Origin of the sequence: Johnsonella ignava ATCC 51276, from assembly GCF_000235445.1 — a bacterium.
In the GTDB taxonomy this organism is placed as follows: Bacteria; Bacillota; Clostridia; order Lachnospirales; family Lachnospiraceae; genus Johnsonella; species Johnsonella ignava.
In genome coordinates, this window is sequence record NZ_JH378830.1 from 4111 (window position 1) to 61781 (window position 57671).

The following is a 57671-nucleotide window of genomic DNA, read 5'->3' on the forward strand; positions in this document are numbered from 1 at the left end:
ATCGTCATATAACCATTGTTCTTGCCATCCGAACCCTGCAAAAAGCTCTGGACAGTCAGAGATTTGTCAGCACAGATATTATCCTGCATAGTGATCAGGGAAGTCAATATACATCGAAGGCTTTTACTGAATTCTGTGAGAAAAACAGCATCACACAGAGCATGAGCAAGGCAGGCTATCCATATGACAATGCACCAATGGAAAGGTATTTTAATACTCTGAAAAATGAAGAGATATATCTTCACCATTACCATGAGGAACAGGAGTTATATGATGCTGTTGAGGATTTTGCATACATAAAGTATAACCATGTACGTCCCCATGCCTATAACGGATATCGCACTCCCTTTGAGGCACGGTATGCTGTATAAAAATCAGTCGCAAGTGTTACAAAAATGCTTGACCACTACAATCACAACATAGAGATGAACTTAAAGTAATGGATGGAGGAAAGTGCATCTTGGAAATAAGAGAAGCAAGACCTTTTTATTCTGATAAATTTGATATTACAAAACATAAGAACTACAAAATGCTTTCTGATTACAATAAGAAAAATGCTGGATTTCAAGACCGAAAAGCATTATAAAGATAAGAGAAACTATTATGTAGATAAAGATAAATGTCAAATAATAGAAAATGTGCATGAGCCAATCATCAGCCGAGCCACACCCCGAACCTGCGGCATTCTAATAAAAAAATGAATGGAAAAACCTTTGTAACAGAGATATATTTTGACCCAAACAGTAAGGATACATTTCAAGATAAGCTGTTAAAGGCAGTACAATCGGAACGGAAAGAATAATAGAATATTTTGTATTCGTAATTTACGTTCTTTTCCTATCTAATTCTATGAAAAACTTGAAAGTAAGTAGGAAATCTGACGGTAGAAAGAATGTCTTAAAAATAGTATAATATTGGCAAATACTTATAGAGGCAAACTTCAAAGTTGTTAAGGAGATAAACGAAATAATGAAAACATATCAGGATATAAAAAAAATATTTACGGATGGGTTGAGGAAGGCTGGGAATGGAGGAAAGCAACTTCACATGATATTAAAACATATATTGCAGCAAAATCAGCTAAATTATAGGAATATATAATTGGAATTTGAGGAGGTGGCAATGAATAAGATTACCTGTATCTGTTTAGGTGTTAGCGATATGGAAAGGTCAATAAAGTTTTACAGAGATGGTTTAGGATATAAGACTGATTGCAAAGAAAATAATCCGCCAGTATGTTTTTTCGATACTTTAGGAACAAAGTTTGAACTATTTCCTTTAGAACAATTAGCAAAAGATATTGATGAAAATAACCCACCAAAGGGAAATGGGTTTTCTGGAATTACATTAGCATACAATGTTGAACATAAAGAAGATGTTGATAGTGTAATTGAATTAGTACGAAATGTTGGTGGAAGAATCGTAAAAGAACCACAAGATACCTTTTGGGGTGGATATCATGCATATTTTTCGGACTTAGATGGATATTACTGGGAAGTTGCCTGGGGTTCAAATTTTAAGTTTGACGAAAATGGACTATTAAAATTTTAATAATTAAGGTAGATATAAAAAATGGCTTCCGGCAAAGAATACTTAAACTTTATTTTAGAACAAGCAGTTGTAAAACTAGGGATAGCAAGCAAAATATTTAATGAAAATATAATAAAATTACAGACAAGTATTTGATAAACTTATGATGTTTGGCTATACTATAATCATAAAAGAAGAACATGTTAATTGATGAATTTGATAGTTGCATTTATTATTGACATGGTTATAAAAAATTGAAAGCAAGTAAATACTATTTTGCTTTAGTACAATATATGGAAGGCAGGGAAGCTTATGAAAAAACTTTGGCTTTATATTTTTATACCAATAGCTTTATTGGTTGCCTGCACCGGGCAACAGGTATTAAACTCTGTGGAAACTTTTAAAAATACAGATACCGATAAACAGACAAATGTTGTTTATGACAGTATTACAGAAAATCAGTTTATTGATATAGAAATGGATGAAATAAGGGATTTAATAAATTCGATGGAGGCGGAAACTCCTGAAATCAAATATACTGATATGGATCAATCTCTTTTAGAGTTTTATACAAGGCCTATAAAAAATGACTATAAGTTTTTAGGACGTTTCGCTAATAACGGATATGCCTACATTCTCGGGATATCTAAAACTGAAAGTGCTGTTTTGAGAGATTTAGATTGCAGGGTTGAGGAAATTGGATATGTTCAGTTAGGAAAATGGATTGATAGTCGGATGGATAATGAGGAGAATTTTGATAAAATATATGATTTTCCTGGGATTCTGTCTTTTTATCAAAGTAAAGACGGGAAGTTTTTATACTTGGGTATTAGACAATATTCAGATTTAGATGATATAAAATATTCAGGTATGAATATAGGTAAGGTATTTAATGAAATAGTAAATGACAACAGGTTGGAATATATTAGTCAATTACACGAAAAACAATTAAGAGCTCTTAAGCCGTTTAAGACGCCATATATATCGATGTATAAGTGGGAACACGGAGAAGATTTTTATGCATACAAACCAATCTCATATGATGAACTGACTAAAATTACAGATGACAAGAGCAAAGTTGAACCGTCAAAAATAAATAGTGAATGTGTAGGCTTATATGATTATGATGGTGAACCTATGCCTTTTATGGACTCTATTAATCAATCTCTTTATGAAAAAATTGAAGATTTTTATGAGGTTCGTTCTTTAGATGAAATTGCAGATATTTGTTTCATAAAATATATTAGAAAAAATCCGCAAGGACAACAAAGTAAAATTATAAATATAAAGGATTTAGATACTGTTGATAAAATAATAAAGATTTTAAAAAGTTCTGATGTATCTTATATGGGCGGAACATCTTATGAAGATTTATTAATTCTTATAAAGGAAGATGGAAGTGAAATAGAATTACAGATTTCACCGTATTATTTTGGAACAATGACTGGAGAAGGATTTATTTTGGGGAACTCTGTTTGTTATAGCCCCGGAACAGAAGAATGGATTAACTTAATGGAAAAATATTTCAGTGAATGATACTTAATGAAATTTACAAAATATAAGAACTTATAAAAAGATGATTTGGGAAGTAATTATATTTTTAGTTAAAAAGCAAATAAATATAAAAACATATAAAAAAATAAATTGTTAAGGAAAATATAAAAAGACTTAAATCAAATATAAATTGAGATGGATATTTACGAATTAGACAGAAGAAAAAAAGTAATACTTGATTTTATGAATGATCCGGTATACCGTCCTATGAAGTTAAAGGAAATTGCCGCATGTTTAAACATTGAAAAGCCTAAAAAGGCACAGCTTTTTGAAGTGCTTGATGAACTTGTAGCTTTAAAAAAGATTAAGCTTATGCCGAATGGAAGATATAAGCTTGCAGGAAAGACGGACACATGTGTAAATGAAAAAGAAAAAGTATATAATTCAGCAAATTATAAAGCGGGTGAAGAATACAGCGGTATATATACAGTAAGCCGGAATGGATTTGCTTTCGTTTCAGTTGATCAAAAACAGGATGTATTTATATCAGGCAAGAATCAGAATACTGCTTTAAATGGAGATAAAGTAATTGTTAGAATTATAGATTCAGGCAGAAAAAAAGGTTCGGAACAAAAAGCTGAAGGCAGTGTAATAAAGGTAACGGAACATGTTAATAAGCATATTCTGGGGCTATATAAAAAAAATAAAAAATTTGGGTTTGTAGTACCTGATGATAAGCGTATATTAAAAGATATATATGTACCCGCTGAAAAGTCAAAGGATGCCTTGGATAATACAAAAGTTCTGGTCAGGATAGATGATTATGGAAGTGGTTTAAGGCAGAATCCTGAGGGGACTGTCGAAGAAATACTGGGAGATTTAAAAGAACCGGGTGTTGATATACTTTCAATAATCAAAGTTTTCGGTTTTCCTGAGGACTTTGAAAAAAGGGTAAAAGCTGCCGCAAATAGAGTAGCTCTAAGGGATATAAGCAAAGAAATTGATAAAAGGATCGATTTAAGAGATGTCTATACAGTTACAATAGATAAAGAAGATGCAAAAGATCTTGATGATGCTGTCAGTTTGGAGTTTGATGACGGTATATGGAAACTCGGTGTACATATAGCCGATGTATCCCATTATGTAAAAGAAGGGGGACTGCTTGATAAGGAAGCATGTGAGAGAGGCACAAGCGTATACTTTCCGGACCGTGTTATTCCTATGTTTCCTGCACAGCTTTCAAATGGGTGCTGTTCATTAAATGCGAATGAGGATAAACTGACACTTTCATGCATTATGGATATAGACAGCAGTGGAAAGGTTATATCTCACAAGATATGCGAAACTGTTATAAGAGTTAAAAAAAGATTGAGCTATAACTATGTGTTTGAGCTGCTTGAAAATCAGGATAAGGATATGATTAATTCAAATACACAGGATTTGGATGTGTGTACAGAAATTATAGAAGATACGGAATTTAGAAAGCTGATTTATAATATGCATGACCTTGCACTGCTTCTTAGAAAGAAGAGGTTTGAAAGAGGTTCAATTGATTTTGATCTGCCTGAAAGCAGTATTATATTAAATACTGACGGGAGTGTAAAAAAGATACAGGCTTATAACAGAACTGTTGCCAATATAATTATAGAGGAATTTATGCTGGCAGCCAATGAGACGGTTGCACAGGAATATTTCTGGCTGGAGCTGCCTTTTATATACAGAGTACATGATACTCCCGATATGGAAAAAATGCGGGAATTATCGGCATTTATAAATAATTTCGGATTTTCAGTGATTACTTCAAAAAATGAAATGCATCCTAAGGAGATACAAAAACTTTTGAACAAGATTTACGGTACAGAGGCTGAGGCGGTTATAAGCAGGATGGTGCTTAGTAGTATGAAACAGGCAAGGTACCAGGTTCTTCCGGGTAAACATTTCGGACTTGCGGCACAATATTATACCCACTTTACTTCACCCATAAGAAGGTATCCTGATTTGCAGATACATCGCATTATAAAGGAAAATATAAAAAAGGGCATAAGTGATAAAAGACGTACTCATTATATGAATATACTTGATTATGTGGCTTCACATTCTTCAGCTATGGAACGCCGTGCCAATGATGCGGAAAGAGATGCCGTAAAATATAAAATGTGTGAATATATGCAGACTAGGATAGGATGTGTATTTGACGGTATAATAAGCGGTATGACAAAGCACGGCATGTATGTTGCACTTGAAAATACTATTGAAGGTTTTATAAGCATGGCTGATATTGGTGATGATTATTATTTTTTTGACAGTATAAATTATGAAACAGTAGGTCAAAGGAGCAATAAAATATTTAGACTGGGTGATAGTATAAAAATAGTAGTGGCAGGTGCGGATAAAATGACACGTGTAATTGATTTTATACCTTATGGAAAAAAGAAAAAAAGAAGAAAATAAATTGAGGTCAGCAAATGGAAGGCATAAAACTTATTGCCAATAATAAAAAGGCATATTTTGATTATTTTATCCTTGAAAATTATGAAGCCGGTATAGAGCTTTTCGGCACAGAAGTTAAGTCAATCCGCATAGGACATTGCTCAATAAAGGAATCATGGATACGTATTGAAAAAAATGAAATTTATATTATGGGGATGCATGTAAATCCTTATGAAAAGGGCAATATATTCAATAAAGATCCATTGCGTGTAAAGAAACTTCTTATGCATAAGAACGAAATAATTAAAATCGGTTCAAAGGTCCAGGAAAAAGGGCTTACTCTCGTGCCACTTAAAGTATATCTTAAAGGAAGCCTTGTAAAGGTTGAAATAGGTCTTGCAAAAGGTAAGAAAAATTACGATAAGAGGGAAAGTCTTGCTAAGAAGGATCATAAAAGAGAAGTTGACAGGGCTTTAAAACATGGTTTAAGAAAAGAATAGAGTATATTTAAATACAAATCCGAAATAATTTAAATGTAGTATTTCGGATTTGTATAGGTAGTGGAGATGACGGGAGTTGAACCCGTGTCCAAAAAACAATTCCTCGTTCTTCTACTGTCATAGTAAATTATTTAAATATTCCTGCTGCCGCAGGGGAATTTACACACCTGCAGTTTTAGTAGCTTCATAATACTTATATATGCTCAAAGCTTTGCATATACAGTTTCCTACATATTCGACACAGCATATCCCGAGGTATAGGTGCCAAGGGGGCTGTGGCTGCCCTTAGGCAGCGAGTGCTAATTCTTCGTCAGCGTTTAATTTAAATTTGCCATTTAACGCATCGCATACGGACAGCTTCACCGACTGCATGTTCCCTGTCGAAACCGGTACATCCCCTGATATCAGTCTTATATAATTTTGTTTATATAAATGATAAACGCTGTAATATTTATCCTCATATCTGAGGAAAGAATTGTAACATAAAATATAGCTAAAAGCAAGGCTTTAAGCACTTCTTGAAAATTGTAATTTTTTTAAAGTAATATTTAGGTTTTGGGTAACAACATTCCGATATTTTTAATATAGCTATTTAGTTTATTTATATTTGTCTGCTATATAGTTTTGTGTTTTTTATCGGAAGTATCTGTTTAAGGCATGTTATCAGGTATATCATTAGGTATGTTATCGGGTATATCATTAGATATATCATCAGGTGTATCATCAGATATATCACCGGATATATTATCCGGTATATCATGAAAAGAAGCTGTATTATTTAAATTTTTTATCTGCCTTGTTATTATAATAAATGCATATGCCGAACCCGGTATTGCTATACTACAAAAAAGTAATGCAAATAATGTATTTGATGAGGCTCCTGCAATTCCTGCAGCTACTGTTGCAATTGTTAATATAAAAAATACAATGATTGCAGCTGCTGCCAATATTCTTTTCATACATTGAAACCTTTCATATATTGATATTTTAAATTTATTCTTGAGGGCAACGGACAAATACGCCAGGCTTGCCTGCACATATTGCGACTTTTGACAGTTTTAAAGCATCTTTATATCATGTTATCTGTTGTGCAAGATTTTCCCATTCTTCATAAAGTTTCTCAAGTTCTTCCTCAGCCTTTTCTTTTTGAGTTTGAAGTTCCATAAGTTTCCCGACATCGCTTTGAATATGGGGCATTGAAAAATTGAGCTCTATCTGTTTAATTTCATTTTCATACTTTTCTATATCATTTTCACATTTTTTAAGAGCAGCCTTTTGTTTTTTTGCTTTTGCAGCTTCTTCTTTTGAGTTAAGCCAGTCCTGTTTTGAGCTTTTTTCCTCCGGGTTAAGTGATGCTGATAAAGGGGTCTGAGCTGATGGATATGCAAACGCCGCATTTCTTACATCATCACGTTTCTCAATATAATAATCATAATTTCCTATATAATTATAAATCCTGCCATCTTTAAGTTCAAGGATCCTATCGGCAGTTCTGTTTATAAAGTAACGGTCATGCGATACATATAAAACGGTACCTTTAAACTCTCTTATTGCCTCTTCAAGAATTTCCTTACTTGAACTGTCGAGATGGTTTGTAGGCTCATCAAGCAGTATAAAATTAGCTTTTCCAAGCATAAGTTTTGCAAGTGCAACTCTCCCTCTTTCCCCTCCACTTAAATCTGATATTTTTTTAAAGACTTCATCACCTGTAAACATAAATGCTGCAAGTACATTTCTGATATAGGTATTATCAAGATCTGGATAAGTATCCTGAAGCTCATCAAATAAAGTTTTTTCCTTATTCAGTATCTGATGTTCCTGATCATAATAGGCGGTTTCAACTCCTGCTCCAAGTTCTATAAAACCGTTATCAGGAGAGATAAGGTTATTTATAATTTTTAATATAGTCGTTTTGCCGCTTCCATTATCTCCTATTATTGCAACATGCTCACCTCGTTTTATTTCAAAATTTATATCTGAAAAAAGCTCTTTTTTATCAAAGACCTTTTTAAGATGCATGGCTTTCAGTACATCATTTCCGCTCTCGTGCCTAAACAAAAGAGAAAGTTTCATATTAGTATTTTCCTGCAAAGGCTTATCAAGTCTTTCTATTTTATCAAGCATCTTTTTACGGCTTTCCGCACGTTTTATTGATTTTTCACGGTTAAATGATTTGAGCTTATCAATAACGGCTTCCTGCCTTTTTATCTCATTTTGCTGATTTAAGTATGCCTTAAGCTCAGATTCTTTAAGCATTGCTTTTTTTTGAGTAAAATCAGTGTAATTTCCTGAGTATACAAAAGCTTCGGTATTATCTATATCTATAACTTTATTAACTATTTTATTTAAAAAATATCTGTCATGTGAAACTATAATAACGGTACCTTTATAATTAAGTAAATAATTTTCAAGCCATTCTATATTTGAAAGATCGAGATGGTTTGTAGGCTCGTCAAGTATTATGATATCAGGCTTTGACAATAACAGTTTCCCTAAAAAAACTCTGGTTTTCTGTCCTCCGGAAAGAGTATTTATCTCTTTTGAAAAGTCATCTTCAGAAAAACCGAGACCTTTTAGTATGCCGGTTACCCTGCTCTGTGCCGAGTAGCCGTCTGCAAGCTCATATTCATGTATAAGTCTGTTATATGAATTATAAAGAGTTTTAAGCTCAGTACCTGTAAGTTTGTCCATATCATCATGCATTTTTTTAATATTTTTTTCCATATCGATAATCGGCTTTATCACTGTCAGAAGTTCTTCTTTAATGCTTAGTTTTGAATCAGGGTTGTTGATCTGGTGAAGAAAGCCTATACTCGCATTTTTAGATATATTTACAGTACCGGAATCAGGTGTAAGCTCTCCGGCAAGCATACGCAGGAGAGTCGTTTTACCGGCACCGTTAGGTCCTATAATTGCTATTTTTTCATTTTCGTTTATTATAAATGAAGCATTATTTATAATTTCTTCATCTCCAAATGATTTACATAAGTTTGAGACATTTAAAATCAAAATCCTATTCTCCTTTTATAATACAAATTTAACTGTATGTCATTGTGTAGAGGACTGTTTGCTTTGATGCAATGCGGTTTTTGCGTACATCAGGCAGCTATATTATGTTATATAATATAGAGTTTTGTCAACATTAAACATATATGGGAGTGAAATACGTACACTCAAGGAAAATATCATTGACAGCATTAAAATTTTATGATACTCTTAAAAAAATATTAAGAATATCAGCTAAAATTTATAGATTTATAAATCATCAAAACAGTCGGATATTTATATATTTATGTACGTTTAAATAATTAGATATATTGATATAAGTCTGTATAAATTGATGAATATTTAGTTAAGCCCATAAGTCTATATATGTAGCTGATAGGTTCTGATATATTTTTATGATTTGCGTAGTTTTACAGCGATCAAATTAAAAACAATGTATCTAAGCGTAGCCCTGAACCGGCATTAAAAACAGCCGGGAAAACACATGTCATGTTATATAGAAGAGGTATTTAAATGAAAAAGATTGTAAAACCTGCATTTGCTCTTTTATTAATAATAATGGGAGTAATTGTATTAATGAAGATAAATAGAACATGGGCATTGAATCCCGAACAAAATCCGGATGAAGCATCGGAGCTGAACTCAGAACAAAATCTGAGTGAAACATCGGCACTGAATTCTAAGAAAAATCTGAATGTGGAATATTTTATCAGTGGAATTGATTCCGATACAACATATAAAGATTTGGAACGGGAAATAGGTCCAGTTACCGGTACTACAGGGTGTGGATTTGTCAGAGACTATTATGAGGTGGAAGATCTAGTTTTTTTAGATTATTGGATGCATGCACTATCAGAAAAAGGTACAGTTATTGAGCTTATGGTAGAAGATATGTCTGAAAATTATAAAGGCTTAGTTATGTACGTTGAAAAAAATTTTAAAAGCACTGAATATATAAAGAAACTTTTTGCTGAGGGAAAAATCATTTCAGATGTGCATAAAATAGAAATAAAGCCAAGACAATTTTTTGATTTAAATGATGAATATACATATGAAGATATAGTGAATTTATATGGGAAAACTCATGGTATAACTGATAATAACAGAATATACTATCATATCAATTCATACTATGTATTTTTCCCGGCTGATTTCTCTTCTAATCAAGAAAGTAAGCTGAATTATATAGATTTATATTCAGAGGATGGGAAGTTCAAATGTCGTATACAATATGCACCTCAAATTATAAACCATTCATTGAATATATTTTATGATTAAGACTTAGTGTGCCGGGATGTAAATGAATAAAATAGCAGGTCATCACTTTAATAATCACTAAATCTGAAAAGTATCATACAACTTATCGGGTAAATATACGGTTTTAATTGTAGTTAATCCTGATGATGAGTATTATTGGTATCGGCAGGATATTGATGGAAAGTTTCATAAACAGGGGTTAACAAAGGTTATTACAGGGGTAAAAATCCTAAAAAAGATGCAAAGAAAAGAGGGTATAAATATGACTTGGGATTTTATTATATCAGCAAAAAATAAATATCTGAAAAGAAAGAGTATAAAAATATTATTATTAGGTTTATTTCTCTTATTATTGTTTATGTTAATATTTTTATATAAAAGGTATGATATGTGTGAAGTTGATTCTGAAACAAGATATAAATTTGAATCATTAATAAGAAAGCCGAGTTGGGAGATATTATCAATACTAGGAGAACCGGATAAATGGGAGGGTTGCGGAAATCCCTATCCAGTGTATGTTTTATATAATGGTTTAGAAGTAGAACTTATTTTTTTGTATGGTTCTGATTTAGAACAAGGCAGTATGTTGTGGAGAATAGTATATGAAAAAGACGGAAAGATTATTCGTGATGTAAGGACAAAAATTAAATAATTTTAAAAGCATATAGACATGACTCTGTCGGTAATTTAACTATGGTTGACGGTTTTATACTGAAATTACATTACACCTATCAGAAAAATTTAATGATAAAAGATTTTTGCCCTGAAATGAATATTACTTGGATTTCTTTTGTAATGCTTTTCGTAAGAGTAGTTAAATAGATCTATGTATTTTTTATAGGACTCTCCTATAAAAGAACATCCGTCATAAACTTGTTCCTAAGAGGTACTTGCACTACCATAAAGATGTGGAAATATCTGAGAGGCAGTCTTTGATTTAGAAAATGGAGAGAAATCTTTAATATAACCAAAAGATTTTATATTTTTTGTTCCCGGTTATTTTTTATTCTTATAACAAAATGATTCATATATTTGAAGCTAAGTTCCTTTTTTCTTCTTTTCTCAAAAAATAAGCCATAATAGCCTCCAGGATAAAGTATTATGAAGTACTATTGTTATAACATACTCAAAAAATCCTTGATTTTTATAAAAAATTATGGTAGAATCCATAGGTTGTTAAAACGAGGTGCTCCTCTGTCATAAATAGTATTTTTTATAATTTATATTATATATTGAGTTAATGGCATGAACATCAAATTAAAACAGGAGGATTTATATACTATGGACGAATTAATTAGAAAGATTGAAAATGCACAGCTTAAAGAAAAGGTGCCTGAGTTTAATGTAGGTGAAACGGTAAAGGTTTATAACAAGATTAAAGAGGGCAACAGAGAAAGAATTCAGGTATTTGAAGGAGTTGTGCTTAAAAGACAAAATGGCGGTATAAGAGAGACTTTTACTGTAAGAAAGCTTTCAAACGGTACAGGTGTTGAAAAGACATGGCCTATTCATTCACCCTTTATTGATAGAATTGAGGTGGTAAGAAAAGGAAGAGTCAGAAGAGCTAAGCTTTTCTATCTCCGTGGACGCATAGGCAAGGCTGCTAAAGTAAAGGAAGCAAGATAGTTATAGTTCCGAGCGATATAAGCCGGGTACAGCATAAAATAAATACTAATACTTAAAGTGATAAATATATAGAAAAGGAATTTATCTCTGTTTTTTTATAAAAATGTATGTTATATATTTTTATCTATATAAAGTATATTTATCTCTGCAAAAAAAGGTGCTTACAAATGATTTTATTACCATTTGTAAGCACCTTTTTTTAGTCATTGCATAGAAAACAGCAATAGTATAATATACTAAATCAAGTCTGTCATGCTCTTTACGGAAATTCCTAAAGTTGATATATTATGTAAAAGGGCTGAAGAAGTTGGAGAAAGTATCCCGGAAGTTCCAAATAGTATAAGGGCTGTATTAAAACTCATTATAAATCTATAATTGCTGTTTATTCTATCTATAAGCCTGTTTGCTATTTTTTTAAGAGTTATAAGCTCATTTAAACTTTCGGCGGTTATTGTAATATCCGAGATTTCTTTTGCTATAGCGGCACCATTTCCTATGGCTATACCGCAGCTGGCTGCGGAAAGTGCCGGAGAATCATTTATACCGTCTCCCACCATTATAACCGTTTTTCCGGAATTTCTTTCTTTTTCAATAAAAGCTGCCTTGTCTTCAGGAAGTACACCTGCATAAAACTCATCAACACCGGCTTTTTTAGCGGCAGCTTCAGCTGTTTTTATATTATCACCGGTTATCATCACGGTTTTTTTAATGCCGAGTCGTTTAAGTTCTGCAATAACTTCGGCAGCTTCATCTCTAAGCGGATCTGAAATATATATTACTGCAACCAGTTTACCGGCTATTGCAAGAAACAGATGAGAATACTGTGGGTTCAGATTTTCAATTATTTCACTATCCTCAGGTGCGATTTCGGTATGTTCATCTTCAAATACAAAGTGATAACTGCCTATTATAACCTTTTCTTCTTTTATAGTGCTTGCTATGCCGTGTGCTACGACATATTCAACATGTGAATGCATTTCACGATGTGATATGTTAAGTTTTTTTGCATAGGCAACTACCGCATTTGCAACTGAATGAGGAAAATGTTCCTCAAGACAGGCTGCAATTTTAATCATTTGTCTTTCATTTTGACCTGCACAGGCTATAACTTTCTCAACAGTAGGACATGCATGTGTCAATGTTCCGGTTTTATCAAATACTATGGTATCTGCATATGCAATTGCCTCAAGATATTTGCCGCCCTTTACTGTAGCCTTATATCTGCCTGCTTCTTTCATAGCTGAAAGTACGGCAAGAGGTATTGAAAATTTAAGTGCACATGAAAAGTCAACCATGAGTACAGAAAGTGTTTTTTGTATATTCCTTGTAAGAAGGTAAGTAAATGCCGTTCCTAAAAGCGAGTATGGAACCAGTTTATCTGCAAGGTTTGAAGCTCGATCTTCAGTGTCAGATTTAAGTTTTTCCGATTCTTCAATCATTTTTACTATCCTGTCATATCTTCCGCTGCCTGCTTCGGCATCTACAGATATTATAAGTTCGCCCTCTTCTATGACAGTGCCTGCATATATATAAGCTCCCTCTCTTTTTGCTACAGGTACTGATTCTCCGGTAAGTGAGGCTTGATTTACCATCGCTTCACCTGAATACACAATTCCGTCAAACGGTATTACGTTACCCATATTTACAACTATAAGATCCTTGCTTTTTATACTTGATACAGGCACAAGCACATCAGCACCATCTGTCTTTAGCCAAACTTTGTCTATATTAAGCGACATGGTTCTTGCAAGATCATTTATTGATTTTTTATGTGTCCATTCTTCAAGCAGACTCCCTAACCCCAAAAGAAACATAATTGAGCCGGCAGTAGAAAAATCCCGTCGTATGACTGAAACTCCTATTGAGATTGCATCAAGTACTTCAACTTCAAGCTTTCCGTTAATAAGCGATTTAATTCCTTTAATTATATATCCGGTCGATTTTAAGACAGTATATAAAATTCTTAAAGGTAATGGAAGAAAAAGCTGTCTTGCCACGGCTAAGGTTATATTTCCTACAAATTTTTCTTGAAATTGTCTGGTTATAAGCCTGCCTGAATTTTGTGAAGCATTATCTGTAAGTGAGTCGGAATTAAGATCAAATTTTGATATGGCAGAAATTACGGCATCTTTTTGCCCGTTTTTAAAAAAGACTACCACATCATTTGTTCTTTCATAAACTACAGCCTGTTTTACATAAGACTTTTCTTCAAGATAGTATAAAAGTATGTCGGCCTGCTGTATCGTTATAAGAGGTTTTTCTATTTTAAATCTTATCCTTAAGGAAGATTCATGTATTATTCTGCATTTCACCCTGATTAAGCCTCTGTACTGTCGCCGACTACTGACTGCTCTTGTTTTTGTGCACGCTCTGCGTTTATATCCTTTGCTTCTGCCAGTATATCTCCGGCATTAACCTGTATATTTGAAACAGTTTCCATTACACTCTCTTTAACCCTAAGTGCTGCTGCTGTAGTGTGTGCATATACTTTTTTTGCATCCCTGCTGCTTAGAAGTTTAATTCCTGCCGAGCCGAATATCGCTCCACCCACAAAAAAAGCTAATTTTTTAAATCCAATCATATTATAATCCTCCGTTTTATTTATAGTATAATATATTTATATGTAATGCATTACTGTTTTGTAAAAGCTGCCGGTTGTAGTTTTTACAATATTTCAATGTCTAAAGACATTGAAAAGTACAATAAATATATACAAAAAATATTTATTGTGTGCTATCATAATAACATAAACTTACTGTGCTGTATATAATGTATTTTTTAAGCATATTATAGCTGTTTTGCCTCTCAAAACTTAAAAATATAAAACAAATTTATTTTTTATGTATTTATACTGCTTATATACCAATGAATTTTGATTAGACAAAACAAACTCACAGTATTAATGCATGAATATAAAACGAAGAAGAAAAGATATTTCATACAAAACGACGATTCAATCTCGAATATAGTTAGGTAGTCTAACCTATTACCAACAATAATGAGATATATTATCATATTTAATCGTCATATTTTTTATATTTTTTTATATTCTGTATTAAAAAATCAGTTGACTATTTTTATTATTATGATATGATAAAGAGGAATTTTTAAATTTCACAACCGGAGGGAGGTTAGTATTTTTAGATGTCAAACGTGATTGTGAAAGAGAACGAGAGTCTCGACAGCGCACTCAGAAGATTTAAGAGAAATTGTGCTAAAGCTGGCATCCAGCAGGAGATCCGTAAAAGAGAACATTACGAAAAGCCAAGCGTTAGACGCAAGAAAAAGTCTGAAGCTGCGAGAAAAAGAAAATTCAACTAATACTTTTATCAGTAGCCGTTACAGCTGTATATATCTACAGGGTGCGGCAGATGTTTTAAGTAATGCTAAATCCCGGCTTAACGCCGGGATTTTTTATGCCTTTATTATGAAATTAAATATACATGTAGTAAAGCTATAGAAACACATCAAGTATTTAATCGGACTGAATACTGCTTTATATTTTATAGAGCTCACATCACATTTTTCTGAACAGTCCTACAACTTTTCCGAGTATAAGAACCTCTTTAACAATTATCGGTTCCATTGAATCATTCTCGGGTTGGAGTCTTATATGATTTTCTTCTTTATAGAAAGTTTTAACAGTAGCACTTTCATCAAGCAGTGCGACAACTATATCGCCATTTTGTGCATATGACTGTTTTGCAATTATTATAAGATCACCGTCATATATTCCTACATTTATCATTGAATCCCCACGGACTGTGAGCATGAAAGTATCAGCATTTGGAAGCATCTGAGAGGGGATAGGGAAATAATCGCTTATATTTTCCTGGGCAAATATAGGCTGTCCGGCAGCTACTTCTCCTACTACGGGGACATTAACCATCTCCCTCCTTGTAAGATTAAAAGTGTCATCAACTATTTCTATTGTTCTTGGTTTACTGGGATCTTTTCTTATATACCCCTTTTTTTCAAGATTTTCAAGATGTGAGTGTACTGATGATGTTGAGCTCAGTCCCACTGCCGCCCCTATTTCTCTTACAGACGGCGGATATCCTTTTTTAAGAATACAGTTTTTTATACATTGAAGTATTTCATCCTGTTTTTTTGTTAATTTATATTCTGACATAGCAGGCTTTAAAATCCTCCTTTAAATATGTAATGTTACCAAATTACCATCATACCGGTTGTACAGGTATAGACTAATTATACATGAATTTATATATGATTAATCCGGTATGTGATATCCTGTAAAAGTGTTTATATAGTATTTTAGATATTTAATAGTAACATATGTTTGGGTAAAAGGCAAATAATTTAAAGAAAATACCGTTAAAAATGCTACAAAAATAAATTGACTTAAGTTAAGTGCTTATATCTTAAGCCTTTTATACCTTAAGAAAATTTCTTTCAAAGATATTCGGGAGTATATTTTTATGCAGTTCATAACAGAATGAATTATATAGTTGTGAGGCATAGGCTTCTTTTAGAAAAAGTCTTCGTCCTGCCTCATATCTTAAAGGCATGGATTTATTAAAATTATTAAAAAGTACTTTATCAAAATCGGCTGCCTTGCTTATAACCGGAACTTGTGATTTATTTTTAATTATTCCCAGTATATCCGATTTTGATTTTTTAAATCCTATAAGTCTGGCATAATTGATATATCCGCTGTTTTTAAAAAGTGCCATATCGCTTTTTGTTATATCTAGAATAATATGTATAATTGCTCTTGATATTCTGGAATGAGTATATTGTTTTGATTTTATTTCGGATATCATTTTTTCATATGATGTATTAAAACCTATATTACTGTATATTCTTTTTTCAAGTTCAGGTGAAATATCCGTAAATTGCGAAAGTGAAAAGCTCTCCTTAGGAGTTTTTGTTTGTTGATAAATATAATGGCTATATTTTAGTTCAAGGATTTTCTTGTAAGTGTAGCCTGTAATTATATCGGGATTAAGCGGATTATGTTTTTTAAGTATTTTATATACAGTTTCTGGAACATATTCATATATGTTTGTGCAGCCTGAATGATAAGAATCCTCAAAAAGCTGTTTTCTTATGGACGAGGCGGATGCGAAATGTCCCGGTATAAGTTCAGTGCTTTTATATCCCATACCGCAGCGTTTTATTATTACAGGCTTTAAGCCTGCTTTAAGCCTGATTATTGACTTTATATACTCAAGAGCAAGTATGTTATTGGGTTTGTTCAGTATATCTGAAATTCTTTTTATTGTATCCACGTCATAGCCTGAATCTGTCAGGCTCTTTAAAACGGCGGTATTTCTTGATGCAGGGTAGCTTTTACCTGAGGCAAGTTCAGCTTTTAATGCTGCAGAAAACATCTGTCTGCACTTATTTTTGCCAAGAAGTATATAGGATATAAGGTGTAAGTCGTTTAAAATATTTTCACCGGCATCTTCACATCCAAAGGATATGAAATCAGCTCCTAAAGCTTCAAGCAGAGCAACTCCATACATTGCAAAATCTTCAGCGGATGAAGTTGAAAAGGGAGCAGGTATATCAAAAACTGCATCAACTCCGCAATTTAGAGCCATTTCAGCTCTCGTAGAGGTATCAAATATCGCAGGTTCCCCTCTTTGTACAAAATGCCCGCTTATAACTGCGACTACATAATCTGCACCGCAGAGCTGTAAGGCTTTCTTTATCTGGTATTCATGTCCGTTGTGAAAGGGGTTGTATTCAGCTATAATTCCAAGTATTTTTTTATTTGTATAAGTATTCATAATTTTTTATTGTATTTTTTTAAACACCGTAAAGTATAAATAAACTTTAGGCTTGTATTTATCTGTAAGGATATACTATAATTATAACAAAGAACATAGGATTATACACTATTTTTTAATTGTGTAAAAGTACTATAAATGAATTTGAAAGGGGAAGATGTCAAAATGGGAATTATTGACAAAATTAAAGATAGGGCAAAAAAAGGTAAAAAGACAATTGTATTGCCGGAATCGATGGATATCAGGACCTTTAAGGCAGCTGAAACGATTTTAAAGGAAGGCATAGCAAAACTTATTATAATAGGCACTCCTGATGAAATCCGGAAAAATTCTGAAGGATGTGATATAAGCGGTGCAATGCTTATAGACCCGAATACTTATGAGAAAACAAAGGAATATGAGGACCTATTTGTTGAGATTAGAAAATCGAAGGGTCTTACTCATGAAGAAGCAAGAAAAATAATATTAAGCGATTACGCCTATTATGGCTGTCTTATGATTAAGGCAGGTGATGCGGACGGTATGGTGAGCGGTGCATGTCATTCAACAGCCGATACTTTAAGACCGAGTCTGCAGATTATAAAGACAAAGCCCGGTACTAAGCTTGTGTCGGCATTTTTTTTAATGGAAGTACCTGACTGTAAATATGGAGATGGAGGCGTGTTTGTATTTGCGGATTCGGCACTTGTGCAAAATCCTGACTCTGAGGAACTTGCAAATATAGCATTGTCTTCGGCGGAAAGTTTCAAATTCCTTGTAGGAGCCGAACCTAAGGTTGCCATGTTAAGCCATTCATCAAAGGGAAGTGCAAAGCATTCTGATGTTGATAAGGTTGTTGAGGCCACAAGGCTGGCAAAGGAAATTGCACCGCAATTTCAGATAGATGGCGAACTTCAGCTTGATGCCGCCATAGTTCCTGAGATAGCGAGCAGCAAGGCTAAGGGTTCAAATGTGGCAGGCAGTGCCAATGTACTTGTATTCCCGGATCTTGATGCGGGAAATATAGGCTATAAATTAGTGCAGCGGCTTGCAAAGGCTGAAGCCTACGGTCCTATGTGCCAGGGCATTGCAAAGCCTGTAAACGACCTTTCAAGAGGCTGTTCATGGCAGGATATAGTTGGAGTTGTAGCGATAACGGCAGTTCAGGCAATGGCGGAATAAAGGATTGTTATACAATAAGATTATATGATTTATAAAAAAGAAAAATTTGAATTTAAGGAGAAATGTTGAAAAATGAAAATACTTGTAATTAATTGCGGAAGTTCATCACTTAAGTACCAGTTTATAGATATGGATAATGAAAAAGTGCTTGCTAAGGGACTTTGTGAAAGGATAGGGATATCAGGTTCAAAACTGACCCATGAGCCTGTGGGCGGCGAAAAATTTATAGTAGAAAAAGATATGCCTGATCACAATATAGCAATAAGTCTTGTGATGGAAGCGCTTACTGACAAAGAACATGGTGTTATACGGGATATTTCGGAAATCTCTGCTGTGGGACATAGAGTTGTACATGGAGGTATGAAATATAGTGAATCAACAGTTGTTGACAAGGCGGTTAAGGAGGGAATAAGAGAATGTTTTGATCTTGGACCGCTACATAATCCTGCAAATCTTATGGGTATTGAAGCAGTTGAAAAAGCGATACCCGGAGTAAAAAATGTAGTGGTATTTGATACCGCTTTTGGTATGGCAATGCCTCAAAAGGCATGCAGATATGCAATTCCAAATGAATATTATGAAAAATATTCAATAAGAAGATATGGATTTCATGGTACAAGCCATATGTTTGTATCAGGTGAGGCTATAAAATTTGCAAACCTGAATCCTGAAAATGCAAAAGTGATAGTATGCCATCTTGGAAATGGTGCATCAGTGTCTGCTTCAATAGGCGGAAAATGTGTTGATACTTCTATGGGGCTTACTCCTCTTGAAGGTCTTATAATGGGCACAAGATCAGGAGATCTTGATCCGGCTATAATACAGTTTATAGCAAATAAAGAAAACAAAACTATTAATGAGCTGCTTGATATTTTAAATAAGAAGTCAGGTGTACTCGGTATGAGCGGAGGAATTTCCTCTGATTTCAGAGATATTGAAAAAGAAGCTCAAAAAGGCAATGAGCTTGCAAAAACGGCACTTGAGGCATTTAAATACAGAGTTGCAAAATATATAGGTGCTTATGCCGCTGCTATGAACGGAGTTGATGCCATAGCATTTACTGCCGGTATAGGTGAAAATGATATAGAAGGTCGCAGGGATATATGCAGTTATCTGGGCTATCTCGGAGTCGAGATAGATGAGAAAGCCAATGATGTGAGAGGAAAGCTTACACTTATATCAAAACCGTCATCAAAGGTTAAGGTAATGCTTATACCTACTAATGAGGAGCTTGCTATAGCAAGAGATACAAAAAGGCTTATAAACGGTTGATATTTTATCTGATATAGTATATCATGTCTCATGTCGGTATACTATAATGCTTTAATTTCCCGGTGAAATTGTGCTTAGGAATACGGTGCAGAGGGAAATCTATGTCAGTATAATTATAGTAACGATATGGAGGTTTTTGCGATGGTTACAGTAGCGGTTGATGCTATGGGCGGAGATTATGCACCTGATGAAATAATACAAGGCTGCCTTGATGCACTAAAGAAAAATAATGAGGTTTCAGTTAAACTTGTAGGGAAACAGGATATAATAAATAAGGTGCTTGGAGAAAGAGCTCCGGGAAAAGATGATTATGATAAAAACAGGCTTAGTATAGTAGATGCTTCCGAGATAATCACAAATGAGGAGCCGCCGGTGGCAGCGGTGCGTTCAAAGAAAGACTCTTCAATAGTTTTAGCTATGAACCTTTTAAAAAATAATGAAGCCGATGCCGTAATATCTGCAGGAAGTACCGGAGCACTTCTTGTAGGAGGACAGCTTATAGCAGGCAGGATAAAAGGTGTACATAGGGCTCCGCTTGCACCGCTTTTACCAACCGCCTGCGGAGTGTCGCTGCTTATAGATTGCGGTGCAAATGTTGATGCAAGACCTGAACATCTTATACAGTTTGCCCGTATAGGATCAATTTATATGGAAAAAATGCTGGGAGTAAACAGTCCTAAAGTTGCAATAGTAAATATAGGTGCTGAAGAAGAAAAAGGAAATGCACTTGTTAAAGAAACCTTTCCTCTGCTTAAATCATGCAGTGATATAAATTTTATCGGCAGCATTGAGGCTAGAGAGATTCCCCGGGGAGGTGCCGATGTTATAGTATGTGAGGCATTTACAGGCAATGTAATACTTAAGCTTTATGAAGGTGTAGGTGCGACTTTGCTTGAAAAAATTAAAGGTGCGTTTAATGAAGGATTTTTAACAAAGATAGGTGCACTGCTTGTAAAAAATTCACTTAAGAAAGCCTTAAAGGATTTTGATGCTTCAAACTACGGAGGGGCACCGCTTTTAGGGCTTAAAGGGCTTGTAGTTAAAGTGCACGGCAATTCAAAGGCAAACGAAGTCAGTAATGCTATAGCACAGTGTATAGATTTTAAAAAAAGCGGCTTAAATGAGCTTATAAAAGAAAGCATGGAAAATAACTGGAGCCGGTAGATATAAAGATGTTCTTTAAGCACAATAAAACCGTCTGTAAAAGCAGTCCGGCAATATAAAAATAAATATATCCACACATGAAGAATACATTTATTATATATAAGGGGTTAAGCAGAGATAAAATATATACGGATATTTTAAATTATATATTTTTCAGGAGATTTTAATGGAATTTGAAAAAATAAAAAAAATACATTGCAGAAGTTTTAAATATAGACGAAGATGATATAACACCTGAATCAACATTTATAGATGATCTCGGTGCAGATTCACTTGATATATTTCAGATAATTATGGGTATAGAAGAAGAATTTGACATTGAAATACCTCAGGATGAAGCTGAAAAAATCTCTACTGTTAAAGATGCGGTGGACAAGATAAAAGAAAGTGTTGGCTAGGTTTTAAAAATCTTATGAGGCTGGGAGTCCGCTATATCGCAGACTCTCAGCCTGTATATAACTATAAAATATATCACGGAGAAAAAATATTGAATTATATTAAAAAACTTGAAAGTATTATAGGATATAATTTTAATGATAAAAAGCTGCTTACACTTGCACTTACTCACAGTTCGTATGCAAATGAACTAAGGCTTGGAAAGACAGGTTCCAATGAAAGGCTTGAATTTCTGGGAGATGCCGCCCTTGAGCTTATAAGCAGTGAATTTTTCTTTAATAAATACGAGCATGAAACAGAAGGGTATCTAACAAAGACAAGAGCTGCTTTTGTATGTGAGCCTGCACTTGCCTATTGTGCGGAAACGATAAATCTCGGTTCCTTTTTAAGGCTTGGGAAGGGCGAGGCATCTACGGGCGGTAGGCTGCGTTCAAGTGTTTTATCTGATGCTCTTGAAGCACTGATAGGTGCTGTATATCTTGACGGTGGTTTTGCTAGTGCAAAAGAATTTGTACTTAGGATCGTATTAAATGATATTGAAAGTAAGAGATTCTTTTTTGATAGCAAGACTATCTTACAGGAAAATATACAAAAGGATTCGGGCATGGATCTTGAATATAAGCTTATCTCAGAAGACGGACCTGATCATATGAAGACATTTACCGTATCTGTAAATGTTTCAGGAAAAGAAATTGCAAGAGCTGAGGGCGGAAGTAAGAAAAGCGCTGAACAGCTTGCTGCTCATGAAGCGTTAAAAAAACTTGGAGTTATTAAATAATATGTATTTAAAAAAAATTGAGGTTCAGGGTTTTAAATCATTTGCAAATAAAATAGTATTTGATTTCCATCGAGGTATTACGGGAATTGTAGGTCCGAACGGTTCAGGCAAAAGCAATGTATCTGATGCCGTAAGGTGGGTGCTTGGTGAGCAGAGTGCAAAACAGCTCAGGGGGCAGAATATGCAGGATGTTATATTTTCAGGAACTGAGCTGAGAAAACCTCAAGGTTATGCCTTTGTAGCAATTACTATGGACAATTCGGATCGTACTTTGACAATTGATTTTGATGAAGTTACAATCTCAAGGCGTATATATCGTTCAGGTGAGAGCGAATACATGATTAATAATTCTACATGCAGACTTAAGGATATAAGTGAACTTTTATATGATACAGGCATAGGCAGAGAAGGCTATTCAATTATAGGCCAGGGGCAGGTTGATAAAATCCTTAGTAAAAAAAGTGAGGACAGAAGGGAACTTTTTGATGAAGCTGTCGGAATCACAAAATATAAAAGGAGAAAAGAACTTGCACAGAAAAAGCTTGAAAATGAAAGGGCAAATCTTTTAAGAATAGGAGATATAATTGATGAGCTTGAAAAACAGACAATTCCTTTAAAAAAGCAGTCAGATACTGCAAAACGGTATCTGAAGATTAGAGATGTTCTTAAAAAGGCTGAGTCGGCAGTTTTTGTAAATGAATATGATGATTTGAATTTAAAGCTTTCCAAAGTAGACAAATACGAAATCATAGCCAAGGAAGATATGAAGCAGGCGTTAGAAGTACATGATGAACTGAAAACAAGATATTCCGAACTTGAAGAAAAAGTTGTACAGCTTGAAGCGTGTATTGAAGAATACAGGAAAAAGCAGGCTCAGGAAAATATGACACTGCATGATAATGAGAGTAAAATTGAACTGTTTAAAGAACAGATAAAATCTGAAAAGGCTAATTCGGAACATATTAATTCAAGAATTATTAATATAGAGAATGATATAAGTGATAAAAAAGCTTTAATTAAACAATATGATGAAAAACTTAACCGGCTTCTTAAGACGCATGAAGAGGCGGACGGCATGTATAAGGTTTCGTGTAAGGAGCTGGAGTATGCGGATACTGAGCTTAAAGATCTTTCAAAGCTGATTGAAGCTGCAAAAGATAAGATGATTGCGGCAATACGTCAAAGAGCGGATCTTTATGCACAAAAACAAAAATATGAGCTTATACTTGAACAAGGACGACTTAAAAAAAGTGAGGCTGCAAACAAGATTCTTTTAATAAAATCGGAAGAGTCAGCCGTTGTTAAAAGGTATGAGGATGAAAAGAGAAGTCTTGACAAACTTATACTTGAAATGGATGAAACTCTTTCAAGTATACACGGTTTTGAAGAAGAAAAAAAAGATTGCGAAAAAAGAGCAGGAATAATTTCAACTTCTCTTGCCGATATGCAGAAACAGTTCCAGACGGATACTGCAAGACTTGAGTCGATGAAAAATCTGGCTGAAAGGTATGAAGGCTATGGCAATTCAATCAGGCATGTCATGGATACCAGAGACCGTATAGGCGGTATATATGGGGTTGTAGCGGATATAATAGAACTTGAAAGGAAGTATGAAACTGCAGTTGAAACAGCTCTTGGAAGCAGGATACAGAATGTAGTTACAGATTCCGAGGAGACTGCGAAAGCTTTAGTTGAATATCTTAAAAAACATAAGTATGGCAGAGCCACATTTCTTCCTTTAAGTGCTATGCAGGGGAAAAAGGTATGGAACGCCGAAAATCTGCTTACAGAAAAAGGAGTTATAGGTATTGCTTCATCACTTGTAACTACAAAGGAGTCGTTTAAGAATGTTATAAACTATCTGCTTGGCAGAGTTTTAGTGATTGATAATATTGAAAATGCTGTAAATTTTGCTAAAAAATACAACTATGAATACAGGCTTGTAACTCTTGAAGGTGAAGTTATAAACCCCGGCGGTGCTATAAGCGGAGGTGCTTTTAAAAATGAAAATAATCTTCTTGGAAGAAAGAGGGAGATAGAGGAGCTTGAAAAAAAGACCGCTGATAGTTTAAAACAATATGAACGGTTTAATGAGGAATTTGAAGCTGCAAGGCAGAAACTTGCAGGATGTAAACAGAATTTAAGAGCTTTAAATGAAAAAAGGCAGGAGCAGCTGATTAATAAATCAAAGACTGAAGTTTTGTTGAATTCACTTTACAAAAAGGTTGAAGAAATCAGAAAAAATTCAGAAGGCATACTTGAGGAAAATCTTAGATTTGATGAAGAGATAAACCATGCGAAACAGCTTGAACATGAACTAAATGAAACATTAAAGGCATGGGATGAAAAAAATCGTGATACCGAAAATACAGATGCCAGAAATAATGAGGAATTTGAACACAGAAAAAAGCTGCGTGATGAGCTTGTACTTAAGGTAAATGAGTTTGTATTAAATATTTCAAATATAAAACAAAATATTGAGTATACTAAGGAGAGTTTAAGCAGGGTTAAAAATGAAATTTCTTTGCTTGAATCTGAAAAAGAAGGGCTTGATGAAAGAATAAGGTGCAGTTTTAAGAATATTGAGGATAAAAAGAGGCTGATAGATGTTATCAATGTTAAAATTTCAGAAATAAGAAAAGAAGCTGATAAAACTGCATGTATGATGGAGAGTGTTTTTAAAGAAAAAAACAAAAAATCCGATGAGCTTAAAGGTCTGTTTGGTGAAAATGATGCCGCCTCAAAGCGTATTGCCGAGATTGACAAGGAGCTTTTAAGGCTTGCCACAGGAAGGGAGCGAACTCAGGAGAAGATATCGGAGCTGTCATCATATATGTGGAATGAATATGAAATTACTTACCAGACAGCGTGCAATCTTGATTACGAAGATAATTCCGATTTGAGTTTTACTGACGGTAAAAGTCTTTTAGAAAGTGATAAAAATACTCTTAAAAAACATGTTGAGAAGCTTAAGTCGGATATAAGGGCACTTGGAAGTGTAAATGTCAATGCCATAGAGGACTACCGTGAACTGAGTGAAAGATATGAGCTTATGAAAACCCAGCATGATGATATAGTTGAAAGTGAAAAAAGTCTTGTTAAAATAATAGATGAACTTGACTCAGGTATGAGAAAAAGATTTATGGAAAAATTCAAAGAGATTGATTCACAATTTAATAAAGTTTTTAAAGAGCTTTTTGGCGGAGGAAGCGGAAGACTTGAACTTGAGGAAGGTACTGATTTGCTTGAGGCGGATATAAGCATAATTGCACAGCCGCCGGGTAAAAAGCTTCAAAATATGCTGCAGCTTTCAGGCGGTGAAAAGGCACTGACTGCTATATCACTGCTTTTTGCAATACAGAATCTAAAACCTTCTCCTTTTGCACTGCTTGATGAGATAGAGGCGGCACTTGACGATTCCAATGTTGACAGATTTGCAAAGTATCTGCATAAATTAAGTCCAAGGACACAGTTTATAGTTATAACACACAGAAGGGGTACTATGGTGGGTTCCGACAGGCTTTACGGTATTACAATGCAGGAAAAGGGTGTTTCGACTCTTGTTTCAGTAAATCTTGTAGAAAATGATTTGAATTAGTTGAATTTTTATTATATTATTGTATCACTCTCTAAATAAATGATAATTTATCAAAGTCGGAGGGTGGTGTATGGATGTGCTGAAATCGCATAAGAACAGAACAAAGCATCTGCGATTTTAGTACAGGCAACGCTTAATCAGTATTATTATGAAATATACAGTTATATACTTATAGGAGGTTATGTAAGTGAGTATTGAGGGGAAAAAAAAGGGTTTTTTTGCAAAACTCGTTGATGGGCTTTCAAAGACAAGAGATGCACTTGTAAAAGGGATTGAAAATGTTTTTTCGGGTTATGATGCAATAGATGATGATTTTTATGAGGAGCTTGAAGAAACTCTTATAATGCTTGATGTCGGTATACATGCATCAACCGATATAATTGAAGAATTAAAAGAAAAGATTAAAAAAGAACATATAAAAACTCCGGCAGAATGCAGAACACTTCTTATTGACGGCATTAAGGAGCGTATGAAAACGGCAGATAATGACTATGACTTTGAGGATAAAAAATCAGTGGTGCTTGTGATAGGTGTAAACGGTGTAGGTAAAACTACTACTGTTGCAAAGCTTGCCTCACGCTTTAAGGAAAATAAGATGAAGGTATTAGTTGCCGCCGCCGATACATTTAGGGCAGGTGCCATAGAACAGCTTAAGGAATGGACCGACAGGGCAGGTGTTGATCTTATCTCGCAGCATGAAGGCTCCGATCCTGCTGCCGTAGTATATGATGCATGTAAGGCTGCACAGGCTAGAAATGTTGATGCCCTTATATGTGATACGGCAGGCAGACTTCATAATAAGAAAAACCTTATGGAGGAGCTTAAAAAGATTAACCGTATAATTGATAAGGAGTATCCCGGGGTTATAAGGGAAACTCTTCTTGTGCTTGATGGTACTACAGGACAGAATGCTCTTGAACAGGCACGACAGTTTAAAGAGGTTGCGGATATAAGCGGTATTGTACTTACCAAGCTTGATGGTACTGCAAGAGGAGGTATAGTGATTGCCGTGCAGTCGGAACTGGGTATTCCGGTAAAATACATAGGAGTAGGAGAGAAGCTTGACGACCTGAACAGATTTGATTCCGACGAGTTCGTAAACGCCCTTTTCGGACTTTAATATCCGGATTAAATTCAAATGTTTTCAGCTAAACACTTTCAGTAAGGTGTTTTAGCCGTGCGGCAGCCTTATCTTTTAAGTTGAAATATTTAAAAATATACAGAGAGGATTTTGCAGGGATTTTATGAAAACTTTACCGGAAGTTTCGGCAAATGACAGAGAGTCTTTTGCATCATCATTTGCTAAATCATATATATCAAATATAAAATATTTTATTAAATGGACTTTAATTGCATTATTTACAGGTATAGGCGTCGGAGCTGTGGGCAGTGCATTTGCACTATCTGTAAGTGCTGCCGGAGTTTTCTGGCATACTTGTAAATGGGCACTTTTTTTACTTCCTGTAACAGGGCTTATTATAGTTTTAATTTATAGGCTTGCAGGTGCATACAATCCTAGAGGTACAAATCTTGTTATTTCATCTATTTCTTCGGGTGAAGAGATTGATATTAAGATGGCGCCTCTTATATTTATATCAACAGTGCTTACACATATAGGAGGCGGATCTGCCGGTCGTGAGGGTGCTGCCCTGCAGCTTGGAGGAAGTCTGGGGAATTTTATCTCAAAACTTGTAAAACTTGATTCTAAAGACAGAAATGTTGCAGTGATGTGCGGTATGAGTGCGTGCTTTGCAGCAGTATTCGGGACACCGCTTACCGCAGCCATATTTTGTATGGAATTTATAAGTATAGGGATTATGTATCATGCGGCTCTTATTCCATGTATATTTGCTGCATATACAGCTGCGGCGATATCACATCATGCAGGTGTGATACATGAGGTGTTTCCTGTAAATACTGTTGCACCGTTTGATATAAGAAATGCTTTTACAGCAGTGGTTATGGGTATGCTGTGTGCAGTTGTATCGGTAGTTTTTTGTACTATGCTTCATAAAAGCGAGGAAATGTATAAAAAATATTTTAAAAACGCCTATGTACGGGTTCTTGTAGCTGCATTCATTTTTATAATATTGACTCTTATTGTAAAAACGGATGACTATCGAGGCGGAGGCTTTTTGCTTGTTGAAAAATGTATGGAGGGCGGTGTAGGAGTTGAAGCGTTTTTGTTTAAGATGATATTTACCGCACTGCTTTTAGGCGGCGGGTTTAAAGGTGGAGAGATTGTGCCTACATTTACTGTCGGTGCTGCATTTGGATGCATATGCAGCATGTTTTTGGGGATTTCACCGAATCTGGGTACTGCATGCGGCATGGCGGCATGCTTTGCAGGTGTTACAAATTGCCCTATCTCATCTATATTTATGTCGATAGAACTTTTTGGTACTGAGGGGCTTGCGTATTATGCCGTTGCCATAGCGGTATGTTTTACTTTATCAGGGTATTACGGTCTTTACAGCGCACAGCGTTTTCCTTATTCAAAGACAAAGGCGATTTATATAAATTCAAACTATGAAGAGTTTGAAAAAAAATAATTTACATATATCAGGGAGATTTAGCTTGAGTATTGTTGAAAATATAATTGATATCCCTATAGAACATGAAAAGAATGTTTGTGGGGAATTTGATAAATTTTTAAAAAAATAGAAAGAACCCTCAATGTAACAATGATAGCAAGAGACGGTTCAATAAAAATAATAGGTGCACAGGCACAGGCGGCAAAAGCAAAGGCTGTTTTCGGTGCACTTCTTGAGCTTTCAAAAAGGGGAACACAGATCAGTGAACAAAATGTTGATTATGCAATATCCCTTTCATTTTCAGAGGCACAGGATAAGATAGTTGAGATAGATAAGGATATTATAGCACGCACTATAAACGGCAGACCTATAAAACCTAAAACTATAGGACAGAAGCAATATGTAGACCTTATAAGGCAAAAAATGATAGTATTCGGTGTGGGACCTGCCGGAACCGGAAAAACCTACCTCGCCATGGCTATGGCTATACAGGCTTTTAAAGAGGGAACTGTAAATCGTATAATACTTACAAGACCTGCAATAGAGGCAGGCGAAAAACTTGGATTTTTGCCGGGAGATTTGCAAAGCAAGATAGATCCGTATTTAAGACCTCTATATGATGCCCTTCACCAGATTATGGGTGCAGACAGCTTTATGCATAATGCTGAAAAGGGACTTATAGAGGTTGCGCCTCTGGCATATATGAGGGGAAGGACTCTTGACAATGCCTTTATAATACTTGATGAGGCACAAAATACAACACCGGCTCAGATGAAGATGTTTCTCACAAGGATAGGTTTCGGTTCAAAAGTTATAATAACCGGCGACAGAACTCAAAAAGACCTGCCGGGAGATATGCCCTCAGGACTTGATACTTCACTTAAAATACTTTCAAAGGTTGATGAGATAGGTGTATGTATACTTAATAGTACTGATGTTGTAAGACATCCTCTTGTGCAAAAGATAGTATCCGCTTATGAAGAATATGAGAATAAGCGGATAAAAAGAGAAAATTCATTAAAAGAAGGTCATGACCGGAATTTAAAAGTGAAGAAGAACAGAAAAAAAAGGCGTTAATTTTATTAAATATATGTATGTTTATATAGAAAAAGAAAAAAAAATTGTGCTTGCCATACATTACAAAAAGATAATAAAGGATGTTGTAAATGCAGTGCTTAAGTATGAAAACTGCCCCTTTGAATGTGAGGTTTCAGTTATTATAACTGATGATGAGGGCATAAGAGATTATAATAACAGATATCGAGGTATAGATAAGTCTACAGATGTACTGTCGTTTCCGTTTATAGAGTATAAAATTCCTGCGGATTTTAAAGACTTTGATAAAAATCCTCTTATGTTTAATCCTGAAAATAACGCACTTATGCTTGGGGATATAATAATATCGGCAGAGCATATAGAATCTCAGGCATGTGAATATGGACATTCAAAAAAAAGAGAACTTGCTTTTTTAGTAGCACACAGTATGCTGCATCTTTTGGGATATGATCATGAAAATGATAATGAAAGGCTGATTATGGAAGAAAAGCAAAGGTCTATACTAAACGGGGAGGGATATATAAGATGAAAAAAACTGCAAAAAAAAATAATTTTTTAATGCAGGGCTCAGTACTTGCAGCGGCAGGCATTATAGTCAGGATAATAGGGCTTGCATACAGAATACCGCTTGTAAATACCATAGGCAAGGAAGGAATGGGGTATTATTCATTTGCTTATAGTGTATATGCTATAATGCTGCTTCTTTCATCATACAGCCTTCCGCTTGCGGTAAGCAAGATGATTTCGGCAAGGATGTCAAGACAGTCATATGTAAATGTCAGCAGAATATTTAAGGCTGCGATGATATATGCTACGGTTGTAGGTTTTGCAGGCTGCTTTATAACATATTTTTCAGCAGGCTTATTTGCAAATCTTTTTTTTAAAACACCATATACGGAGTTTGCTCTTAAAACGCTGGCTCCTACTATATGGATTATGGCATATTTAGGAGTGTTCCGTGGGTATTATCAAGGACATGCTACTATGATTCCGACTGCGGTATCACAGATTATAGAGCAGGTGATAAATGCAGTTGTAAGTATAGTGGCAGCACACAGGCTTTCCCAATATGCACTTGAACACCAAAAAGAAGCTTCTGAAGTATCTTCATATGGTGCGGCAGGAGGAACTATAGGTACAGGTACAGGTGCTTTATCGGCTCTTTTGTTTTTAGTGCTTTTATATATACTTTATAACATGGTTTATAAGTATAAGCCTTCTTTAGATTCTAAATTTGAAACTTATAAAGAAATTACAAAGATTTTGATAATGACTGTAATTCCTGTAATTGCTTCTACTGCCATTTATAATATAAACGGTATAATAGATGGTGCTATTTTCGGAAATGCTATGCATTTTCTGGGAAAAGGATCTGAAACTGCAGAAAATTACGGTGTTTATACAAGTGAATATATGATACTTATAAATGTGCCTGTCGCCATATCAAATGCACTTTCATCTTCTATAATACCGGTACTTTCAAAATTTAATTCAGAAAATGACAAAAATGGAGTACAAAATACAATAGGGAGTGCTATAAGATTTTCAATGATTGTAGCTATGCCTTGTGCAGTAGGATTGACAGTTCTTGCGAAACCTGTTTTGGGAATTTTATTTAAAGGTGCTGATGTAAGCGTAGAACTTATGCAGGTGGGTGCTTCGGCAGTAGTTCTGTATTCACTTTCTACTTTAAGTAATGCCATACTTCAGGGAAGCAGTTATATGGGAATACCGGTGAAAAATGCGGTGAAATCTTTAATTATACATATAATAGCACTTATTATAATGCTTCTTGTATTTAAAATGGGGATTTACGGGCTTGTGTATGCAAATATGATATTTGCATTATCAATGTGTATATTTAATGCACTATCAATCAAAAGTCTTTTAGAATATGTGCAGGAAATAGAACAGACTTTTATAAAACCGGCATTTTCCGCACTTTTTATGGGCATTGTTACTTTTTTGGTTTATATGCTTTTAATGAGGTTTACACAGAGGCTTATAGTTATATGTGTCGTATGTATACCGATCGCATTTTTAACATATTTTCCTGCACTTATATTTTCAAAAACCTTAAAGGCGGATGATATTGTACATATGCCCGGAGGAGGAAGGCTTGTTGCAATGCTTGAACGCTTAAAGATAATGTAATTATATATGCAGCTGATTCAAAACATTGAAAGCAGCTGCATATATTTTTTTTACTATGTTTACACTTTTATTATGTTTACACTTAAGATGTTTTTACATAAAGTATATTAATCAGTGAATTATGGATTGAATACTGTATAAGGTATTTAATGAAATTTAAGATTTTACAGGCTGTTTTTAAAATCCTGCTTAAATTTATTAAGCAGTTCTTGAGGCCAATTTCCCTTTGCTTTAAGTTTCCCAAAGAAAAATCTGAGTATATCGGGTTCTTCCACCCATTCAAGTCCTCCTACCAGATGCCTGTTTTTGTATAGCCAGTGGAGGCGGTCAACTACAAACATAGCGTGTGAAACACTGAAAACTCTTCTTGGCATGGCAAGTCTTAAAAGCTCCATATCTGCAAGAGGTTCTTTACCGTTTTCATCTCTTTGCTCTGAAAGAGTACCTCTTTCCATACCACGTGCTCCGCTGACTATAAACAGGGCAGCTGCCAATGCTCCTGCAGGATATTCATTTTGCGGGATATGTTCAAGAAAGCTCATAGCATTTACATGACAGCCAAGACCGCCTGCCGGGGTTACTGCAGGAATTCCTCTTTTAACAAGCTCATTTACCATAAATTCTATAAATATAGGTCCCTGTGATATCATGTCTTCATCCATAGTTTCTTCAAGTCCGACCGCTATTGCCTCCATCTCACGCACCGAGATACCTCCATAAGTTAAAAAACCTTCGTACAGAGGGATTAATGCCTGCATTTTTTTAAATAAATTTTCATTGCTTGTACATATGCCGCCACCTCTTGCACAGCCTAATTTTCTTGCTGAAAAGTAAATTATGTCTGAAAGGCTGCCTATTTTTAAAGATATTTCGTTTATTGACATATGCATGAACTCTTCTTCTCTTGTTTTTATAAAATGGAGATTGTCTGCCAGCAGGCTTGCATCAGTTACAAGTGTAACATTGCTGCTGCGGCATATTTCACTTACTTCCTCAAGATTTTTTAATGAGAAAGGCTGTCCTCCTATAAGATTTGTACCTGCCTCCATCCTTACGAAGGCTATATTTTCACTACCGAGCTCTTTAATTCTTTTCTTTAATATTGATATATCTATATTTCCTTTAAATTTCTCAGTTGAATTAAGCTCTTTACCCCTGTCTGATATAAGCTCTTCAACTTTTCCGCCATTTAGTATAACATGTGCTTTTGATGTTGTGAAATGGTAATTCATAAGTACACTTTGACCGGAGTTTACAAGGCTTTTTGAAATGATATGCTCACAGGCACGCCCCTGGTGTGCTGGAAGGAAAAATTTTGTTCCGAACATCATTCTGACAGCTGCTTCAAGCCGGAAAAAAGTTTCAGATCCGGCATAGCTGTCATCTGCCTGAAGCATGGCTGCCTGCTGTTTATCAGACATGGCATTTACCCCGCTGTCTGTAAGCATATCTAAAAATACATCTCTGTTTTTCAGTAAAAATGTATTAAATCCGGCTTCTTCGATTGCTTCAAGCCTTTTTTCAGGTTCAAGAAGATTTAGTTTTTGCACAACTCTTGCCTTGTGCATTTCAAGTGGGAATTTTTCATCTGACATCCATCTGATTTCTTTCATTTTTTATATGTACATGTATGTTCATGTACCCTCCTTTTTATATTATTTACGCTGTATAAGCGTATAATTTTTATTTGATTTATATATAACTATGTCAATATAGAGATTTAAGCATTTATAAAAATTGCTGAAATTAAAAAATATAAATTATAAATACTTAAAACAATAAAAAAAACCACTGCCGAAAACCCGACAGTGGTTTGTATAAACTACTACACTTACGGGCGGACGCCGAATAATGCCCGCCCATAGAGCCTGAAGCTTTTATGAGACATGGCATACTGTGTAATAGTAATAATAGTTAATTGTGGTTTGTGTATCTGTAAATATAGTATTTAACATAGCTTAACCTCTTTATGATTATATGCTTTTTATAAACTGATTTTTGCTTTATACAAAAAACAGAAGATTAAAGCAAGTAGATATATTGCGTTATGATACCACTTTGAAGTTTTAAAGTCAAGAAGAATTTTACAATTGTATAAATGTTTTTAAAAACAAGAAACATTTTAGGCTATAAATATTATAAAAATAGTATATTATGTTTTATAACTGAAAGTAATATAATATTAGTATTACGGTGATAAAACAAATACTTGACATTTTCAATTTAATTGTATAAAATAAAATTATGGTTTATATAATTTTAATATTATTAGAGCTATAAAAAACAATTATTTTTGGAGGAATTAATATGGCAGCTCTGTGTATTACAGAAGATAATTTTGATGAAATAGCCTTAAAATCAAATAAAACTGTAATTATTGACTTCTGGGCTCCGTGGTGCAATCCATGCAGGGCACTTTTACCTATACTTGATGAAGTTGCAAGAGAAACCGACGAATTCATAGTAGGAAAGGTCAATGTAGATGTGGAAAAAGAACTTGCAAAGAGATATAAGGTAAGGACTGTTCCAAGTATTCTTGTTTTTAAACTTGGAATGCTTGTAAAAACATCTGTAGGTTTTATATCAAAAGAAGAAATTTATGATTTGGTTAAATAATAAGGTTTGGAGATAAAGAGATTAAGATGATTGACAAATATGAGGCGCTGAAGCTCGATAATCAGGTATGTTTTCCTCTTTATGCCTGCTCAAAGGAGATAGTGAGAGCATACACCCCGTTTTTAAAAAAGCTTGATATCACATATACCCAGTATATTACTATGCTTGTTTTATGGGAAGAAAAGCAGGTATATGTAAAGGATCTCGGAAAAAAATTGTACCTTGATTCAGGTACGCTTACACCGGTATTAAAGAAACTTGAACATAAAGGTCTTGTAAAGAGGGACAGGTGTAAGTCGGATGAGAGAAATTTATGTGTTACACTTACTGCTGAAGGTGAGCGGCTTAAAGAAGAGGCGGCAAATATACCGCCTAAGATGAGAGAATGTTTAAGGATAGATAATGAAGAAAAAGAGGTTCTATGCAGGCTACTTGCAAAGGTGCTTGAGGGAGTTGTACCTGAATAGCATTGTGTAGGGTTTATTATATATTTATGTATTGATTGGTTTTATTATTTTAAATTTATTTTTACGGCAGCTTATGATGCCTTCATGCTGAAGTTTGCTGATCTCATTTGAAAGTGCACTGCGGTCAACAAACAGAAAGTCGGCAAGCTCCTGTCGGTTGAAGGGTATTTCAAAGCTGTCAGCTTTGTTTTTTATGGATTCTGCACTAAGATAGGCAAGCAGCCTGTCCCTTATCTTTTTCTTTGATATATAATTAATTTTCTGGTTTAAAATAAGGTTTTTTTCTGCGACAACGGTTAGAAGATTCTGTACTATCCTGTTGTGAAAATCACATGCCACTGAACATATATGTATAAATCTTTCTATATTAAAAAACATAACAGTAGACTGTTCTTTTGCTATTATATTTATATCAACCGGTCTGTGCGAAAAACATGCATAACTTTCAGCGAAACTCATTGAAGGTGTTATCTCTGATATTATACTCAGATTTCCCCATATATCATCACGCTCTACCATTATCATGCCTGACATCAAAAGCCCTATTGAAGATATAGATTCGCCGTTTCTGAGTATATATTCATGCTTTTTATAGTTTGCAACCCTAGGGGCAAGGCAGTGTATCAGGACTTCAAGCTCATCTTTATGTATGCCTGAAAAAAGTACTGATGAGAGGATCCTGTCAGAGTATTGTTCCAAAATGGTGCTTTCTTCCATAAAATGCTCCTTATTTAAAATTAAATATTATACATGTGTTGTAATAACAACAGACTTTATTACTGTATTATAGTATAATAAACCCGTAAAAACAAGCACAATAACAATAATAACAACAAAAAGTAAATAAATCCGCTGAAAGGAGTCAGTTATGAACAATAAACTAAAAAATGTAGAACATGAAGAAATATTTAAATTTGTAGATTTGGTTGAGCAAAAGGATGGTCAGATAGTAAGTAAAACCCTTGCACAGAATAAGGCTGTAAGTGTTACTGTATTTGCTTTTTCAAAGGGAGAGGAGATAAGCACTCATGAGTCTGACGGAGATGCACTTGTAAATGTGATTGAGGGCAGGGGCAAATTTACCATTGACGGCAAGGAGTATATACTTAATGCCGGAGAAAGTATAGTTATGCCTGCCAGAAAGCCACATGCAGTATATGGTGAGGAGAATTTTAAATTTATACTTACTGTAATTTTTTAACATAGGTCTGTAAATAAGGTGGTATTTTTATTTCAAAGATAAATTCAGAATTTACTGACCTGTTGATTTTATAAATTATTTATTTTAAGAGGAGATTTTTATGAGCGGTTTTTTAGGACCAATACATATCTGGTTGTATAATAAGATAAAATTTCAGGATGGTCTTACAAAACTTTTTATATCACTTGCTGATGAAAAAAGTTATAGTGTGGAATCATTAAAGGAGATAGATAAATTATGCGGAAGCTTACAGGAAGGAGAGCTTGTAGATCTTATAGATGGCACCAACATACATGGTTGGCTTCAGGAAAGGCTTTCGCTTGTTGAGACAAGACTCGCTTATACGGTTGGTGAGATATTAAAGGGAGGTGCCAGCAGGATTGAAGAGTTATGTAAGACCGCTTTTGAATACGGCAGGAAGTCTGCGGCTGATAAAAACATCACTCCGGCTGGAGGCTATGAGTACCTTGACAATGTACTTTTAAATGGAATGCCGTGTGATAGAGTAAATATAATTACTTCACAAGATGATACAAGTATTAGCTGGGAACAATATGAGGATATACACAGACCATATTGGGAGATGCTTTCTGTAGATGTAGATAATTATTACCGTATAAGGCAGGCTGTTATAGGTGGGATTTTTGAGGATACGGATATTAAGTTTAATGTGCTTAAAAATCAAAATTACAGACTGGAATATAAAAATATTTAATACTGTATATTTTTAATATATTTACATTACATAAGCTATTATATAATGATGTTTTCGCAGTCTGCCCGTGCCGGCAGAATTTGCAATTAGATTTAATTTTAAATTAAATATTTTAAGGAGATAATCCATGCCGGGACTTATTCATATATATACGGGAGACGGTAAAGGAAAGACAACGGCAGCAATCGGACTTGCTGTAAGGACAGCAGGTTCGGGAGGGAAGGTCTTATTTTCACAGTTTTTAAAAGATGGTTCTTCAAGTGAGATAAAGCTTTTAAATAAAATAGATAACATAAATTGTATATCGTATAAGCATAAAATTAAATTCATAAAAGATATGAGCAGTGAAGAGTTCGATTCTGCATTAAAGCACAATGCCTGTTATTTTGATAAGATTAGAGAAGAGGCTGTAAAGAATAATTACTCTCTGTTTATAATGGATGAATTTATAGAGGCTTATAATTTCGGACTGATTGACAAGGCAAAAGCCATGGAGTTTTTGGAAACAAAACCTTCATGGCTTGAAGTCGTTCTTACAGGAAGAAATGCTCCGGCAAAGATATGTAATATTGCTGACTATATAAGTGAAATAAAGAAGATAAAGCATCCGTTTGATATAGGGGTATATGCCAGAAAAGGAATAGAATATTGAATGCTGTAAGCTTTTGATTAGACATGTATTTTTGAAATATGTAATATAAAGCAACTGTATAATAAAATAAATAATAATCTATTATGCTTATAAAATATTATAAAATGATATAAATCAAGATAAATGAATATAGATGAATATAATGAAAAATACTCTAAGAACTCCTTAAAAGCCGGATATACAACCGGAACCTGTGCAGCAGCCGCAGCAAAGGCGGCGTTTATGATACTGGAAGGAAAGGATGTTTTAGAAGTTAGAGTATCAACTCCGGCAGGAATAGATCTTAATATACCGGTGCTTGATATTAAAGTGTATGAAAAAAGTGCTTCATGTGCGATTCGGAAGTATTCAGGTGATGATCCCGATATAACTGACGGTATGCTTATATATGCACATGTAAGTATTAAGAATATAAATAGGGATAAAACTGTAAGAGTATTTATAGAGGGTGGTCGGGGAATAGGAAGAATTACAAGACCGGGGCTTGAGCAGAAAGTAGGCGAGGCTGCTATAAATTCGATTCCGAGAGAGATGATTAAAAGGCATATAACTGAATGTGCCGAAAATATGAAAGTTTTTGCAGATATAGAGGTTCTTATATATGCACCATGTGGTAAGCAGATTGCAAAAAAAACTTTTAATCCGAAGCTTGGAATCGAAGGAGGGATATCAATACTTGGAACTACCGGTATGGTAACTCCAATGAGCAAAGCGGCACTTATAGATACTATTAAAGTTGAAATGAAGATGAGACTGCTGAATTCAAATATTGTAATAGGAGTTCCGGGAAATTACGGGCTTGAATTTACAAAAAAAATTATGGCATATCCGATGATATGACTGTTGAATTCAGCAATTATATAGGTGAGGCGATTGACTGTGCCGTTGCACTTGATGCTTCAGGGCTTCTTTTGATAGGTCATATAGGAAAATTTGTAAAAGCTGCGGCAGGTATTATGAATACACATTCAAATGAAGCCGATGCGAGGGCTGAAGTGATTGCGGCACATGTATTAAAAGCAGGTATTTCTGAAAAACAATTTTCTGAATATATATTTGATGATGCATTTATAAAAAAAAGGTATTTACTTGCACTTAAGATTCTTAATTCAAATACTACCGTTGAAGCGGTACGCCTATTAAAGGATGAGAATATGCTGGAGTCTGTGATGAATTCACTTGCAGATTCAATGTACAGTTCAATTATGTCAAGAGCACAAAAGGCGTTTTATATGCTTAGGAAAAATAAAAAAATACAATATACATATAAAGAAGAAGGTGCCGTAAATACAATAAATACACAGTCTGATATGAAAATGAGTATAGGTATAATTACATTTACAAATGAGGACGGAGAGCTTGCAAGAGCAGGAAAAGCTTCGGAATTACTGAAACAGATAAAGAATGCATATAAAAGTGAAGAAATGAAATAAGAGCCTATTTAATAAATATATGCAAAATAGTATAAAATATCAAATTTGGAGATAAGTATGGCAAAATTATATGGTGTCGGTGTAGGTCCCGGAGACCCTGAACTTATGACACTTAAGGCTGTAAATACAATAAAAAAATGCAGTGTAATAGCTTTTCCACATAGGAAAACCGCATATGAGATAGCACTTGCAGCCTGCCCTGAGATAAAACATAAAAAGCTTGTAAGCCTTGAACTGCCTATGACAAAAAGTAAAGAGGAAATATATGCGGCACATAAAAAGGCGGCTTTTATTTTAGAAGAATATATTAAAAACAATGAAGATACGGCTTTTTTAACATTGGGCGATCCATGTATATATTCAACATTTATGTATATTGAAAGGATAGTATCCATGCATGGATATGAGACACGGATAATATCAGGGGTACCGTCTTTTTGTGCTGCTTCTGCAGCTTTTAAAATATCACTTGCTGATGGAAAAAAACAGATTCATATATCGGCAGGAGATGATGATATAGACGAAGTATTAAATTATAATGGCTGTCGTATATTTATGAAGGCAGGAAAATCGCTTAAAAATATAAATGACAGAATACTTAAAGCTAAGTCCAAAGCATATGTGGCAGTAAACTGCACTATGGATAATGAAAGGTTGTATACAGATATTGCAGATATAATAAAGACGGATGGAGATATAGGATATTTCAGTCTGGTCATAGTAAAGGATGAGAAAGATTAAAACCTGTAACCGTTCTGTATTAAATTGATTTTAAAAATCTTATTTTAAGGAAAATTTATATTATGAATACGGTTTATATTGTCGGGATAGGTCCCGGAGAATATAAAAAGATGACAATTGAAGCGGTTGATATATTAAAAAAATGTGATATTATAGTAGGATATACTGTATATATACAGTTGCTTATGCCCTATTTTCCACAAAAGACATATATTGATACACCTATGAAAAAAGAGGAAGAAAGATGCAGACTGGCATTTCAAACTGCACAAAAAGGACATGATGTGGCACTTGTTTGTTCAGGAGATGCAGGTGTATACGGTCTTGCAGGACTTATGATTTTGCTTGAAAAAGAATATCCGGGATGTCGCACGGAAGTGGTGGCAGGTGTAAGTTCAATGCTTTCAGGTGCTGCCGTGCTGGGTGCACCGCTTATACATGATTTTGCAGTTATAAGTTTAAGCGATTTGCTTACACCTTGGGAAAAAATAGAAAAGAGATTATTATATGCTGCAGAGGCGGATTTTGTAATATGTATATATAATCCTTCAAGTAAAAAAAGAGCTGATTATCTGCAAAAAGCATGTGATATTATTTTAAATAAAAGATCTGAAACTACTGAATGTGCAGTGGTAAGAAACATAGGAAGGCAGGGTGAAGAAAGTGTATGTATGACATTAAAGTGCTTAAGAGAATATAGGGCGGATATGTTCTGCACTGTATTTATAGGCAGTTCAATGACAAAAAGGATTGGAGAAAGGCTTGTAACGCCACGTGGTTATAATATTGAAAAGTTTTGATTAAATACCGGAAATATATATTATATAAACTTTCGGTATATTCTAAAAATTGCGGGACGGTTTTGCGGGTACAATTATGGAGAAAATACTTATATTTGGAGGCACATCAGAAGGCAGAGAGCTTGCTCTGATGTGTGAAAACAGTGAACTACCTGCTTATATCTGTGTTGCAGGAAATTATGGAAGCGGTGTTTTAGGTAATTTAAAACATGTAAAAATAATAGAGGGAAAAAAAGACAGTGCCGATATGTTAAGTCTTATTAAGGAACTTGGCATATCCGTTGTTTATGATGCGACTCATCCATATGCAGCGGTAGTATCAAAAAATATAAAATCCGCTTGTAAAAAGTCAAAAATTAAATATTTAAGAGTCAGAAGAAAAACTGATGACTTTAATGACTGTATAGATGGTAATTCTATAAATAACACATCAGACGATATTTCAGGCAGTGTATCTGTCAGTGATTTTAGCAGCATATATTTAAATAGAAAATCTAAAAAAATATATAATAATATATTTGATTTTGCTGATGTTATAGAAGTGCCTGATATTGAAAGTGCCGTTGAATATTTAAAGGATACACAGGGCAGCATACTCATTTCAACCGGCAGTAAGGAAATATCAAAATATACGTTGCTTGATCCTAAGCGTCTCTATCCCCGTGTGCTTCCAAGTTATGAAAGTATAGAAGCGTGTACTAAGGCAGGTATTGAAAATTCACATATAATTGCAATGCAGGGACCTTTTAATACTGAACTTAATATAGCTATGCTTAATTTTTATAAATGCAGTTATATGGTCAGCAAACAGTCAGGAAATAGAGGGGGATTTAAAGATAAGGTCTATGCCTGTAAAAGCACAGGTACAAAGCTTATAATAATAAAAGCTCCTTCTGAAAAAGGGGGTGTAAGTATAGAAGAGGCTTTGAAAGATATAGAAATGATGAATAAAGCCTATAAAAAAAATATTTGTAAAAAAGAAAAAAATTCCGATAATAAAAGAGATTTAACGGATAGTATATATATATCAGTTAAAGCGGCAGGTATGGGCATGGGTGCTTATGAAAATATGAGCATTGAAACTATAAGGTGTATACTTGAGGCTGATGTTATATGCGGTGCAGTGCGAATGGTCGATAATGCCTGTAAAATCAGGGGGAAATATAATACAGGCAGGGATTTTGATAAATTTGTTTCTTATAAAACAGATGAGATAGTAACATTTATAAAAGAAAAGATAAAATATAAAATAAAAGAAAAAATAAAAAATAAAGAATGTAAATCGGCAGAAGAAAGAACACAGAACATACAAAATTATAATATAGAAAAGGATGTATCATATAACGATATAAATATACATAGATATAATATAGTTATTTTAGTAAGCGGAGACAGCGGTTTTTACAGTCTTGCACAGAATTTATCAGAATATGTGTACCGTATGTTTGATGAGATGGTATTTGAATATAAAGCCGGAGAGATTGATTTAAAAACAGAATTTAATATACTGCCGGGTATATCAAGCATATCATATATGTCTGCAAAATGTATGCTTTCATGGCATGATATGAAAATTATAAGCTTCCACGGAAAAGATGAAGATATAGTATATGAGGTAAAAAATAATTATAAGATTTTTGCACTGACATCAGGAGATAAAACAGTTTCCCGGCTTATGAGAACATTGACCGACCACGGGCTTGGCAAAGTTCTTGTATATGTAGGTGAAAGACTTTCATATGATGATGAAAAAATAACCTGTAAATATGCCTGTGAGCTTACAGAGTATAATTTTGCAAAGCTTACAAGCCTTATTATATTAAATCAGGGATTTAATAACAGGGAAAATGAAAATATTGAATCTAAAAGTGTAATATCGCTTTTCGGTATAGATGATGATAGATTTATCAGAGATAAGGTTCCTATGACAAAGGCGGAGATCAGAGCTGTATCACTTTCAAAGCTTTGTATAAAACCTGATTCAATATGTATAGATATAGGTGCAGGAACAGGCTCTGTAAGTATAGAGATGGCACTTGCCGCATATAAAGGAAAAGTATATGCCATAGAGAAAAATAAAGAAGCATGCAGACTTATAAAAGAAAATATAAAAAAATTTGATCTTGAGGACAGTACAGGTGATGAATATAGTAATTCCTGTAATAATCCGGCTATTGAAATTATAAACTCAGAAGGATATTTTATGCTTAAAAACTTTAAAGAAAGATTTAGCACTTTAACACATGCTTTTATAGGCGGTTCTTCAGGGAAATTGAGTTTAATAGTTGATAAACTGCTTGAGATAAATAAAAATATGAGAATAGTTATAAATGCAATATCTCTGGAAACTGCTTCTGAAATAATAACTATTTTTAAAAAATATGAAAAGGCGGGTTATAGTACACAAATAGTTCAGGTAGCTGTAACAAAAACAAAAAAGGTGGCAGGATATACTATGGCATCGGCTCTTAATCCTGTGTTTATTGGACTACTGCATAATTAAATTTTTAAATTGAGGAGAATGTATGTCGGGAGGTGTTATGATTACCGCAACAGGTTCAAATCATGGCAAGACTATTATAACTTTTGGACTTATAGCGGCGATGAAAAGAAAGGGATTTAAGATAAGAAGCTTTAAGACGGGACCTGACTATATAGATCCTCTTTATCATGAGAAAATAAGCAAAGTAGAATGTATAAATCTTGATCCTTTTTTTGTTGGCGAATATATAGATGAGAATTCATGCACAATAAAAGAAATATTTAAAAGATATACGCAAAATTTCGACTGTGCAGTTACTGAAGGTGCTATGGGATATTTTTCAGGCATATATCTTCAGGAACCAAGAGCAAGTGCATATAGTGTGGCATGTATTATAAAACCTTATGTTATAATTGTAATTGATAAAAATGAACTGTATGAAAAGGGTGCAGGTATAATTAATGAATACATAGAAAAATATATTAAAAGAGGTGAAAGCTCATATATAAAAGGGTTTATTTTAAATAAAATACAGCATGATGAATACAATAAATTTAAATATAAAATTAAAAAAGCTTCCGGCTTGAAGCCGCTCGGGTATATCCCCTATATCAGCGATTTTGAGATTCCAAGCCGGCATCTGGGACTTTATATGCCTGATGATACCGAAGTTAGTGAAAGTATATATAAAATAGTATGCAGGCTTGCGGATATTATGGAAAAAAGTATTAATCTGGAGTATATTATAAAGGCTGCTATTTTAAATAAATCCTTAAATAATGTTAATTTAAATAATATAGAATCATTAAACAATGTCGCTTTAGACAATATAAAACCTTTAAGTACCGCCGTTTTAAATCATATAAAAGAGCCTGAGACTGCTGAATCATCAAAAAATATAAACTTATTAAAACGTGAGGATCTGAAGGTTAGGCTTGCATTTGCCTATGATAAGGCTTTTTTATTTATTTATAAAGAAAATATAAGGATACTTGAGGAAAACGGTTTTGATATAGTTTATTTCAGTCCTTTAAGTGATGACGGACTGCCGGAAAATATTGACTGTATATGGATTCCGGGAGGCTATCCTGAAAGATATGCCAAAGAATTGTCTGAGAATAAAAAAATGATTAATTCAATAAAGAAAGCTTATGCCGACGGCATAAATATAGTAGCTGAATGTGGCGGTTTTATGTATCTTCATGAAAAACTTGAGGATGAAAACGGGAGCTTTTATCCCTGTATAGGGATTATAAAAGGAAATGCCGTAAATAAAAGAAAGCTTGTAAGATTCGGATATATAGAAGTATGTGCAGATAAAGATACATTGCTTTTAAAAAAGACGGAAAAATGCAGATCACATGAGTTTCATTACTGGGACAGTGATAATACTGAGTATTCATGCAGTGCAGTTAAGGCAAACGGCTCAAAATCATGGAGATGTATATATTCTTCAAAAAATATATTTGCAGGCTTTCCACATATATATTTAGGCAGTAATGTTAATATGGCAAAAAATCTGTATAATACAGTAAATTTTAAATAATAATTTAACGGATTTAATTTTTTTAAATATATAAATAGCATGAAAACTATGAATAGAGAAGTATTATTTAAACTTATAAATTCACTTAATGAAAGTGATAAGGAAATTTATAATCTTGTAAAAAAAAGATGGGACTGTCTTGCAAAACCTTTAAACGGATTGGGAAGTTTTGAAAAACAGATTTGTGATATAGCAGCTATTAAAAAAAATACAAGAATAAAGCTTGATAAAAAAGCTGTACTTATAATGTGTGCAGACAACGGGGTAGTTGAGGAAGGTATATCACAGACCGGCAGTGAAGTTACTGCGATAGTTAGCGGTAATTTCACAAAAAATGATGCGGCAAGTATAAATATAATAGCAGGGCAAGCCGGTGCCGATGTTATCCCTGTTGATATAGGTATAGCCGCTGATATTAATAACGATGGCTTAATAAACAGAAAGACCGCATTTGGAACCCGAAACTTTATAAAAGAGGATGCCATGTCTGAGGAAGAACTTATTAACGCCGTTTATACAGGTATTGATATGGTCAGAATGTGCTGTGATATGGGCTATGATATAATCGGCACAGGTGAGATGGGCATAGGTAATACAACTACAAGTTCGGCTGTATGTTCAGTACTTCTCGGGCTCTCTCCAAAAGACACTACCGGAGCCGGGGCAGGGCTTTCAAAAGAAGGAGTGCAGCATAAAATAAATATAATAAACAAAGGAATAGAACTTAGAAAACCCGATAAAACAGATCCGCTTGATGTCGTAAAAAAACTGGGAGGTTTTGATATTGCAGGATTGTGCGGTATATTTATAGGTGCTGCACTTTATTCAGTTCCGGCAGTGCTTGACGGTATAGTAACACTTACCGCCGCATATGCAGCCTGTATGATGAATCCTGTAATTGCAGATTATATTATAGCTTCACATATAAGCAAAGAGCCGGCTGCAGTGTATATACTTGAAAAAATAGGAAAGCGGGGCATAATAGATGCCGGCATGGGGATTGGAGAAGGGACCGGGGCAGGTATGCACTTTATGCTGCTTGATGCCGCACTTAAAGTTTATAACAGGCTGCCGGATTTTAAAGGTATAGGGATAGAGGGATATAAATGCTTTTAAAGGCAGTTTTCAGCTTGGATAATTTTTTAATTACATTAACAGCATATATAATAGATTTAATTATAGGCGATCCGGGCTTTATAATGCATCCGGTAGCAATTATGGGCAGACTGATTTCAATTACTGAAGATGCTGCAAGAAGGCTTGCGGGTAAAAACCGTACATTGATTAAAATAAACGGCTTTATAATAACAGGAGTAAATCTGGCAGCTGCATTATTGACGGCTTTTTTAATAAAAAAAATTATTTATTTACCCGGGAAAAATGTAGGCTTTGTGCTTGAAAGTATTCTGGTATCACAGATGATAGCTGCAAACGGACTAAGAAAAGAAAGTATGAAGGTATATAATGCACTGAAAGGCTCGGGCTGTGCCGAATTTTCGGAAAACTCTATTTCAGAAAGTTCCATCTCTGAAAATTCCATTTCGGAAAACTCTATTAAAGAAGCCAGAGGGGCTGTATCAAGGATAGTCGGCAGAGATACTGAAAATCTCTCATCTGAAGGAGTTATAAAAGCTGCCGTTGAAACGGTGGCTGAAAATTTTTCGGATGGAGTAACTGCACCTGTACTGTTTTCATTTTTATGTGGACTTTCAGGGATTTATTTGTATAAAATGATTAATACTATGGATTCAATGATAGGTTATAAGGACGAAAAATATAAGGAAATAGGTATGTGCGCTGCAAGGCTTGACGATGTTGTAAATTTTATACCTGCAAGAATTTCAGCACTGCTTATGCTTATATCAGGCATAATTTTAAGGTTTAATATAAAAAATGCAGTAAAAGTATTTTTAAAGTACAGGTATAAGCACGCAAGCCCTAATTCGGCACAGACCGAATCTATGGCAGCGGGGCTTTTAGGCATAGAACTTGCAGGCGATGCTTATTATTTCGGTAAATTGTATAAAAAACCTAAAATAGGTACTGCACTTAGAGATGTAGATAAAGATGATATAAAGAGAATAAACAGACTTGTATTTTTAAGCGGAATTTTAATATTTATTACAGGAGGTATATTTTGGTATATTTTATAGGTGCAGGTCCGGGTGATCCCGAGCTTTTGACAATTAAAGGAAAAAGAATAATAGACAGTGCAGACCTTATAATATATACAGGTTCGCTTGTAAATCATGAAATATTAAAAGATGCAAAAAAAAATGCGAAAATTTATAACAGTGCGCTGCTCAATCTTAACGAGATTATTGATTTGATAAGTGATGCCGACAGTATGGGAAAAATGGTTGCGAGGGTTCATACAGGCGATCCGTCTATATACGGTGCACATAGAGAACAGATGAGAGAACTTGAAAAACTGGGGATCAGCTATAAGGTAATACCCGGAGTAAGCTCTTTTAACGCTGCCGCTGCTTCACTGAATATAGAATATACGCTTCCTGACGTAAGTCAGACAATTATAATTACAAGGATGGAGGGAAAAACTCCGGTACCGGAAAAGGAAAGTATAGAATCGCTTTCAATACACAATGCCTCTATGGTAATTTTTTTAAGTGCCGGAATGATTAAAGAGCTTGTAAAGCGCTTATGTGTGCATTATCCTGTAACAACCCCGGCGGCAGTGGTATATAAGGCGAGCTGGGATGATGAAAAGATATTAAAAGGAAGCCTGGCGGATATAGTTAAAAAGGCAAATGAAGCAGGCATTAAAAAAACTGCACTTATTATAGTCGGTGAGATTTTAAATGATAAATTTGGATACTCAAAATTATATGATAAAAATTTTGAGCATGAGTTCAGAAAAACGTCGTATGTAAATGAAGTGAAAAAATCTGAGGTGGGCTTTGCGGACAGTACTGATAATAAATTTAATATAAACAATGCAGACAATATGGATTTAAAATCTGATACAGATGAGAAAAAACAGCATATTCACGGGGGGAATATAATTGAAATATCACGGGATAAAATCTCTGATTTTATTGATTTTTCTGCCAATATAAATCCCTTCGGTATTAATAAAAAAATCAAAGAAAATATAATTAGAAATATTGACCTTATAGAATATTACCCCGTACATATAAATAAAAGACTTGCTGAAAAAATAGCTTTAAGGTATGGCGTATTGAAAGAAAATATAATTATAGGAAACGGTGCTGAAGATCTTATATTCAGAATAATAAATTTATTTAAAAGAGATATAAGGATACTCCTTACCGCACCATGCTTTTCAGGATATAAAGCTGCAGCTTCAGCCTACAATAAAAATCAGATTATATATTATTATTTAGATAATGATATGAATTTAAAAAGTGATTATATAGAATATCTTGATTATAATATAGATATGGCATTTATAACAGTTCCAAACAATCCTACCGGATTGCTTCCTGATAAATCGCTGTTAGAGGAGATATTTAATAAATCTATAAAGAAAAATATTCTTCTTGTAGTTGATGAGTCTTTTCTTGATTTTGTCATAAAGAAAGACGGATATTCATTTGCAGGAAGGATTAAAGAATATGATAAACTTATTGTATTAAGGTCATTTACAAAAATGTATGCAATACCGGGAGTAAGGCTTGGATATGCACTTTGCGGCAGTAAGGATATAATAGGTGCGATGCTTAAAGATGCGCCTTACTGGCAGGTAAATACACTTGCAATGTCAGCGGGTGAAGCGGCACTTGAGGTTGACGGCAGTGAAGAAAAAATAAAAAATTACGCATTTAAGAAAAATATTGAAACTCTAAATATACCTAAGCCTGATGCAGGCGAAAAGAAACTGAAAGCGGATATATTGCAAAAGGGTGATAACAGTTATGAATATAGAGTGGCTGAATATATAGAAGCTGAAAGACATTACCTTGCAAAAGAACTTAGAAAATTTGATTTTAAAGTATATGATGGAAGTGCAAATTATATTTTATTTAAAATATCAAAACAAATTGATTTATATAAAGAGCTTTTAAAATATAATATAATTATAAGGAAATGCAATGATTTTGAAGGACTTGATGACAGCTATTACAGGACTGCAGTCAGATTGCATGAGGATAATAAAAATCTGATAGCTGCACTTAAAAAAATAATGGACTCATATAATTAGCTTAATTTTGATAATTGTTACGAAATATATAATTTGATTTGAACTAAATTATAAGCTCTAAAAAATAGTTTTTAAGAACTTGCAGCCTACTTTAAAGACTTATTAAAATATTTTAATATTAACTATTTTAAAATATAAAGGAGTAAAAATATAATATTATGGCAGACTGTATAATGATACAGGGTACTATGTCAAATTCAGGTAAAAGCTTTGTTGCTGCCGGATTGTGTCGTATATTTACACAGGACGGCATAAGGACTGCACCATTTAAATCACAGAATATGTCAAATAACTCATTTATAACAAATGAGGGGCTTGAGATAGGAACAGCACAGACATTACAGGCAATAGCCTGTAAAATCCCGCCTCTTTCATGTATGAATCCGATACTTTTAAAACCGAACTCGGATGTAGGAAGTCAGGTGATAGTGAATGGGATTGTATATGGCAATATGAATGCTGCAGAATATTATAGGAATAAAAAGAAATTTATACCGGATGTACTAAGTGCTTATAAAAAACTTTATGATAATTATGATGCGGTTGTAATTGAAGGAGCAGGTTCTCCTGCGGAGATAAACCTGCAGGAAGATGATATAGTTAATATGGGGCTTGCCGGTCTTGTGGATGCACCAGTGATACTTGTTGCCGATATAGACAGGGGTGGTGTATTTGCCTCGATTTACGGTACTGTAATGCTTCTTGATAAGGAAGCAAGAGAAAGGATAAAGGGGATTGTAATTAATAAATTCAGAGGAGATCCTGATATACTTATGCCCGGCATCAAAATGATAGAGGATAAAATCGGAAAAAAAGTTATAGGTATTATTCCTTACAAAAGCATAGATATTGAAGATGAGGACAGTCTGTCTGAAAGGCTTGAATATAAAAAGGCGGTAGGAGTCCATAAAAATTTATATAGTTATGAATATTTACATGATTTAAAAACTGTACATAAAAGTGGATTTAATAAACAGACAGAAGCCTGTGTTGAAATTTATATAATAAAGTTTCCACATATATCAAACTTTAATGATTTTAATGTATTTGAGAGGATAGAAAATGTAAATGTAAGATATATAGAAAATGTAGAAATATTTGAAAATACTAAAATGCCGGATATAATAATACTTCCCGGAACTAAAAATACAATGTATGACCTTGCATGGCTTAAAGCTAATAATTTTGAGAATAAAATAAAATCTGCAGCAGACTCAGGAACTATGATAATAGGTATATGCGGAGGCTTTCAGATGCTTGGCGATCTGATTGATGACAGTAATTTTACAGAACATGGAGGACTGATGCATGGATTAGGAATGCTTGATTTAGATACAATATTTGAAACAATAAAAACAAGGGTTGATTTTAACGGTTTTGTGGATACAGGTTGTAAAAATCCTGCATATAAAGTTGATGTCGAAAAATCATATACAGATAGAAATGTTTTTAAATATAAGTCAAATGAAGATCCTTCAATAAAAGGGTATGAGATACATATGGGTACAAGTATAAAAAAAGGCTTCGGAATTGAATTTATAAAAGAGGATAAAAATTCATGCAGACTTGTTTCTTTGTCAAATGAGGATGGCAGTATATGGGGAAGTTATATACACGGTCTTTTTGAAAATGAAGTATTTACTCAAAAGGTTTTAAATATGGCATCAAAAAATAAAATTGATTTTGCAGGGAAGATAAAAGATACGTCGGTATACAGAGATAATCAAATTGATAAACTTGCAGAGCTTATAAGGTCAAATGTTGATATGAATATGGTGTATAAGATATTAAAAAAAAGCATGTAGCTGTGTAAAAGCCGTTAGATTAGTACATAAAACCGGAGCACAGCAGTTTATTAAAAATAAATAAAAACCTGCTGTTGTATAATAATTGCAGTTTTGTCAGCTAAACGAAAATAAAATCACAGGAGGTATACAAGATGGATAAGAACAGTTTAGAACATACTGTTTTGGGGGAATTATGTTTGTAAAACCTGAAATGATAGAAAAGGAAAGTATGAGACTTATTGAAGAGGGTATGGATAAAAAAAGAATTGCTTTTTATTCAAAACGGGAATTAAAAATTGTAAAAAGATGTATACATACCTCTGCTGATTTTGATTACCAGTATAATATGATATTTTCAAAAGATGTTGTGGGTAATGCATTTGAAATATTTAAAAGAGGTGCTGTTGTAGTATGTGATACCGCTATGGCGGCTGCCGGTATAAATAAAAGAGTTCTTGGCGAGCTTAATTCCGAGGTGAGAAGTTTTATTGCTGATGAGGATGTGGCAAAAGAGGCGGCAGAAAGAGGAATAACACGTTCTGCAATATGTATTGAGAGAGCCGCCTCACTTTATGAAAAAAGTAAAAAACCTGTAATTATAGCTGTCGGTAATGCACCTACCGCACTTATAAAACTTCATGAGATGATAAAAGACGGCAGTTTTATACCTGATTTAATAATAGGAGTACCTGTAGGTTTTGTAAATGTAGTTGAGTCGAAAGAGCTTATACTTTCAGACAACTGTAAGTGTATAGTATCTGCCGGAAGAAAAGGCGGCAGCAATATAGCCGCATGTATAGTTAATTCAATTATGTACCAGCTAAAAGAGGAAAATATATAAAGAGAAAAAAGATAAGGGTAAAAATTTAATTATGATTAAGACTGAAATTTCAGAGATTAAAAAATTATTTAATAAAGATACAAATGTTATAACAAGGATAGCTTCATGTTATGTTGATGCTGAAAAAAATATAAAAATGACATCAAATGAATCATTTTATATACTTACCGAAGATGATGCCTTTAAGTATGAGGAGATATTTAAAAAGACATTAAGCGGAACGGTAGGTAAAGGGCTTTTAAATATAGGTTTTCCTATTTCGGCACAAGCACAGGGCGGGGCACATGATTTTCTTATGAAATTAAGAGACAGTGCTCTTGAGGATGAAGAACTTCTTAAAAGTTTTTATAATCAAGTCATAGAAAATTTTGTCTGTGATGAGAATTATTATATTATTTTAATAAATATAATGTATGATATACCTGTAAAAACAAAGGATAAGATGCTGCTTGATGATGCTTCCGATGAGATCTATCATGCCCTGTTATGTTCGATATGTCCTGTAAGGCTTTCAAAATCCGCACTGGTATATAATTCAATCAGGCAACATATTGAAAATCGTGCAGGAGACTGGAAAATAGAGGCCCCTGTAAACGGTTTTTTGTTTCCGGTATTTAATGACAGAACGACTGATATACATGAGGCACTCTATTTTTCAAAAAATCCTGCAGAGATAAATAAAAAATTTCTTGAGAATATACTTGGTGTTGAGGCTCCGTTTAATGCAAAAGAACAAAAAGAAATAATACAGCAGGAACTTGTAAAAGCAATAGGTAATGACTGTAATTATGAAATAATAAGTCGCATACATGAGGAGATAGGCGAGCTTATAGAGGCAAATGCCGCAGATCCGAATCCTCTTATACTTGAAAAGAATGATATGTTGAATGTAATGTCAAAAAGCGGTGCGGCTGATGAGGCTATATCAATGTACAGAGATTCTGAAAATACCGATATAAGTGTGCCTGCGGAAAATATAATTGACAGTGGAAGGCTTGATGTAAAAACCTCAGGTATAAGTATAAAGGTTGAAAATTCTGATATGTACAGGCTTAAAACAATGGATATAAACGGCAAGAAATGTCTTGTAATTGAGGTGGATGACTGCATTGAAGTAAACGGCATACCGGTAAAAGGATAGTGTCGCAGGCACCTGGCGGTAAAGTTTAAATTTACTGCCGTTATACCGCTAAGGTATATCAGGGCTTTAATAAATAAAACAGTTGCATTTAAATTCAGGCTTATGGTATCAGCATATCAGAGGAGGAAAAGTATGCTTTATTTTTTCAGCAGCACTAATGATTATAACAAGTGTATGCTTTATCTTAAAAAAAATACAATCGGGCATATGTCATATAAAGTCGGTAACAATCATATAATCAGTATCTTTGATGCCTTTGCAGCATCAAAGATTGAAGTAGAGGAACCGGCATTTTTAAAATCTGACGATATGCCGCTTGAAAATGGCTACCTTGTATCCAAAAGATATAAGGATAAGACGGTAATTGAAGTAGGAAGTATAAAGATAGGTATGCATAAGCCTGTGTTTATTTCAGGACCATGTTCTGTGGAATCAGAGGAGATACTTATGGCTACCGCTTCAAAGATAAAACGGTATGGAGTGCATATACTAAGAGCAGGTGCATACAAGCCCCGCACTTCTCCCTACGATTTTCAGGGTTTTGGAAGAAAAGGCATTGATATGTTATATAATGTCGGAAAATCACTTGATATGCCTGTTGCAACTGAAATTATGGATATAAGAGAGCTTGAGTATATGTTTGATAAGGTCGATATATTTCAGGTGGGTACAAGAAATATGTATAATTATCCGCTGCTTAAAGAACTTGGAAAAATTAAAAAGCCTGTACTTCTTAAAAGAGGTTTTTGTGCAACTATAAATGAGTTTTTATTAAGTGCGGAGTATATAATGCTTGAAGGCAATGAAAATGTGATTTTATGTGAGCGAGGTATAAGGACTTATGAGGATTTTACAAGAAACAGCATGGATATTTCAGCAATACCGCTTTTAAAGCAGCTTACACATCTTCCTGTTTTAGCAGATCCAAGTCATGCAAGTGGGAAAAGGAGCCTTATAAAACCTGTTTCAATAGCGGCAGTAGCGGCAGGTGCGGACGGAATAATGATAGAAACCCATATAAATCCTGATTGTGCATGGAGTGATGGCAGTCAGTCTATAACTCCTGAACTGCTCAAGGAAATAGTAAACAGATATTTTCCGGACGTTTAAAAAATATAAAAAAAACATTGGAATGTAGCAAAAGAATCCTACTGTACAACTGGAGTATTTTAAGATAAAATTATAAAGTCTGATGAGATGAAAAGCGGCAGTCAGGTATAAAAACTCCGAAACATCAAACATTAAAAAACACATTCTCAATATAGAGAATGAAGTATTTGAGGAGCCTGCAAGGCTGTTAAATACTTGACCGTAATCAGTTGATTAAGGTGATTATGAAAACAAAAGGAGCTGCACAATAATGAATTCAAATATTCTTGATACAATTACAAAGCTTGCACTAAAAAGGATGTATGAGGCTAAAAAGGCTTTTTCACCGGAAATGATGAAAAATCATGCTTTAAGCCTTCCGACAGGACAATACGAATTTAAGAAGTTATTAACTGAGAGAAATAATACTGCACAGATAAAATTGATATGTGAGCTGAAGAAAGCTTCACCGTTAAAGGGGATTATAGATCCTGTATTTGATTATATAAATATAGCAAAAGAGTATGAAACAGCAGGAGCAGATGCGGTTTCCGTCATTACAGAACCGGGATATTATCTGGGGAGTATTGAGGCATTCAGGCAGATAAGAAAGATAATCAATCTGCCTATGCTGCGAAAGGATTTTATTGTTGATGAATTTCAGATATATGAATCAAAGGTTATAGGTGCGGATGCTGTATTGATAATTGTTGCGATTACAGCTCAAAAAGAGATAGAAAGGTATCTTAATATATGCAGAAAACTTGGTATTTCTGCAGTTGTTGAGGTACATGATGAGTCTGAACTTAAAAAAGCTGTACTTTCAGGTGCGGATATAATCGCAGTAAATAACAGGAATTTAAATGATTTCAGTCTTGATATGGAAAAAACCGGTGTTTTAGGTGCTTTAATGCCAAAGAGCTGTGTATTTATAGCTGAATCGGGATTTTCCAATGTGATGGATATAAAAACAGCCCGGGTAGCAGGTGCTGCCGCTGTAACAGTAGGAGAAGCGGTTATGACGGCATGGGATAGAATATCATTTATAAAAGGACTTAGAACTATTGTATGATAATAAAGAGAGTTTTTTAATAATATGACAGACTTATCACAATAAAAATATTAAGGCTAAATAAATGGAATTTTTAAACAACACAAAGGAAATTAACAAAACAGATATATCAATTACACAAAGAAGCCGTAATTATTGGGAAAAACGTGCTAAGACCTATACGGATATAAATAAAGAGGAACTTGTAGGCAGTACCAGAGCTGCATGGTTAAATACTTTAAAAAGACATGTCATAAATAACTTTAAAGATATAGCACCAAAGGATATAAAGGTGCTTGATATAGGTACAGGACCCGGTTTTATGGCAATTATAGCTGCACTGGAAGGCTTTAATGTAAGTGCCGTGGACTTTAGCGAAAGTATGCTTGCCGAGGCTAGTTTAAACATAAAGAATGAAGGTCTTCCAGACAATGCTGTAAAGTTGTTTAAAGCCGATGCTCATGATACAGGCTTTTCTTTAGAAAGTTTTGATGTAATTTTCACAAGGAATCTGACATGGAATTTACAAGATCCTGTTAAAGCTTATAAGGAGTGGTACCGTATTCTTAAAAAAGGCGGTATTCTTCTTAACTATGATGCAAACTGGTACTCTTATTTGTATGATAAAAATCAGAGACTTGCCTATGAAATTGACAGAAAAAATGTCAGGCAACATAGCCTTAAAGATAAGTGGATAGGCGATAATTTTGATGAATGTGAAGATATAGCAAGGAATATTGTATTAAGCCGTATTCATCGTCCTGAATGGGATTTAAAAATTCTAAAAAAAATCGGCTTTATAGACTGTTATGCAGATACGGATATATGGAAAAAACTATGGAGCGAGGATAAAAAAATTAATTTTGCTTCAACTCCCCTTTTTGAGATAAAGGCTAAAAAACAAATGTAAGAAATGAACAAATTAATAAATAAATTAATAAATAAATTAATATTAAGAAATAAATCTAATAAGTCGTAAATAGATATAAATATATATATATTTACAAAACTCTAATGAGATTTTGTATGTTTTATAAACTGTACTTATAGAAAGTTTTAAATAGTGCAGTAGTAGCCATCAAGTGCCTACTTGACAGATTTTTTTTGATTGTATATAATGCCATCTGAAAAAGACTTTGACGGAGAGAGTAGTTATACTAGGAAGCCTTAGCGAGTCGGGGATGGTGTAAGCCCGGTGTGGATGGTATATATGAAGATCACTCCTGAGTTTCCTGCTGAATATGCTTAATTATATTAATATTCTTAATTTACATTTTTAAGAAGTAAAATATTTAAAGTCTGCGCAGTATCCTGCTTATATATGGTAGATGCTGTGTCCGCCAGGTTGCCGCCTATGTGTAGGTGTGCAGCCCATGTATTTAAGCAAGTAAGTAAGGACGTTTTCCCACGTTACAGGGAGGGCATATGCCGGTATGCTGTGAAAGGTGGTTAAAAATGAGATTCTCATCCTGTTCGCAGGGTGGGATTTTTTTATTTATAAAAATATCGACAGCCGATTTTATACTAAACAGGACCGGTAAAGTAATAAAAGAGAAAAGAAAGGAATAAAAGGTATTATGTACAAAAAAGTTTCAACCGATCTGATTTTTGTCGATAGAGAAAAAGAGATTGAGAAGTTTTGGAAAGAAGGAGATTATTTTAAAAAGAGCCTTGAACTTAGAAAAGATTCACCTACATATATGTTTTATGACGGACCGCCTACTGCTAACGGAAAGCCGCATATAGGACATGTTCTTACAAGGGTTATAAAGGACATGATCCCGAGATATAGAACTATGAAAGGAAACAATGTGCCTAGAAAGGCAGGCTGGGACACACATGGGCTTCCGGTTGAACTTGAGGTTGAAAAGGCACTTAATATAGATGGAAAAGATCAGATAGAAGCTTATGGTCTTGAACCGTTTATAGCAAAATGTAAGGAAAGTGTATGGGAGTATAAGGGGATGTGGGAAGAATTCTCAGATACAGTAGGCTTTTGGGCTGATATGGAAGATCCTTATGTAACCTATCACAATGATTATATAGAATCTGAATTTTGGGCATTAAAGCAGATCTGGGAAAAGGGGCTGCTGTATAAAGGTTTTAAAATAGTTCCTTATTGCCCAAGATGCGGTACTCCCCTTTCAAGTCATGAGGTTGCACTCGGATATAAAGAACTGAAAGAACGTTCTGCAGTTGTAAGATTTAAAGCAAAAGACGATGAAGCATATTATCTTGCATGGACAACAACTCCATGGACTCTTCCAAGCAATGTTGCACTTTGTGTAAACCCGAATGAAAAGTATGTAAAGGTTAAGTATGCAGGCTATACCTATATAATGGCAGAAGCTTTATGCAGCCAGATGTTTGAAGGTGATTATGAGATAATTGAAACATATACTGGAAAAGATCTTGAATATCGTGAATACGAACCGCTTTTTGATTTTGTTGAGCCAGATAAAAAGGCATATTACATAGTTTGTGATACTTATGTAACACTAACGGATGGTACCGGAATTGTACATACTGCACCATCATTCGGTGAGGATGACTCAAGGGTAGGACTTAAATACAATCTGCCTTTTGTACAGCTTGTAGATTCAAAGGGAGAGATGACTGAAAATACGAAATGGGCAGGCGTATTTGTAAAAGATGCGGATCCTCTTATACTTGATGATCTTGATAAGAGTGGAAAACTTTTTTCAGCACCTGAATTTACACACAGTTATCCACACTGCTGGAGATGTAATACTCCGCTTTTGTATTATGCGAGAGAATCATGGTACATAAAAATGACTGCTGTAAAAGATGATCTTATAAGAAATAACAAGACTATAAATTGGATACCTGAAAGCATAGGAAAAGGGCGTTTTGGCGACTGGCTTGAAAATATACAGGACTGGGCTATATCAAGGAACCGCTACTGGGGTACACCACTTAATATATGGGTATGTGAATGTGGTCATATGCATAGTATAGGAAGCATTGATGAGCTTAAATCCATGTCAGATAACTGCCCTGACAATATAGAGCTTCACAGACCTTTTATAGACAAAGTAACTATAAAATGTCCCAAATGTTCAAAACAGATGGTAAGGACACCCGAGGTTATAGACTGTTGGTTTGATTCAGGAGCTATGCCTTTTGCTCAGCACCATTATCCGTTTGAAAACAAGGAGTTATTTGAGGATCAGTTCCCGGCAGATTTCATATC

At 34.3% G+C, this 57671-nt stretch carries 49 protein-coding genes, 1 other RNA gene and 4 pseudogenes (1 of these 54 running past the window's edge); 44 read left to right on the top strand and 10 right to left on the bottom strand.

Annotated features, from left to right (window positions below):
- The 8 genes and pseudogenes from HMPREF9333_RS02580 to smpB all read left to right on the top strand — a co-directional run.
- Positions 1 to 371 (top strand): DDE-type integrase/transposase/recombinase (locus tag HMPREF9333_RS02580; RefSeq protein ID WP_040882128.1); only part of this gene is annotated, 371 nt, incomplete at its 5' end.
- A gap of 89 nt (positions 372 to 460) precedes the next feature.
- A complete protein-coding gene (locus HMPREF9333_RS13630; protein WP_156797256.1) occupies positions 461 to 586 on the top strand; it encodes a conjugal transfer protein TraG in 126 nt (41 codons plus the stop codon).
- Positions 555 to 668 (top strand): annotated as a pseudogene (locus HMPREF9333_RS13725) (DUF4368 domain-containing protein); the annotation flags it as partial. The gene HMPREF9333_RS13630 and the pseudogene HMPREF9333_RS13725, both read left to right, overlap by 32 nt.
- Before the next feature lie 29 nt (positions 669 to 697).
- A complete protein-coding gene (locus tag HMPREF9333_RS13635) occupies positions 698 to 802 on the top strand; it encodes a hypothetical protein (RefSeq protein WP_156797257.1) in 105 nt (34 codons plus the stop codon).
- 320 nt (positions 803 to 1122) lie between these two features.
- The gene (locus HMPREF9333_RS02585) at positions 1123 to 1551 is read left to right on the top strand and encodes a VOC family protein (protein WP_005539596.1); all 429 of its coding nucleotides are present in this window, start codon (positions 1123 to 1125) and stop codon (positions 1549 to 1551) included.
- A gap of 291 nt (positions 1552 to 1842) precedes the next feature.
- Positions 1843 to 3066 (top strand): hypothetical protein, encoded by a 1224-nt coding sequence (locus HMPREF9333_RS02590; RefSeq protein WP_005539598.1) that lies wholly within the window; start codon positions 1843 to 1845, stop codon positions 3064 to 3066.
- Positions 3067 to 3219: 153 nt separating this feature from the next.
- The gene (gene rnr, locus HMPREF9333_RS02595) at positions 3220 to 5475 is read left to right on the top strand and encodes a ribonuclease R (protein ID WP_005539600.1); all 2256 of its coding nucleotides are present in this window, start codon (positions 3220 to 3222) and stop codon (positions 5473 to 5475) included.
- 14 nt (positions 5476 to 5489) lie between these two features.
- The gene (gene smpB, locus HMPREF9333_RS02600; protein WP_005539602.1) at positions 5490 to 5954 is read left to right on the top strand and encodes an SsrA-binding protein SmpB; all 465 of its coding nucleotides are present in this window, start codon (positions 5490 to 5492) and stop codon (positions 5952 to 5954) included.
- Between the two features lie 58 nt (positions 5955 to 6012).
- On the opposite strand, the gene ssrA is transcribed toward smpB, so the two are convergent.
- From ssrA to abc-f, 3 genes are all read right to left on the bottom strand, one after another.
- Positions 6013 to 6353: a transfer-messenger RNA gene (gene ssrA / locus HMPREF9333_RS12475) on the bottom strand.
- A 251-nt stretch (positions 6354 to 6604) separates the two neighbouring features.
- Positions 6605 to 6913, bottom strand: coding sequence for a hypothetical protein (locus HMPREF9333_RS02605; protein WP_005539604.1), 309 nt, complete (start codon positions 6911 to 6913; stop codon positions 6605 to 6607).
- Between the two features lie 115 nt (positions 6914 to 7028).
- On the bottom strand, positions 7029 to 8963 hold the full coding sequence (abc-f, locus tag HMPREF9333_RS02610) for a ribosomal protection-like ABC-F family protein (RefSeq protein ID WP_005539606.1): 1935 nt from the start codon (positions 8961 to 8963) through the stop codon (positions 7029 to 7031).
- 510 nt (positions 8964 to 9473) lie between these two features.
- Between abc-f and HMPREF9333_RS02615 the strand changes: the two genes are divergently transcribed.
- Both HMPREF9333_RS02615 and HMPREF9333_RS02620 read left to right on the top strand, forming a co-directional pair.
- Complete coding sequence (locus HMPREF9333_RS02615) at positions 9474 to 10238, top strand: hypothetical protein (protein ID WP_005539608.1); 765 nt, start codon at positions 9474 to 9476, stop codon at positions 10236 to 10238.
- Positions 10239 to 10479: 241 nt separating this feature from the next.
- Complete coding sequence (locus HMPREF9333_RS02620; protein WP_005539610.1) at positions 10480 to 10869, top strand: hypothetical protein; 390 nt, start codon at positions 10480 to 10482, stop codon at positions 10867 to 10869.
- Between the two features lie 95 nt (positions 10870 to 10964).
- Here HMPREF9333_RS02620 and HMPREF9333_RS13795 read toward each other — a convergent pair.
- Positions 10965 to 11183, bottom strand: a pseudogene (locus HMPREF9333_RS13795) (IS1634 family transposase); the annotation flags it as partial.
- Positions 11184 to 11498: 315 nt separating this feature from the next.
- On the opposite strand from HMPREF9333_RS13795, the gene rplS reads away from it, so the two are divergent.
- Positions 11499 to 11843: a 50S ribosomal protein L19 gene (rplS, locus tag HMPREF9333_RS02625; RefSeq protein WP_005539612.1), complete on the top strand. Its 345-nt coding sequence runs from the start codon at positions 11499 to 11501 to the stop codon at positions 11841 to 11843.
- Between the two features lie 236 nt (positions 11844 to 12079).
- Here rplS and HMPREF9333_RS02630 read toward each other — a convergent pair whose 3' ends face one another.
- Together HMPREF9333_RS02630 and HMPREF9333_RS02635 are read right to left on the bottom strand one after the other, a co-directional pair.
- Complete coding sequence (locus HMPREF9333_RS02630) at positions 12080 to 14155, bottom strand: heavy metal translocating P-type ATPase (RefSeq protein WP_005539614.1); 2076 nt, start codon at positions 14153 to 14155, stop codon at positions 12080 to 12082.
- A 5-nt stretch (positions 14156 to 14160) separates the two neighbouring features.
- Positions 14161 to 14424, bottom strand: a complete 264-nt coding sequence (locus HMPREF9333_RS02635; protein ID WP_005539616.1) for a DUF6110 family protein — start codon at positions 14422 to 14424, stop codon at positions 14161 to 14163.
- Positions 14425 to 14987: 563 nt separating this feature from the next.
- Between HMPREF9333_RS02635 and rpsU the strand changes: the two genes are divergently transcribed.
- Entirely contained in the window at positions 14988 to 15164 is a 177-nt protein-coding gene (gene rpsU / locus HMPREF9333_RS02640) for a 30S ribosomal protein S21 (RefSeq protein WP_005539624.1), read from the top strand.
- A 196-nt stretch (positions 15165 to 15360) separates the two neighbouring features.
- Here rpsU and lexA read toward each other — a convergent pair whose 3' ends face one another.
- Positions 15361 to 15975 carry a transcriptional repressor LexA gene (lexA, locus tag HMPREF9333_RS02645; protein ID WP_005539625.1) on the bottom strand — a complete coding sequence of 205 codons (615 nt, stop codon included), beginning with the start codon at positions 15973 to 15975 and terminating at the stop codon, positions 15361 to 15363.
- 259 nt (positions 15976 to 16234) lie between these two features.
- Positions 16235 to 17599, bottom strand: coding sequence for a tRNA(Met) cytidine acetate ligase (locus HMPREF9333_RS02650; RefSeq protein WP_005539626.1), 1365 nt, complete (start codon positions 17597 to 17599; stop codon positions 16235 to 16237).
- A 165-nt stretch (positions 17600 to 17764) separates the two neighbouring features.
- Here HMPREF9333_RS02650 and pta point away from each other — a divergent pair, with 165 nt between their 5' ends.
- The 11 genes and pseudogenes from pta to HMPREF9333_RS02705 all read left to right on the top strand — a co-directional run bounded on the left by pta (position 17765) and on the right by HMPREF9333_RS02705 (position 31712).
- On the top strand, positions 17765 to 18760 hold the full coding sequence (gene pta / locus HMPREF9333_RS02655; protein WP_005539627.1) for a phosphate acetyltransferase: 996 nt from the start codon (positions 17765 to 17767) through the stop codon (positions 18758 to 18760).
- A 72-nt stretch (positions 18761 to 18832) separates the two neighbouring features.
- Positions 18833 to 20032 carry an acetate/propionate family kinase gene (locus HMPREF9333_RS02660; protein ID WP_005539628.1) on the top strand — a complete coding sequence of 400 codons (1200 nt, stop codon included), beginning with the start codon at positions 18833 to 18835 and terminating at the stop codon, positions 20030 to 20032.
- A 141-nt stretch (positions 20033 to 20173) separates the two neighbouring features.
- The gene (gene plsX, locus HMPREF9333_RS02665) at positions 20174 to 21196 is read left to right on the top strand and encodes a phosphate acyltransferase PlsX (protein ID WP_005539629.1); all 1023 of its coding nucleotides are present in this window, start codon (positions 20174 to 20176) and stop codon (positions 21194 to 21196) included.
- A gap of 166 nt (positions 21197 to 21362) precedes the next feature.
- A pseudogene (gene acpP / locus HMPREF9333_RS02670) lies at positions 21363 to 21594 on the top strand (acyl carrier protein).
- A gap of 86 nt (positions 21595 to 21680) precedes the next feature.
- The gene (gene rnc, locus HMPREF9333_RS02675; protein WP_040882181.1) at positions 21681 to 22370 is read left to right on the top strand and encodes a ribonuclease III; all 690 of its coding nucleotides are present in this window, start codon (positions 21681 to 21683) and stop codon (positions 22368 to 22370) included.
- A 1-nt stretch (position 22371) separates the two neighbouring features.
- Entirely contained in the window at positions 22372 to 25968 is a 3597-nt protein-coding gene (gene smc, locus HMPREF9333_RS02680) for a chromosome segregation protein SMC (protein ID WP_005539631.1), read from the top strand.
- A 193-nt stretch (positions 25969 to 26161) separates the two neighbouring features.
- Positions 26162 to 27088: a signal recognition particle-docking protein FtsY gene (gene ftsY / locus HMPREF9333_RS02685; RefSeq protein ID WP_040882183.1), complete on the top strand. Its 927-nt coding sequence runs from the start codon at positions 26162 to 26164 to the stop codon at positions 27086 to 27088.
- A 124-nt stretch (positions 27089 to 27212) separates the two neighbouring features.
- On the top strand, positions 27213 to 28520 hold the full coding sequence (locus HMPREF9333_RS02690; protein ID WP_005539633.1) for a chloride channel protein: 1308 nt from the start codon (positions 27213 to 27215) through the stop codon (positions 28518 to 28520).
- Positions 28498 to 29579 (top strand): annotated as a pseudogene (locus HMPREF9333_RS02695) (PhoH family protein). Before HMPREF9333_RS02690 ends, HMPREF9333_RS02695 begins: the two are co-directional and overlap by 23 nt.
- 13 nt (positions 29580 to 29592) lie before the next feature.
- Entirely contained in the window at positions 29593 to 30087 is a 495-nt protein-coding gene (gene ybeY / locus HMPREF9333_RS02700; protein ID WP_005539635.1) for an rRNA maturation RNase YbeY, read from the top strand.
- Positions 30084 to 31712, top strand: a complete 1629-nt coding sequence (locus tag HMPREF9333_RS02705; RefSeq protein ID WP_005539637.1) for a putative polysaccharide biosynthesis protein — start codon at positions 30084 to 30086, stop codon at positions 31710 to 31712. Before ybeY ends, HMPREF9333_RS02705 begins: the two co-directional genes overlap by 4 nt.
- Before the next feature lie 164 nt (positions 31713 to 31876).
- Here HMPREF9333_RS02705 and HMPREF9333_RS02710 read toward each other — a convergent pair whose 3' ends face one another.
- On the bottom strand, positions 31877 to 33307 hold the full coding sequence (locus HMPREF9333_RS02710; protein WP_242822307.1) for a tryptophanase: 1431 nt from the start codon (positions 33305 to 33307) through the stop codon (positions 31877 to 31879).
- A 712-nt stretch (positions 33308 to 34019) separates the two neighbouring features.
- Here HMPREF9333_RS02710 and trxA point away from each other — a divergent pair.
- Positions 34020 to 34328 (top strand): thioredoxin, encoded by a 309-nt coding sequence (gene trxA, locus HMPREF9333_RS02715; protein WP_005539641.1) that lies wholly within the window; start codon positions 34020 to 34022, stop codon positions 34326 to 34328.
- Positions 34329 to 34354: 26 nt separating this feature from the next.
- Positions 34355 to 34795: a MarR family winged helix-turn-helix transcriptional regulator gene (locus tag HMPREF9333_RS02720; protein ID WP_005539643.1), complete on the top strand. Its 441-nt coding sequence runs from the start codon at positions 34355 to 34357 to the stop codon at positions 34793 to 34795.
- 24 nt (positions 34796 to 34819) lie between these two features.
- On the opposite strand, the gene HMPREF9333_RS02725 is transcribed toward HMPREF9333_RS02720, so the two are convergent.
- Positions 34820 to 35512, bottom strand: coding sequence for a Crp/Fnr family transcriptional regulator (locus HMPREF9333_RS02725; RefSeq protein ID WP_005539645.1), 693 nt, complete (start codon positions 35510 to 35512; stop codon positions 34820 to 34822).
- A 151-nt stretch (positions 35513 to 35663) separates the two neighbouring features.
- Here HMPREF9333_RS02725 and HMPREF9333_RS02730 point away from each other — a divergent pair, with 151 nt between their 5' ends.
- The 19 genes from HMPREF9333_RS02730 to ileS all read left to right on the top strand — a co-directional run.
- Entirely contained in the window at positions 35664 to 35996 is a 333-nt protein-coding gene (locus HMPREF9333_RS02730) for a cupin domain-containing protein (protein WP_005539646.1), read from the top strand.
- Between the two features lie 100 nt (positions 35997 to 36096).
- Positions 36097 to 36711, top strand: coding sequence for a hypothetical protein (locus HMPREF9333_RS02735; RefSeq protein ID WP_005539647.1), 615 nt, complete (start codon positions 36097 to 36099; stop codon positions 36709 to 36711).
- A 127-nt stretch (positions 36712 to 36838) separates the two neighbouring features.
- Positions 36839 to 37363, top strand: a complete 525-nt coding sequence (locus tag HMPREF9333_RS02740) for a cob(I)yrinic acid a,c-diamide adenosyltransferase (protein WP_005539648.1) — start codon at positions 36839 to 36841, stop codon at positions 37361 to 37363.
- Positions 37364 to 37486: 123 nt separating this feature from the next.
- Entirely contained in the window at positions 37487 to 38203 is a 717-nt protein-coding gene (gene cbiD, locus HMPREF9333_RS13460) for a cobalt-precorrin-5B (C(1))-methyltransferase CbiD (protein ID WP_005539649.1), read from the top strand.
- A complete protein-coding gene (locus HMPREF9333_RS13465) occupies positions 38200 to 38796 on the top strand; it encodes a cobalt-precorrin-5B (C(1))-methyltransferase (RefSeq protein ID WP_005539651.1) in 597 nt (198 codons plus the stop codon). Before cbiD ends, HMPREF9333_RS13465 begins: the two co-directional genes overlap by 4 nt.
- Before the next feature lie 57 nt (positions 38797 to 38853).
- A complete protein-coding gene (cobI, locus tag HMPREF9333_RS02750) occupies positions 38854 to 39537 on the top strand; it encodes a precorrin-2 C(20)-methyltransferase (RefSeq protein WP_005539652.1) in 684 nt (227 codons plus the stop codon).
- A gap of 62 nt (positions 39538 to 39599) precedes the next feature.
- Positions 39600 to 40337 (top strand): precorrin-3B C(17)-methyltransferase, encoded by a 738-nt coding sequence (cobJ, locus tag HMPREF9333_RS02755; RefSeq protein WP_005539653.1) that lies wholly within the window; start codon positions 39600 to 39602, stop codon positions 40335 to 40337.
- Positions 40338 to 40413: 76 nt separating this feature from the next.
- On the top strand, positions 40414 to 42840 hold the full coding sequence (gene cbiT, locus HMPREF9333_RS12130) for a precorrin-6Y C5,15-methyltransferase (decarboxylating) subunit CbiT (RefSeq protein ID WP_005539654.1): 2427 nt from the start codon (positions 40414 to 40416) through the stop codon (positions 42838 to 42840).
- A gap of 22 nt (positions 42841 to 42862) precedes the next feature.
- Positions 42863 to 44365 carry a cobyrinate a,c-diamide synthase gene (locus tag HMPREF9333_RS02765; protein ID WP_005539655.1) on the top strand — a complete coding sequence of 501 codons (1503 nt, stop codon included), beginning with the start codon at positions 42863 to 42865 and terminating at the stop codon, positions 44363 to 44365.
- Between the two features lie 48 nt (positions 44366 to 44413).
- Complete coding sequence (gene cobT, locus HMPREF9333_RS02770) at positions 44414 to 45481, top strand: nicotinate-nucleotide--dimethylbenzimidazole phosphoribosyltransferase (RefSeq protein ID WP_005539656.1); 1068 nt, start codon at positions 44414 to 44416, stop codon at positions 45479 to 45481.
- Between the two features lie 14 nt (positions 45482 to 45495).
- Positions 45496 to 46518 carry an adenosylcobinamide-phosphate synthase CbiB gene (gene cbiB, locus HMPREF9333_RS02775; protein ID WP_040882187.1) on the top strand — a complete coding sequence of 341 codons (1023 nt, stop codon included), beginning with the start codon at positions 45496 to 45498 and terminating at the stop codon, positions 46516 to 46518.
- Positions 46503 to 48548, top strand: coding sequence for a precorrin-4 C(11)-methyltransferase (gene cobM / locus HMPREF9333_RS13535; protein ID WP_083816564.1), 2046 nt, complete (start codon positions 46503 to 46505; stop codon positions 48546 to 48548). The genes cbiB and cobM overlap by 16 nt, the downstream gene beginning before the upstream one ends.
- Before the next feature lie 158 nt (positions 48549 to 48706).
- Entirely contained in the window at positions 48707 to 50353 is a 1647-nt protein-coding gene (locus HMPREF9333_RS02785) for a cobyric acid synthase (RefSeq protein WP_005539661.1), read from the top strand.
- A gap of 175 nt (positions 50354 to 50528) precedes the next feature.
- Positions 50529 to 51176: a precorrin-8X methylmutase gene (locus HMPREF9333_RS02790; protein WP_005539662.1), complete on the top strand. Its 648-nt coding sequence runs from the start codon at positions 50529 to 50531 to the stop codon at positions 51174 to 51176.
- 31 nt (positions 51177 to 51207) lie between these two features.
- Complete coding sequence (locus HMPREF9333_RS02795; protein ID WP_005539665.1) at positions 51208 to 52317, top strand: DUF4317 domain-containing protein; 1110 nt, start codon at positions 51208 to 51210, stop codon at positions 52315 to 52317.
- 132 nt (positions 52318 to 52449) lie between these two features.
- Positions 52450 to 53427: a 3-deoxy-7-phosphoheptulonate synthase gene (gene aroF / locus HMPREF9333_RS02800; RefSeq protein WP_040882130.1), complete on the top strand. Its 978-nt coding sequence runs from the start codon at positions 52450 to 52452 to the stop codon at positions 53425 to 53427.
- A gap of 250 nt (positions 53428 to 53677) precedes the next feature.
- The gene (gene trpC, locus HMPREF9333_RS02805) at positions 53678 to 54478 is read left to right on the top strand and encodes an indole-3-glycerol phosphate synthase TrpC (protein ID WP_005539668.1); all 801 of its coding nucleotides are present in this window, start codon (positions 53678 to 53680) and stop codon (positions 54476 to 54478) included.
- Positions 54479 to 54542: 64 nt separating this feature from the next.
- The gene (locus HMPREF9333_RS02810) at positions 54543 to 55367 is read left to right on the top strand and encodes a class I SAM-dependent methyltransferase (RefSeq protein WP_005539670.1); all 825 of its coding nucleotides are present in this window, start codon (positions 54543 to 54545) and stop codon (positions 55365 to 55367) included.
- Between the two features lie 667 nt (positions 55368 to 56034).
- Positions 56035 to 57671 carry the 5' portion of an isoleucine--tRNA ligase gene (ileS, locus tag HMPREF9333_RS02815; RefSeq protein ID WP_005539672.1) on the top strand. 1477 nt of this gene lie beyond the right edge of the window, so 1637 of the gene's 3114 nt are visible here — the first part of the coding sequence; it begins with the start codon at positions 56035 to 56037; its stop codon lies off the right edge, out of view.

Bases quoted from the DNA above. Each gene is read 5' to 3' on its own strand.
- cobJ (WP_005539653.1), top strand. From the start codon at position 39,600: ATGAATACGGTTTATATTGTCGGGATAGGTCCCGGAGAATATAAAAAG.
- HMPREF9333_RS02785 (WP_005539661.1), top strand. From the start codon at position 48,707: ATGGCAGACTGTATAATGATACAGGGTACTATGTCAAATTCAGGTAAA.
- smc (WP_005539631.1), top strand. From the start codon at position 22,372: ATGTATTTAAAAAAAATTGAGGTTCAGGGTTTTAAATCATTTGCAAAT.
- trxA (WP_005539641.1), top strand. From the start codon at position 34,020: ATGGCAGCTCTGTGTATTACAGAAGATAATTTTGATGAAATAGCCTTA.
- ybeY (WP_005539635.1), top strand. From the start codon at position 29,593: ATGTATGTTTATATAGAAAAAGAAAAAAAAATTGTGCTTGCCATACAT.
- HMPREF9333_RS02660 (WP_005539628.1), top strand. From the start codon at position 18,833: ATGAAAATACTTGTAATTAATTGCGGAAGTTCATCACTTAAGTACCAG.
- rplS (WP_005539612.1), top strand. From the start codon at position 11,499: ATGGACGAATTAATTAGAAAGATTGAAAATGCACAGCTTAAAGAAAAG.
- HMPREF9333_RS02690 (WP_005539633.1), top strand. From the start codon at position 27,213: ATGAAAACTTTACCGGAAGTTTCGGCAAATGACAGAGAGTCTTTTGCA.
- HMPREF9333_RS02650 (WP_005539626.1), bottom strand. From the start codon at position 17,599: ATGAATACTTATACAAATAAAAAAATACTTGGAATTATAGCTGAATAC.
- HMPREF9333_RS02725 (WP_005539645.1), bottom strand. From the start codon at position 35,512: ATGGAAGAAAGCACCATTTTGGAACAATACTCTGACAGGATCCTCTCA.
- rnr (WP_005539600.1), top strand. From the start codon at position 3,220: ATGGATATTTACGAATTAGACAGAAGAAAAAAAGTAATACTTGATTTT.
- cobT (WP_005539656.1), top strand. From the start codon at position 44,414: ATGAATAGAGAAGTATTATTTAAACTTATAAATTCACTTAATGAAAGT.
- HMPREF9333_RS02740 (WP_005539648.1), top strand. From the start codon at position 36,839: ATGCCGGGACTTATTCATATATATACGGGAGACGGTAAAGGAAAGACA.
- pta (WP_005539627.1), top strand. From the start codon at position 17,765: ATGGGAATTATTGACAAAATTAAAGATAGGGCAAAAAAAGGTAAAAAG.
- lexA (WP_005539625.1), bottom strand. From the start codon at position 15,975: ATGTCAGAATATAAATTAACAAAAAAACAGGATGAAATACTTCAATGT.
- HMPREF9333_RS02790 (WP_005539662.1), top strand. From the start codon at position 50,529: ATGTTTGTAAAACCTGAAATGATAGAAAAGGAAAGTATGAGACTTATT.
- HMPREF9333_RS02795 (WP_005539665.1), top strand. From the start codon at position 51,208: ATGATTAAGACTGAAATTTCAGAGATTAAAAAATTATTTAATAAAGAT.
- HMPREF9333_RS02735 (WP_005539647.1), top strand. From the start codon at position 36,097: ATGAGCGGTTTTTTAGGACCAATACATATCTGGTTGTATAATAAGATA.
- aroF (WP_040882130.1), top strand. From the start codon at position 52,450: ATGCTTTATTTTTTCAGCAGCACTAATGATTATAACAAGTGTATGCTT.
- HMPREF9333_RS02730 (WP_005539646.1), top strand. From the start codon at position 35,664: ATGAACAATAAACTAAAAAATGTAGAACATGAAGAAATATTTAAATTT.
- HMPREF9333_RS02720 (WP_005539643.1), top strand. From the start codon at position 34,355: ATGATTGACAAATATGAGGCGCTGAAGCTCGATAATCAGGTATGTTTT.
- cbiD (WP_005539649.1), top strand. From the start codon at position 37,487: ATGAATATAGATGAATATAATGAAAAATACTCTAAGAACTCCTTAAAA.
- HMPREF9333_RS02585 (WP_005539596.1), top strand. From the start codon at position 1,123: ATGAATAAGATTACCTGTATCTGTTTAGGTGTTAGCGATATGGAAAGG.
- rpsU (WP_005539624.1), top strand. From the start codon at position 14,988: ATGTCAAACGTGATTGTGAAAGAGAACGAGAGTCTCGACAGCGCACTC.
- HMPREF9333_RS13635 (WP_156797257.1), top strand. From the start codon at position 698: ATGAATGGAAAAACCTTTGTAACAGAGATATATTTTGACCCAAACAGT.
- HMPREF9333_RS02590 (WP_005539598.1), top strand. From the start codon at position 1,843: ATGAAAAAACTTTGGCTTTATATTTTTATACCAATAGCTTTATTGGTT.
- HMPREF9333_RS02765 (WP_005539655.1), top strand. From the start codon at position 42,863: ATGTCGGGAGGTGTTATGATTACCGCAACAGGTTCAAATCATGGCAAG.
- cobI (WP_005539652.1), top strand. From the start codon at position 38,854: ATGGCAAAATTATATGGTGTCGGTGTAGGTCCCGGAGACCCTGAACTT.
- HMPREF9333_RS13465 (WP_005539651.1), top strand. From the start codon at position 38,200: ATGACTGTTGAATTCAGCAATTATATAGGTGAGGCGATTGACTGTGCC.
- HMPREF9333_RS02810 (WP_005539670.1), top strand. From the start codon at position 54,543: ATGGAATTTTTAAACAACACAAAGGAAATTAACAAAACAGATATATCA.
- trpC (WP_005539668.1), top strand. From the start codon at position 53,678: ATGAATTCAAATATTCTTGATACAATTACAAAGCTTGCACTAAAAAGG.
- HMPREF9333_RS02615 (WP_005539608.1), top strand. From the start codon at position 9,474: ATGAAAAAGATTGTAAAACCTGCATTTGCTCTTTTATTAATAATAATG.
- HMPREF9333_RS02605 (WP_005539604.1), bottom strand. From the start codon at position 6,913: ATGAAAAGAATATTGGCAGCAGCTGCAATCATTGTATTTTTTATATTA.
- smpB (WP_005539602.1), top strand. From the start codon at position 5,490: ATGGAAGGCATAAAACTTATTGCCAATAATAAAAAGGCATATTTTGAT.
- HMPREF9333_RS02705 (WP_005539637.1), top strand. From the start codon at position 30,084: ATGAAAAAAACTGCAAAAAAAAATAATTTTTTAATGCAGGGCTCAGTA.
- HMPREF9333_RS02620 (WP_005539610.1), top strand. From the start codon at position 10,480: ATGACTTGGGATTTTATTATATCAGCAAAAAATAAATATCTGAAAAGA.
- HMPREF9333_RS02710 (WP_242822307.1), bottom strand. From the start codon at position 33,307: ATGTCAGATGAAAAATTCCCACTTGAAATGCACAAGGCAAGAGTTGTG.
- cbiT (WP_005539654.1), top strand. From the start codon at position 40,414: ATGGAGAAAATACTTATATTTGGAGGCACATCAGAAGGCAGAGAGCTT.
- HMPREF9333_RS02635 (WP_005539616.1), bottom strand. From the start codon at position 14,424: ATGATTGGATTTAAAAAATTAGCTTTTTTTGTGGGTGGAGCGATATTC.
- plsX (WP_005539629.1), top strand. From the start codon at position 20,174: ATGGTTACAGTAGCGGTTGATGCTATGGGCGGAGATTATGCACCTGAT.